Genomic DNA, 54665 nt, shown 5'->3' with positions numbered 1-54665 from the left:
TAGTGGAGGCGCGCGAGGGCGATCTCTACCGCGTCCATTTGCGGGCCGGAATGCCTCTGCTCGAATGGCTGGAAATTCACGGCAGCCTGCCGCTGCCCCCTTACATCGAGCGCGCGCCGCAGGCACTGGACGAAGCGCGTTACCAGACGGTGTATGCCACGCGCCCAGGTGCGGTGGCGGCCCCCACGGCGGGGCTACATTTCGACGAAGATATGCTGGCGACCTTGCAGGAAAATGGGGTGGTGCTGGCGCGCGTGACCTTGCATGTGGGGGCCGGCACCTTCCAGCCGGTGCGCGTAGAGGACGTGCGCCAACACCGGATGCATAGCGAGTGGTATGAAGTCCCAGAGCAGACGGTGGCGGCCATCGAGCAGGCGCGTGCCAGGGGCGGCCGTGTGTTGGCGGTAGGCACCACCTCTTTGCGTGCCCTAGAGGCGGCTGCGGCGAGCGGCACGCTCACGGCGGGCTTTGGTGAGACTAACCTGTTCATCGTGCCTGGCTACCGTTTCCGGGTGGTGGAGCGCCTGCTCACGAATTTCCATCTACCGCGTTCCACCCTGTTCATGCTGGTGTGCGCCTTCGGCGGCATCAACACCCTGAAGCACGCTTACGCCCACGCGGTGGAGATGCGCTATCGCTTCTTTAGCTACGGAGACGCCACGCTCATCGAGCGGGCGCCGCAATGAAGTTCGAACTGCTCGCCCACGACGGTGCCGCCCGGCGCGGGCGGCTCACCCTCACCCACGGTGTGGTGGAGACGCCCGCCTTCATGCCGGTGGGGACCTATGGCACCGTCAAGGCCATGCGGCCAGATGCCCTGCGCGAGGTGGGTGCGCAGATCGTGCTGGGCAATACTTTCCACCTCTACCTGCGGCCTGGGCTAGAGGTGATCGCCGCCCATGGCGGGTTGCATGGCTTCATGGGTTGGGATGGGCCCATTCTCACCGATTCCGGCGGGTTTCAGGTTTTCAGTCTCAATGCCTTGCGTCAAATCAGTGAAGAGGGTGTGCACTTCCGCTCGCCGGTGAACGGCGATCCCTGCTTCCTCTCGCCCGAGGAATCCATGCGTATCCAGCGGGTGCTGAACTCGGACATCGTGATGATCTTCGACGAGTGCACACCCTATCCCGCAGATCAGGCCACCGCCCGCGCTTCGATGCAACTTTCGCTGCGTTGGGCGGAACGTTCCCGGCGCGCCCACGAGGGCAATCCCAGTGCCCTGTTCGGCATCGTCCAAGGGGGCATGTACGAGGGACTGCGCGAGGCGTCCGTTGAGGGCCTAATCAAAATCGGCTTCGATGGCTATGCCATCGGCGGCCTGTCGGTGGGTGAACCAAAGGACGAGATGCGTCGAATCCTCGCCTTCACCGCGCCGCGCTTGCCGGCGGAGCGGCCACGCTACCTAATGGGCGTGGGCACGCCGGAGGACATCGTGGAGGCCGTGGCCCTTGGCATGGACATGTTCGATTGCGTGATGCCCACGCGCAATGCGCGTAACGGCATGCTGTTTACCCGCCATGGCGACATCAAGATTCGCAACAGCGTGCATCGCACCGACACACGCCCGCTGGATGAAACCTGCGACTGCTACACCTGCCGTCATTTCAGTCGTGCTTACCTACACCACCTGGACAAGACCAACGAGATCTTAGGGGCCATCCTCAACACACACCACAACCTGCATTTCTACCAGACCTTGATGCGGGAGCTGCGCGCCGCGATCGAGGCAGGGCGCCTGGCGGATTACATCGCTGCGTTCTGCGCGGCGCGCGCGGGCGCCGCAGGCGGGCCTTCGTGCTAGAATGCCCGCTTTCACAAAAGCGTCGTTTCGCGCAACACGCTGATTCCAACGAAGTTCTCGGAGGCCGTCGTGATCATTCCCCCCGCCTATGCCGCCCCTGCTGCCCAGCAGGCGGACCCCGTCATGAGCTTGTTGCCCTTCATCGTCATCTTCGTGCTGTTCTGGTTCATGCTGATCCGGCCCCAGATGAAGCGCGCCAAGGAGCAAAAGAAAATGTTGGACGCCCTGCAGAAGGGCGATGAGGTGGTGACTGCCGGTGGCTTGCTAGGCAAGGTCACCAAAGTGGGGGATCAGTACGTCTCGCTGGAGATTGCCGACGGCGTGGTGGTGCAGGTGCAAAAACCCACCATCCAGGCGGTGCTGCCCAAAGGCACGCTAAAGAGCGCCAGCTGACTGCCGCCAGACGGACCGATCGGCCCTACTATGAACCGCTATCCCCTCTGGAAGTACATCGTCGTCGCCATTGCCCTGGCGGTGGGCTTCATCTACACCTTGCCCAATTTCTACGGCGAATCGCCGGCGGTGCAGATTTCCGCGGGTAAGCCCACGGTACAGGTCGATGCGATGACGTTGAAACGTGTGGAAGACGTGCTGAAAAGCGCGAAGATCCCGTATGAGCTCGCTCAGCTCGACACGCGCACGGTGAAGGTGCGCTTTGCCGACACCGATACCCAGTTGCGTGCCAAAACCGTGCTGGAAGAGCAGCTGGGTAGTGACTACGTGGTCGCGCTCAATCTTTTGTCCCGCTCGCCCGCCTGGCTCGCCGCCATCCATGCCCAGCCCATGTACCTCGGCCTGGATCTGCGTGGCGGTGTGCATTTTCTGCTGCAGATCGACACGAAGACCACCATCGACCGGGCGGTCGAGCGCTATGCTTCCGATGTGCGGGCCTTGATGCGGGAGAACCGCGTGCAATATTCCGCCGTGGCGCGCCGCGGCCAGGCCGTGGAAGTGAAGTTCCCGGACGGCGTCAACCGCGCCAAGGCCAAGGACCTGATCGCTGCCAAGTTGGACGATCTGGTGGTGCGCGAGGAAGACAGGGGGGGTGAACTCTATCTGGTGGCAACCCTCAAGCCGGAAGCCCTCAAGCGCCGCCAGGAGATGGACCTCAAGCAAAACCTCACCACCCTGCGCAACCGCGTCAACGAGCTGGGGGTGGCGGAGCCCATCATCCAGCAGCAAGGGGTGGATCGCATCGTGGTGCAACTGCCTGGCGTGCAGGACACCGCCCGCGCCAAGCAGATCCTGGGACGTACTGCCACCTTGGAGCTGCGCATGGCGGACTTCACGGACAGCGAGATCGCAGCGGCGCTGGCCGGCCAGGTGCCGCTCGGGGCGGAGCTCATGCGCGAGCGCAATGGCCAGCCGGTGCTGGTGCGCAAGAACGTGGTGCTCACCGGGGAATACATCACCGATGCCAGTGCCGGCTTCGACGAGCACGGCCGGCCCGCCGTGCACATGACGCTGGACAGCCGCGGCGCGCGCATTTTCCAGCAGCTCACGCGGGAGAACATCGGCAAGCGCATGGCCATCCTGCTCATTGAAAAAGGCCAGGCGGAGGTGGTAACCGCGCCCGTGATTCAGACCGAGATTCCAGGTGGCCGGGTGCAGATCACGGGCATGCGCAGCACCGAGGAGGCCAATGACATCGCCCTGTTGCTGCGCGCCGGGGCGCTGGCGGCACCCATGGAAATCATCGAGGAGCGCACCGTGGGGCCCAGCTTGGGTAGCGACAACATCCGACGTGGTTTCTACTCTACGCTGGTGGGGTTTGCTGGCATCGTGCTTTTCATGGTCGCGTATTACCGCGTTTTCGGCGTGATCGCTAGCCTCGCTCTGGCGGTCAACGTGATGTTGTTGGTGGCGCTTTTGTCCATGCTGCAGGCCACGCTCACCCTGCCGGGCATCGCGGGTATCGCCCTCACGGTGGGCATGGCCATCGATGCCAACGTGCTCATCTTCGAGCGCATCCGCGAGGAACTGCGCAACGGAAATACGCCCCAGGCGTCCATCCATGCCGGTTACGACCGCGCCTGGGATACCATCCTGGACTCCAACATCACGACCCTGATCGCCGGCTTCTTTCTGTTTTGGCTGGGATCGGGGCCGGTACGTGGCTTCGCCGTCACCCTGTGTCTGGGTATTCTCACCTCCATGTTTAGTGCGGTCACGGTGTCACGTGCGATGGTCAACCTGACCTACGGCCGCATGAAACGGATACAAAAGCTCTCCATCGGCTGACGCGAATAGAAAGGCCGCACCATGGAATTCTTCAGAATCAAGCGCGACATCCCTTTCATGAAGTACGCGAAGGTGACGTCCTTCGTGTCGCTGGCCACCTTTATCCTGGCGGTGGTCTTTCTGTTCTGGAAGGGGCTCAATCTGGGCGTGGATTTCACGGGTGGTACCGTGATCGAGGTGCGTTATGGGGCGCCCGCCGACATCAAGAAGATTCGGGAACATCTGGCTGCCAATGGCTTCGCGGAGGCCAGCGTACAGAACTTTGGAACCTCGCGCGACGTCCTGGTGCGTCTGCCGGTCAAGGCTGGCCTCACCAGCGCCCAGCTTTCCGGGGCGGTGATGCAGGTGTTGCGCGGCCAGAGCCCGGATGCCAGCTTGCAGCGCGTGGAATTCGTCGGACCCCAGGTGGGGCAGGAGCTGCTCTATGATGGCTCCCTGGCGCTGCTTTTGGTGTCCATCGGCATCGTGATCTATCTGTGGGTGCGCTTCGAGTGGCAGTTCGCGGTAGCCGCCATCGCCGCCACTTTGCACGACGTGATCATCATCGTCGGCCTGTTTGCCGCCTTCCAGTGGGAGTTTTCCCTGACCGTGCTCGCGGCGGTGCTGGCCATCCTGGGCTATTCGGTGAACGACACGGTAGTGGTGTTCGATCGGATTCGGGAAAACTTCCGCAAACTGCGCAAGGGCACCCCGGCGCAGATCATCGACAACGCCATTACCGCCACCCTATCACGCACCATCATGACCCACCTCACCACGCAGATCATGGTGTTCGCCATGCTTTTTCTGGGTGGCGAGATCCTGTTCTATTTCGCCCTCGCGCTTACCATTGGCATCGTGGTGGGCACGTACTCATCGGTCCTGGTCGCCAGTCCCATCGTCATGTGGCTGGGCATCTCGCGGGAAGCCTTCGTGAAGCCCGAAAAGAAACAGGAAGCGCAGCTGCTCCCCTGACGGGGTAGCCGTTTCATCCCCATCGGAGCCGCGCCCCTTGGAACTTCTCGCCCAGTTCGCCGACATTGTGCTGCACCTGGACCAGCATCTGCTTTGGCTGCTGGAGAATTACGGCAACTGGTTCTACCTGGTGCTGTTTCTGATCATTTTCTGCGAGACCGGGTTGGTGGTGACGCCTTTTTTACCCGGGGATTCCCTGCTATTCGTGGCCGGTGCTCTGGCCGCTGCCGATGGCATCGATGTGGCCACGCTGTCGACCGTGTTGATGGTGGCTGCCTTCCTCGGCGACAACACCAATTACTGGATCGGGCATGTTCTGGGACCACGCGTGTTTCGGGGGCAAGCGCGCTGGCTCAACCGCGCCCACCTGGAAAAGACCGAGGCCTTCTATCGCCGTCACGGCGGCAAGACGGTGCTGCTGGCCCGTTTCTTTCCCATCCTGCGCACCTTCGCGCCATTCGTCGCAGGCATTGGCCGCATGCCCTATGCGCGCTTCGTGGCTTTCAGCGCCGCTGGGGCGGTGCTGTGGATCAACTCCCTCGTGTTCGCCGGCTATTTCTTCGGCAACATCCCCTTCATCAAGGAAAATCTCACCCTGGTGATCCTGGGCATTGTGGCCCTGTCCTTGATGCCAGGTTTCATTCACTTCTTGCGCACGCGCACAGCGTGAGGGGCTCATCCAAGGGACGCGAGTAATTGTTCGAAGGCGTCTTGGAACAGCTTCACCCCGGCAACTTGTAGTTCTTCGCCTACCTCACGCATGTTGATGCCGATGCGTTCCAGGGTTAGATAGTCGTTGAGCGCTTGCTCAGCGTCTTGCTCCAGGGTTGGCGCGGCGCGCCCATGGTCGCGGAAGGCGGCCAAGGTGGCGTCCGGCAGGGTGTTGATGGTCTCTGGGCCGATCAGTGGCTCCACGTAGAGTACGTCGCTGTAGGCGGGATTCTTGGTGCCTGTACTCGCCCAAAGGGGATACTGGGGACGGGCACCGGCCGCACGCAGCGAGGCGAATTCCGCCCCATGGAAGATTTCCTTGTAGCGGCCATAGGCGACCTTTGCCATGGCCACGGCGCTTTTGCCGCGCAGCGCCAGCGCCTCGTCGCTGCCGATGGCCTCGAGCCGCTTGTCCACCAGGGTATCCACCCGTGACAGGAAAATGCTGGCCACGGATTTCACCCGGCGCGGATCGCCGCCGCCGGCGACCCAGCGCTGTAGGCCGCGCAGATAGGCGCGCATCACCTCCATGTGCTGCAAAAGCGAAAAAATGAGCGTGACGTTGACACTCACGCCATGGGCGGTCAGCGTTTCGAACGCGAGCACGCCCGGGGGCGTGGCCGGGACCTTGATCAGCACGTTGGGACGATCCACCTTGGCGTAAAGGCGTTGCGCCGCCGCCACGGTGCCGGGTTCATCGTAAGCGAGGCTGGGCGAGACCTCTAAGCTGACGAAGCCGTCGTCCCCATCAGTGGCTTCCCACAGGGGACGTAGCAGGTCGCAGGCCTCCCGTACATCGGCCACGGCCAGCACCTCGAACCGTTCCTCGGGACTCAAGCCGCTTTCACGCAGGCGCGCGATTTCCTCGCGGTAGTAAGGACTGTCGGCGATGGCCTTTTGGAAGATCGCCGGGTTAGAGGTCACGCCGGAGACGCCGTCGCGTTCCACGTAGGCGCGTAAACCGCCTTCACGCAGGAGGGTGCGCGAGAGATTGTCCAGCCAGATGCTCTGGCCGTAGCGCTTGATCTCCAGCAGACTGCTGCCGCTTGTTGGCAGAAAGGCTTCTCTTTGCATGAACGCCTCCGCAGGGCAAGGGGTTAGAAAAACGCATCGGCCGGGTCGCCAGTTTCTTTATAGGGATGGCCGGTACAATTCTCAACCATGCACACGCCATGGAATCCGCAGCGCCTCCAGGGCCCGCTATTCGCTTCGCTTGCGACCGTGCTGGCGCGCCTCCCCTGGCCCGCGGGACGCTGGCCCAACTACCCGCAATATCAGGCCTTGCTCGATGGTCTGCCGATGCCCGTGATGAGCGGCCTAGGGGTGCCGCTGCGGGTGAGTGCGCCGCTGGCCGCCGGTCCGGATTGGCAGACCGGTTATGAGGCGCGCATCGCTCGTGAAGGGCTGCTGCCCACGCGCCTCCAAAATTGGCACGATCTCTTCAATCTGCTCGTCTGGGTGGCCTTTCCCCGCAGCAAGGCCGCGCTGAACCGCTGCCACTACCGGCTGCAGGAAGCCCGTGCGCAACGGGGAGAGGGCGGCCGCACGCCCGCCGAACAGGCGCTCGCCCAGTTCGACGAAAGCGGCGTGATCATCGTGGCCGCTGATGCCGAGCTCTTGAGCCTGATGCGCGCCTTCCGCTGGAAAGCACTGTTCTGGCAAAAGCGGGCGCGCGTGCAGACCCATATGGCCTGCTATCTCTTCGGCCATGGCCTCATGGAAAAGGCACTTGCCCCCTTCGTTGGCATGACCGGCAAGGGTGTCGTGGTGGAGGTATCAGCGGAATTTTTCCGTCTGCGTCTTACCGAGCAATTGGCGCGGCTGGATGGAATCGTGGCTGCGGTGGTACCGCAACTCACCTCACCCGCTGACCTGCAGCCGGTGCCGGTGCTGGGGTTTCCGGGCTTCACGTCGGCGAACGACGAGCCCACTTATTACGACAACCTGGCTTACTTTCGCCCCGGACGCAGGCGCGACCGGGCCGCCCCAACCTGACCCTCACCGTGAGCACTCTGGACGCTTTGCGTCACTTGCGCGGGTGCCAGGCGCTGCTCGGGAAACGACTAGGCCCGCAGCCGAGTCCGCAGGTCGCGCGTTTTTCGTTGGCGCGTCAATGGCCTGGCACACATGACGGGATCGTCATGCGCGGCCGGGTGACTTGGCATGAGGCTTGCAAAAATGGCCAGCGGAAGTGCTCGAATGGGCACCTGCCAGCGGGAAGTACGTGCTCTCCTTGATCCGGGCGCTTGGCCGGACGTGCGACAGCCGTCCGGTCTTTTTATCGCTGCGCGTGGCGTGCTTCTTCGTAGAGGGGCAGCACGCGCGGCAGATGGGCCTCGATGTCCTGCATGCGGTCGGCGGGATTGGGGTGGGTGCTCAAGAATGCCGGCGGCTGGCTGCCGCCCGCGGCCATCATCTTTTTCCACACGCTCACCGCCGCGCGGGGATCAAAGCCGGCGCGCGCGGTGAGCTCCAGTCCGATGCGATCGGCCTCCCGTTCCTTCTCGCGCGAATTGGGCAGCTGGATCGCCAGGGTTGCTGCTTTGTCCAGCAGATCCTGGGTGAGGGAACCCATGTTGAGGGCGGTGGCCAAGACAGCGATGCCCAGCTGCTGCGCCACCAGCTCGGACATGGCCTCGCGGCTGTGCTCGCGTAAGGCGTGGGCGATTTCGTGGCCCATCACCGCTGCCAGCTCGTCGTCCGTCAGCTTGAGCCGCTCGATCAGTCCGCTATAGACGGCGATCTTACCGCCAGCGGCGCAATAGGCATTGAGCTCGTCGCTTTTGAGCACGTTCACTTCCCACTTCCAGTGCGGCGCGTCCGGGCGGAACACGCCGGTCTGCGCGATGAGATCGCGGGCGATGCGCCGCACGCGCGCAGTCTGTGCCGGATCCGGGTTGAGGGCGCCGCGCGCTGCGTATTTTTCCTTCTCCTTCGCGTAGAAGGCGGCGGCGCTACGCTCCGCATCTTGGCGCGAGACCAAGAGGAGTTGCCGTCGCTCCACACCCACGGCGCCGCTTTGAGTGGTGGTGGCGCAGGCGCCAACCAGGCTCGCTACGAGCAAGGCGACGATGAAACGCATGGTAAACAGGCTCCGGGAAATCACCATTTGACGACATGCACATGTGTGAGACTGCGCCCAAGGAAGCGTTCGCCTATGGTCTGGAAGCGCAGCGGTACGTCCGTGACGAAGAATTCATAGCGGGGCGGGCGCGTGTCGGGGTTCGCCAGCCCTTGCTCGCGCAGCAACCGGGCGGCGCGCTCAGCCATGGCCTGGGCCGAGTCAATCAGGCGTATCTCGGCGCCTGCCACTTCCTGCAACAAGGGCTTGAGCAGGGGATAGTGGGTGCAACCGAGCACCAGGGTGTCGATATTCTCGCTTAACACCGGCCTGAGATATTCCTGGGCAGCAAGTCGAGTCACTGGATGATCGAGCCACCCTTCCTCCACCAGGGGGACGAACAGCGCGCAGGCCTGGGATACCAGACGCACCTCCGGGTCGAGGCGATGGATGGCCAGCGCATAGGCGTTGCTGTTGATGGTGGTGGGCGTGCCAATGATCCCGATGCGTCGCGTGCCGCTGGCCTGCACGGCCGCCAGGGCGCCGGCGTCGATCACGTCCAGTACCGGCACTGGCGAGAGATCGCGCACCATGCCGGCGGCCACTGCCGCCATGGTATTGCAGGCGATGATGAGGAGTTTCACCTGCTTTTCCAGCAAAAACTCGGCGATCTGGGTGGTGTAGTGGGCGATCGTCTCCACCGACTTCACGCCATAGGGCACGCGCGCGGTGTCGCCGAAATAGACGATGTGCTCGAAGGGCAAGCGTTCCATGAGGGCGCGCACGACGGTAAGACCGCCGATGCCGGAATCGAATACGCCGATGGGGGAGCGGGAATCGGGCTGCATGGGCGGCCAGAATTATAGCCCGTGGCGGCGCAAGGCCCAGACCACGTGTTCTCGCACCAGCGGTGAGGGGTCGTGTGCCCTGGAACGCAATGCGCTCACCACTGCCGGTGTCATGGGGGCGTTGCCCAGGGCCACGGCGATGTTGCGCAGCCAGCGTTCGTGGCCGATGCGGCGGATGGCGCTGCCGGCCAGCCGTGTCTCGAACTCCGCAGCGCTCCATGCGAACAGGGAGGTTAAGGCCGCGCCGTCGAGGCCATTGCGCACCTGGAAATCCGCGTCCCGGCTAGGCGTCGCGAAACGGTTCCACGGGCAAGTGAGCTGACAATCGTCGCAGCCGTAGATGCGGTTGCCCATGCGGGGACGCAGCGCTTCGGGGATGGCGCCCTTGTGCTCGATGGTGAGGTAGGAAATGCAGCGGCGCGCATCCACCACGTAGGGCGCGACGATGGCCCCGGTGGGACAAACCTCCATGCAGGCGCGGCAGCTGCCGCAATGGTCGGTGGTGGGCGGATCCACCGGCAACGGCAGGTCGGTAAAGATTTCGCCCAGGAAAAACCACGAGCCCCCGTTGCGTGATAGAAGCAGCGTATGCTTGCCGCGCCAGCCGAGCCCGGCCTTGCGCGCCAGCTCCACTTCCATCACCGGTGCGCTGTCGGTGAACACGCGGTAGCTAAATCGTCCCGCTTCTTGGGCAATCAGCCGGGCCAGGCGTTGTAGGCGGCTACGCAGGACCTTGTGGTAATCCCTTCCCAAGGCATAGCGGGAGACATAGCCACACTGGGGATCCGCCAGCACTGCCTGAGGATCGCGTGCGCTGGCCGGCAGGTAGTCCATGCGCACGCTGATCACGCGCAGCGTGCCCGGGACGAGTTCGGCGGGACGGGCTCGGAGTGTGCCGTGTCGTGCCATATAATCCATCTCGCCGTGCATCCCGGCAGCGAGCCATGCCGTCAGTCCCGCCTCGGCGGCGGTGAGATCGGTATCGGCGATTCCCACCGCGGAGAAGCCCAGTTCCTTGCCCCATTGCCGGATACGCGCGGCCAGGTGCGCGAAATCGATCCCGGAAGCCAAAGAGGCGGAGTCATGCATCGAGCTCATTATCCCAAGAAAGCGCATCTCGCGCCCGGCGCCCTGGCCTGGCCGCGGTGGAACATTCCCAAAAGCGGGCTCGCCTACCCGGGCAACCCATGACCCAGGAACTTAGCCGGTTTTTGCCGGACGAGCACGCCACCGTGGCGCTGGGCGCGGCCCTGGCGCAAGGCTTGCAACCCGGCATGGTGCTCAACCTGCATGGTGAGCTCGGGGCCGGCAAGACGACCCTGGTGCGTGGAATGCTAAGGGGACTAGACTACACCGGCCGCGTCAAGAGCCCCACCTACACCCTGGTTGAACTTTATACACTTTCTAAGTTATCCTTGTATCACTTTGATTTCTATCGGTTCGCCGATCCCCGGGAATGGGTGGATGCGGGCTTTCGCGAAGCCTTCGGCGGGGAAGCGGTCTGCCTGGTGGAATGGCCGGAAAAAGCCGGCGGCGCCCTGCCGCCGCCGGATTTGGATATCCACCTGTCCTTCCAGGGGGAAGGGCGCAAGGCGCGGCTGGTGGCACACACGGAGGCGGGCAAGGCATGTCTGGAGCGACTGGCACGGGGGCGGGAAAGCGACACGTAGCATGGCTTTTGCTTGGCCTGTGCCTGTGGGCCGGTCAGGGCGTGGCGGCCACCGCCATCGTCTCGGCGCGGGTGTGGCCTGGCGCCGAGTACACCCGCGTCACCCTGGAGGCGGCCGCGCCCGTGCGCTTTTCCCATTTCATGGTTTCCGACCCCGAGCGCCTGGTGTTGGACCTCGAGGGCGTGGCACTCACCGATGCGCTCAAGGCGCTACCAGCGCGGCTGGCCACGGACGATCCCTACGTGAAAGCCATCCGCATCGGGCGCTTCAAGCCGGGCGTGGTGCGCGTGGTGCTGGATCTCAAGCTGCCGGCCCGGCCCTCGGTGTTCGAGCTCAAACCGGTGGGCGAATATGGCCACCGTGTGGTGCTCGATGTCTATCCCCGCGAACCCGTAGACCCCCTGCTTGCTCTGCTCGAGACCACGCCGGGTCAGGCGGCGGCGGGACTGGAGAAAGGGGCTGGCGAGGCTGTTCCCCCGGCGTCGTCGCAGGCAGGCGCCGAAGGGGCAAAATCCAGTGAGGGCAAGAAGCGGGCCCGCAACGGCATGGAATTCAATCGCCTGGTGACCATTGCCATCGATGCCGGCCATGGCGGCGAGGATCCGGGTGCGCGTGGCTACCGGGGCACCCTGGAGAAGGACGTCACGCTGTCCATCGCCCGGCGGGTCAAGGCCAAGCTCGACGAGGAGCCCAACATGCGCGGCTTCCTCATACGCGACGGCGATTATTTCATTCCCCTGGGGCAGCGCGTGGCCAAGGCGCGCCGCGTGCAAGCGGATTTGTTCGTTTCCATCCATGCCGATGCCTTTGTCAATCCCGAAGCGAGCGGCTCCTCGGTGTTCGCCCTCTCGGAGAACGGCGCCACCAGTGCCGCCGCCCGCTGGCTTGCCAAGCGGGAGAACGAGGCGGATCTGATCGGTGGCGTCAACCTGGACGTGAAGGATGCCTATCTCAAGAAAACGCTGCTGGATCTTTCCCAGACGGCCACCATCAATGACAGCCTGAAGCTGGGCAAGGCGGTGCTCTCCGAGCTGGGCGGCATCAACAAGCTGCATAAGGGCGCGGTGGAACAGGCCGGCTTCGCCGTGCTCAAGGCACCGGACATTCCCTCCATCCTGGTGGAGACTGCTTTCATCACGAATCCCCATGAAGAGGCGCGCCTGACCGACGAGGACTATCAGGACCGCCTGGCCGCTGCCATCGTCGCCGGTATCAAGCGCTATTTCGCCAAGAATCCGCCGCTTTCGCGCAGCAAGCTGGCCGCCAACTGATTGCCGGTACCACGGCCGCAATCTGGGATAATCCCGGGCATGGCCGCCATCCGTGTCCTGCCTGAACTGCTGATCAATCAGATCGCCGCCGGCGAGGTGGTGGAGCGGCCCGCCTCCGCCCTCAAGGAGATCCTGGAAAACGCCATCGACGCCGAAGCGCGCGCCATCCACGTGCGGCTTTCTCAGGGAGGCGTGAAGGAAATCGTCGTCAGCGACGACGGCGTGGGCATGGCCGCGGAGGATTTGCCCCTGGCGCTGGCGCGCCATGCCACCAGCAAGATCGCCAGCCTCGCCGACCTGGAAAGCGTGCGCAGCCTGGGTTTCCGGGGTGAAGCCCTGGCCAGCATCGCCGCGGTTTCCCGCCTGCGGCTCGCCAGCCGGCAGCACGACGCGCCCCATGGCTGGGTCGTGGAGGCAGAAGGCGAATGGCGCGCCCCCGCGCGGCCTGAGGCTATTGCGCCGGGGACGGTGGTGAGTGTGCGGGATCTCTACTTCAACACGCCGGCTCGGCGCAAATTCCTGAAGAGCGAGGCCACCGAGTATGGCCATTGCGAGGAAATGTTCCGGCGTGCCGCGCTGTCCCGTCCGGACATCGCCTTCACCCTGCACCACAACGGCCGTGTCGTCTGGCATCTCATCGCTGGCACACGCGAGGCGCGCATCGCCGCGCTGGCGGGAGAGGCGTTCGCGCAGGCGGCTTTGCCCGTGGAGGCGGCGGCCGGGACGCTCATTCTGCGTGGCCTGGTGGCGCTACCTGCCTATTCGCGCAGCAGCCGCGACCTGCAATACGTGTTCGTCAATGGCCGTTTCGTGCGCGACAAGCTGCTTGCCCATGCCATCCGCGAGGCCTACCGCGATGTCTTGCACCACGAGCGTCATCCTGCCTACGTGTTGTTCCTGGAGCTTCCGCCCGAAGCGGTGGATGTCAACGTGCACCCCATGAAGATCGAGGTGCGTTTCCGCGACGCGCGCGCCGTGCACCAGTTCATCTTCCATGCCCTCGAACGGGTCCTGGCGCGGCCCATGGGCGGCCACGATGGGCAAACGTTAGCCCCCCCGGCGGAACGCTTTTCACCGTTGGGACGCGCTCATCCGGCACCCCATCAGGCGCCGCTCGCCTTGCGAGCTGCCGAACCTCTCGCGTTCTACGACGCCTTGTTCGGCACGTCCGCGCCTGGGGCCATCGCCCAAGACGCGTCGGTCAGTGTTGCACCCACCGAGGCCATCCCGCCCTTGGGCTACGCCTTGGCCCAGCTGCACGGCATCTACATCCTGGCGCAGAACGCCCAGGGCCTGGTGGTGGTGGACATGCATGCCGCCCACGAGCGGATTGTGTACGAAAAACTCAAGCGGCAATTGGAGGGCCGGCGCGTGGCGAGCCAGCCTCTGCTGGTGCCGGTGGCACTTCCGGCCTCCACCCTCGAAGTGGCCACCGTCGAGGAACACGCCGCGGTGCTGGAAGAACTGGGCTTTGCCATGGCTATCCTGTCGCCCCAGAGCGTGGCGGTACGCGCGGTGCCGGCGGTGTTGGCCGATGCCGATCCCGTGGGCCTGGCGCGCGACCTGCTGCGCGACCTCCATGCGCTGGGTGGCAGCCGCGTGCTCACCGAGCGCCGCAACGAACTGTTGGCTACCTTGGCCTGCCACGGTGCCGTGCGCGCGAGACGCAAGCTGTCGATTGCTGAAATGAATGCCCTGTTGCGCGAGATGGAAGTCACCGAGCGCTCCAGCCAGTGCAATCATGGTCGTCCCACCTGGTTTGCACTTTCGCTCGCCGAACTGGACAAGCTGTTCCTGCGCGGAAAGTGAACCAGCCCATGGGAAAGGAAGACGTGCTCCCACCCGCGATTTTTCTCATGGGTCCCACCGCCAGCGGCAAGACCGACATGGCGGTGGAATTGGTGCAGCGGCTGCCGCTGGAAATCATCAGCGTTGACTCGGCGCTGGTGTACCGCCACATGAATATCGGCACCGCCAAGCCGGATGCGGAAACCCTGCGCATTGCGCCCCATCACTTGATCGATGTCATCGAGCCGACAAAGGCCTATTCCGCTGCCCAGTTTCGTACCGATGCGCTCAAACTCATGGCGGACATCAGCGCACGCGGCAAGGTGCCCTTGCTCACCGGCGGCACCATGCTCTATTTCAAGGCCCTACGCGAAGGATTGAGCGATTTGCCGTCGGCTCATCCTGTGCTTCGTGCCGAGATCGAGGCCTGGGGGCGGGAGGCGGGCTGGCCGGCCCTGCATGCAGAACTTGCGCGACTGGATCCCCAGACCGCGGCGCGGCTTGCCCCCACCGATGCCCAACGCATCCAGCGTGCGCTGGAGGTGATCCGTCTCACAGGTGAGCCCTATTCCGTCCAGATCAAGCGGCGCCAAGAGGAGGCGTTTCCCTATCGCGTGCTGCCCATTGCCATCGTGCCAGGGGACCGTGCCGTGCTACACCGGCGCATTGCCGAGCGCTTCGTGGGCATGCTGCGCAAAGGGTTGATCGAGGAAGTGCTCTGGCTGCGGACGCGCTACGCGCTCGGGCCGCAGCTGCCTTCCATGCGCTGTGTCGGTTACCGGCAGGTCTGGCAATATCTGGAGGGGGAATTGCCCCTGAGTGAGCTGCCCGCGCGGGGCATTTATGCCACACGCCAGCTCGCCAAACGTCAGCTCACCTGGTTACGCGCCATGAGCGATGCGGTCGTGTTCGATTGCTTCGACCCCACACTCGCAACGCGCCTTGACCAAGCCATCAACCGGTTTCTGGAGTAGGCGCATGCGTGTCGAGCACACGCGCGTCGGCACCGCCCACGGCGAAGGTGAGGGCCACCGTCTCGCCCATCTGCAGCTGGCTGGCCCGAGTCACGATCTCACCTGCCTCGTTGCGCACGATGCTATAGCCCCGGTTGAGCACCGCCCGAGGATTGAGATGGCCGAGGTGTGCCTCAAGGCTTGCCAGCCGCTGGCGCCAGTGCGCAAGGCTCTGTGCCGTCGCTCGGGTAAGCCGTGTCCCGAGATGGTCGAGACCTTGCCGCCTGCGCGCGAGATCGGGACGGGCGGCAGCGAGACGGGCGGCGAGGTGGGCGAGCTGCCAGCGCCTGCGCGCGAGTTGCCCCTGCACGGCCTGGCCCAGGCGCTGCCGCCAGTGCGCGAGTTCATCTGCCTGCTGGCGCAAACGCTCGCCGGGATGGCGCAGGCGCTTAGCGAGATGGTCCAGATGCTGCATGCGTGTCTCGAGCGTGCGCTGCATGTCGCGCGCAAGACGGGCGGCGAAGCGATCGAGCTTGTGGGCGAGCTCTACGCGGTTGGGGCTTGCAAGTTCCGCCGCCGCAGTGGGGGTGGGGGCGCGCACGTCGGCGGCGAAATCGGCGATGGTGAAGTCGGTCTCGTGTCCCACCCCGCAGACGATGGGAATGTGGCTTGCCACGATGGCGCGCGCCACGATCTCCTCGTTGAATTCCCAGAGATCCTCAATGCTGCCACCGCCCCTGCAGAGGATCAGGACGTCGCACTCACCGCGCTGGTTGGCGATACCGATCGCCTCGGCGATGCGTGCGGCGGCGCCGCGGCCTTGGACCGGCGTGGGATAGATGACCACGGGCAGGCTCGGCATGCGTCGGCGCAGAGTGGTAAGCACGTCCCGTAAGGCCGCCGCTTCGCGCGAGGTGATGATGCCGACCGCGCGCGGGAAGCTTGGCAACGGTCGCTTGCGCTCTGGCACGAACAAGCCTTCTGCTTCCAGCCGCGCCTTCAGCCGCGCGAAGGCCTCGTAGAGGGCGCCCAGCCCACCCGGGCGCAGGGTTTCCACGTTTAGCTGAAAATCCCCGCGCGGCTCGTAGAGGGTGACGATGGCGCGCGCCTCGACCTGCATGCCCTCGCGCACTTCGAAGTCCAGATACTGGTTGCGATGGCGGAACATAACGCAGCGCACCTGGGCCTTGTCGTCCTTGAGGGAGAAATACCAATGGCCGGAGCCATGGCGCGTCAGGTTGGAGATCTCGCCGCTTACCCACAGGGGCGGGAAGCTGTTTTCCAGCAGCGCGCGAGTGCGGCGGTTGAGTTCGGAGACGGGAATGGCCTGGTCTTGGGGGGGCGGAAAAGGGCTTGACAACATGCGCGCAGTCTATCACCTATCCACACGCGCCGTCAGGGCGCGAGCGTTTGCTCACTAATCGCCGCCAAGCCTGGCATGTCGCGCTATCCAATTGATAGGACGTGTGTTTTTTTCCGCACAAAAAACTGGCGCAGACGAAATTGCCGCCTGCTTGGGGCACTTAGCATGTCTTCCCACGCGTTTTCCACATGCTTATCCACAGGGATTGTGGACAAGGCCCCAATCCCTTTGCCGGCGCGGGCTTTGCCCGAGCGGCTATGTCATTGACATATATGACGAGAGGTTTTATAGTTAAGCGTCGCGTCCAGCATCGCGCGGGGGAGCCGCCGTGGTGGCGCACGAATCGTGTCACTGTTTCTGCTCCGCTTTGCCCCAGGTCGCCATCCGCCTGGGGATTTTTTTGCGCCGGGCGGCGCGACGCTTTGTCGCACTTGCCCATCCCAGGGGGGCAGGCTAAAGTTACGCCCATTTGTCGGGAGGAGCGGGTGCTCAGCATCATCGAACAGGCAGGTTGGCCCATTTGGCCGCTCATTTTTGCTTCCATCGTTTCCCTGGGCATCATTGGCGAACGACTGTGGACGCTGCGCAGCTCGGTCATCGCGCCGAAAAACCTGCTGCCGCAGGTGCTGCAGGAGCTTAGGCAAAAGGGCGTTACGCCCGAGCTGCTGGAGCGGCTCGCCCGGGGTGCACCGCTGGGTCGGGTGTTCGCCGCCGCCCTGCGCAATGCCAACAGCTCGCGTGAAGTCATGAAGGAGGCGGTGGAAGAGGAAGGGCGCGCAGTGGCTCATGAGTTGGAGCGCTTCCTGACCACGCTGGGTACCATCGCCACCGCGGCGCCCTTGTGGGGTCTGTTTGGAACGGTGATCGGCATGGTGGAAATCTTCGCCGCCCTCAAGGCCGCGGGCACTGATCCCGCGCAGCTGGGTCATGGCATTTCCATCGCGCTCTACAACACCGCCACGGGATTGTTGGTGGCCATTCCCAGCCTGATTTTCTTCCGCCATTTCCGGGCCAAGATCGACGCCCTGATCGTGGAAATGGAACAGCAGGCCATCAAGCTCGTGGAAGTGCTCCACGGCGAGCGGCGCTGAGGCAGCCATGGATTTCCGGCGCGGCCGCGAGCGCGAGAACGTGGAGATCAACCTGATCCCCATGATCGACGTGCTGCTGGTGATCGTGATCTTCCTCGCGGTGACCACCACCTTCTCCCAGATCGCCCAACTGCAAATCACCCTGCCCACCGCCGAGGCGGAAAAACCCGTGCAGCAGCCTGCCCCCATCAATGTGGCGGTGGATGCGCAGGGCCGCTATCTGGTGAACGGCAAGCCTTTCGTGGGCAAGGGGCCGGAAGCGCTGAGCGTGGCGCTCAAACAGGCAGCGGGCGACCAAAGCGATCCCATGATCGTCATCAGTGCCGATGCCCAGGCCACCCACCAGTCTGTGATCAACGTCATGGAAGCCGCCCGCCTGGCTGGCTTCGCCCGCCTGACTTTCGCCACTCAGGCGGGGCGGCACTGAACGCCCACCTGCACCCGCCTGGGTGTCGGCCCACTGCGTTCCATGGCTTCCACGTCTTTTCGCGAGTTCCTGAGCTGCTGGTTGCAAAGCCAGTGGGCGCGCTTTACGACTTGGCATGCTCTGCTGTTGCCGCTCGCCGCCCTGTTCGGACTGGCTGCGGCCCTGCGGCGCAGCCTCTATCGGTTAGGTTGGCTAACAGTGACCCGGCTATCGGTGCCGGTGCTGGTGGTGGGCAACATCGCCGTGGGTGGCACCGGCAAGACGCCCCTCGTGATCGCCTTGGCCCGACGCTTGCGGGAGGCGGGCTATCACCCGGGCATCGTCAGTCGCGGCTATGGCGGTGTGGTAGGCCTGCCCCGTGCCGTCTCACCCCAGTCTGACCCGCTGCAAGTAGGTGACGAGCCGGTGCTGCTCGCCCGAGCAAGCGGGTGCCCGGTGTGGGTGGGCCGGGCGCGCGTGCAGACCGCCCAGGCCCTGCTCGCTCAGCATCCCGAGGTGGACCTCATCATCAGCGATGACGGACTGCAGCACTACGCCCTGGCACGAGATGTGGAAATCGTCGTGGTGGATGCCCAGCGCTGGTTTGGCAATGGGCAGCTCCTGCCCGCGGGGCCGTTGCGCGAACCCACCTGGCGCCTGCAAACGGTGGATGCGGTGGTGATCAACGGCTGGCTGCCGGGCGCGCCGCTCAAGCGGCACGAATTCACCATGCGTCTCATGGGAGAAGTGCTCTACAATCTGCGTAACCCGGCGCTCAAGGCGCGGCCCGAAGTGTTCGCCGGTCAGACCCTGGTGGCCATGGCGGGCATCGGTCATCCGGAGCGCTTCTTCGAGCATTTGCGTAACCTGGGGCTTGCCATTCTGCCACGGCCGCTGCCCGACCATCACCGCTTCACGCCGGCCGATCTGGAGGAAGCGGCCGGACGTCCCATCGTCATGACGGAAAAGGACGCGGTGAAATGCGCCGGTTTTGCGGGGGATGAGGTCTGGGTGCTGCCTGTGTGCGCCGAGCTGGACCCGCGGCTTTTGCCCCACCTCCTCGATAAACTCAGGATACACCATGGATCTGAAACTGCTTGAAATTCTCGTCTGCCCCTTGTGCAAGGGGCCGCTGGTCTATCGGCGCCAGGCACAGGAACTCGTCTGCCGCGCCGACCGGCTCGCGTTTCCCATTCGCGACGACATTCCCGTGATGCTGGAGGAAGAAGCCCGTTCCCTTCCACCCGAAGAGGAAGTGGAGGCCTGAGGCCTTGCGCGATCCATGACGCCTTTCAAGATCGTCATCCCCGCCCGTCACGACTCCACCCGGCTACCAGGCAAGCCCCTGGCCGACATCGCCGGCAAGCCCATGGTAGTGCGCGTGGTGGAGCAGGCGCTGGGCGCGGGCGCAGAAGAGGTGTGGGTGGCCACTGACCACGAGGAGGTGGCGCGGGCGGTGGAGGCTGCGGGATACCCAGTGCTGCTCACCTCGGCGGCACACGCCTCCGGCACCGACCGTATCGCGGAAGTGGCGATGCGTCTGGGCTGGGCGGACGACACCATTGTCGTCAACGTGCAGGGGGATGAACCGCTGATCGCACCCGAACTCATCCGGGAAGTTGCACACGAGCTGGCGACCCATACCAGCGCGGCCATGGCCACCGCCTGCCATCCCTTCCACGACCTCGCCAGCATGTTCAACCCCAACGTGGTGAAGGTCGTACTGGACCGCGCGGGGTTTGCCCTCTATTTCTCGCGTGCGCCCATTCCCTATGGGCGCGATGCCTTCCTTTCCATGCCCTCGCGCCTGCCGACGGAGATGCCGGCGTATCGCCACATTGGTCTATACGCCTATTGGGCCGGTTTTTTGCGCCTCTACACGGGTCTGACCCCAGCACCCATCGAGCAGTTCGAAGCCTTGGAACAACTGCGTGCGCTCTGGCACGGCCACCGCATCGCCGTGGCCATCACCGCCCATGCCCCAGCCAGGGGGGTGGATACGCCCGAAGATCTCGCCTGGGTACGCGCCCAGTTCCAGACCTGAGGCGTGTCGATGCGGCTTATAAAGGGATAAAAACATTTTGCGCGGGCCTCAATTCCGCGTGGAAACACCCTGACAGCGTGGTGGTATGATTTGCCGACCCGCCAGTCCCTTCGACAAGCCTAATGGCGCGACCTTTAGACTTGGCTCGAGGGCTTGCCTGCAGGGGTGCTGGCCGCTTCCGCAATTCTTGCGGCATCCCTGGCAGCGGAAACAAGATAGAACAAGGAGGATTCATGCGTTTGATTCTGCTCGGCGCGCCCGGTGCCGGTAAGGGCACCCAGGCCAAGTTCATCACTGAAAAATACGGCATCCCGCAGATCTCCACCGGCGACATGCTGCGCGCTGCGGTCAAGGCGGGCACGCCCCTCGGGCTTGCGGCCAAGAAAATCATGGACGCGGGTGGGCTGGTATCCGACGACATCATCATGGGCCTGATCGAGGAGCGCTTGAAGCAGCCGGATTGCGCCAAGGGCTATCTGCTCGACGGGTTCCCGCGCACCATTCCCCAGGCCGAGGCGATGCGCAAACTGGGCATCGATGTGGATTTCGTGATCGATGTGGACGTGCCCGACGAGGAGATCATCAAGCGCATGAGCGGGCGGCGCGTGCACCTTCCCTCTGGGCGCACATATCACGTGCTATTCAATCCGCCCAAGGTGCCAGGCAAGGACGACGTGACGGGTGAAGACCTCATCCAGCGCGACGACGACAAGGAAGAGACCGTGCGCAAGCGCCTCGAGGTCTATCATGCCCAGACCAAACCCCTGTGGGACTTCTATACCCGGTGGGCGGCAACGGGCGATCCACGCGCCCCCAAGTGCGTGCGCATTGCCGGCGTGGGTCGTGTGGAAGACGTGCGCGACGCCATCTTCCGCGCCCTGGGCGGCTGAGCATTTAGCGATCCATGAGCAAGATTCCGGATTTCACCCCCACCGAGCTGGAGGTGGTGAAACAGACCGTGCGTGAGCGCTACGGCAAGGAAGTCGCCGTCGAGGTGGCCGACGCCGAGATCCGCATGTATCCGGACGACCGGGAGCTCACCGAGGTGCCGTGCCTGTACTGGGCCGAGCGGGGTTGCCAGTTCGTGATTTTCAAGGTGGGCGAGGGCCGCTACCGCAACCAGTTCTTCTACTCGGTGCGCGAACAGTATGGCACCGGCCGCGCTGAGTATGACGACATTCTCGATTGCGCGCTGACGCTGCTACGAGTGCAGGCCGACCATGAAGCCCAGCGCGCCGGCTTTTGAACATTCCATGAAAAGAGCAAGGAGGCAACCATGGCGAAAATGAATGCGTTCTATGCCCAGTCCGGCGGCGTCACCGCGGTGATCAATGCGTCCGCCTGCGGCGTGATCGAGACCTGCCGCAAGCACAAGGACAAGATCGGCAAGGTCTATGCCGGACGCAACGGCATCATTGGCGCCCTCACCGAAGATCTCATCGACACCAGCAAGGAATCCGCCAAGGCCATTGCCGCCCTACGCTACGCACCCGCCGGCGCCTTCGGCTCCTGTCGCTACAAGCTCAAGAGCCTGGAGCAAAACAAGCGCGAGTACGAGCGCCTAATCGAAGTATTCAAGGCACACAACATCGGTTATTTCTTCTATAACGGTGGCGGCGACTCCGCCGATACCTGCTGGAAGGTATCTCAGCTCGCCGAGAAGATGGGTTATCCCATCAAGGCCATCCACGTGCCCAAGACCGTGGACAACGACCTGCCCATCACCGATTGCTGTCCCGGTTTCGGGTCCGTGGCCAAGTACATCGCAATCGCCACGCGGGAAGCCAGCTTCGACGTGGCTTCCATGGCCAAGACCTCGACCAAGGTGTTCGTGCTGGAAGTGATGGGGCGGCATGCGGGCTGGATCGCCGCCGCCGGTGGCATGGCCGTAGACAACGAGCATAACATTCCCATCGTGATCCTGTTCCCCGAGGTGGAATTCAACCAGGAGAAATTCCTGGCGGCGGTCAAGGAAAAGGTGGAGAAATTTGGCTATTGTACGGTGGTGGTGTCGGAAGGCTGCCATTACCCCGATGGCAAGTTCCTGGCCGAGGCGGGCACGCGCGATGCCTTCGGTCATGCTCAGCTGGGGGGCGCCGCGCCGGTGGTGGCGAACATGATCAAAGAGGCGCTGGGTTACAAGTATCACTGGGCGGTGGCCGATTACCTGCAGCGGGCCGCGCGCCACATCGCTTCCAAGACTGATGTGGACCAGGCCTACGCGGTGGGCAAGGCGGCGGTGGAGTTTGCGCTCAAGGGATACAACTCGGTGATGCCCACCATCGTGCGTGTCTCCGATAAGCCTTACAAGTGGAAGATCGGCATGGCGCAGCTCAAGGACGTGGCCAACAAAGAAAAAATGATGCCGCGTAGCTTCATTACTGCAGACGGTTTCGGCATTACGCCCAAATGTCGCGCCTATCTTTCCGGGCTCATCAAGGGTGAGGATTACCCGCCCTACAAGGACGGTCTGCCCAACTACGTGCGCCTGAAGAACGTGGCAGTACCGAAGAAGCTCAAGGACGATTTCCAGCTTTGACTCACGGGCGCGGCAAGGCTCCGGGGCCGCCGCGCCCAAGCCAAAAGAGGGATTGCGTGACGCTCGAACGGGCACGGGAACTCCTGCTTGTGCAGGCCGGCTTCGGCAGCTTCTACAACGGCAATTCCGCCAAGCTCATCCTGTCCCAAGTACAGCGTGAGCATGGTCAGGCTGCGGTGGATCGGCTCATCGTCGAATGTGGTCTGGACCGCGTGTTCGGGTTCCAGCCCGGGACCCGTTTCGAAAACGGCATTGCCCACACCCGCTATCAATGAGCGGCACGCTAGCGTCGGGGAGCAGGGAACGATAACCGCGACATAAAGTAAGGAGGCGGCATGTCCCAGGAGCTTATGTTTTCGCTGGTCTGCGCGGCGTTGGCCATCCTGTATGGGGTGGTGTCCATACGCTGGATTTTGAGCCTGCCCACGGGTAGCGAGCGCATGCGCGCCATCGCCGCCGCCGTGCAGGAGGGCGCTCAGGCCTATCTCAAGCGACAATACACCACCATCGCCCTGGTGGGCCTGGTGCTGTTTCTGCTGATCGCCGTCTTCCTGCACCTGTCCACCGCGGTGGGCTTCGCCCTGGGCGCCATTCTCTCCGGCGCGGCGGGCTTCATCGGCATGAACATCTCGGTACGCGCCAACGTGCGCACCGCCGAGGCTGCCAGCCGCGGCCTCGATGCCGCCCTGAACGTGGCGTTCCGTGGCGGCGCCATCACTGGGTTGTTGGTGGTAGGACTGGGTCTGCTCGGCGTGGCGGGCTACTACGCGGTGCTCACGGCCACCGGCATGGCGACCGCGAGCGCCGTGCACGCCCTGGTGGGGCTGGGCTTCGGTGGCTCCCTCATCTCCATCTTCGCGCGGCTGGGAGGCGGTATCTTCACCAAGGGGGCCGACGTGGGGGCCGATCTGGTGGGCAAGGTGGAAGCAGGTATTCCCGAGGACGATCCGCGTAACCCGGCGGTCATCGCCGACAACGTGGGCGACAACGTGGGCGACTGCGCGGGCATGGCCGCTGACCTGTTCGAGACCTACGCGGTGACCATCATCGCCACCATGCTGCTCGGGGGGCTGCTGGTGGCCGAGGCGAGCGGCGCCCAGGCGGTGGCCTATCCGCTGGTGCTGGGGGGCGTGTCCATCATCGCTTCCATCATCGGCACCTTCTTCGTGCGCGCGCGGGAGGGCGGGAAAATCATGAATGCCCTTTACCGGGGCCTGATCGTGGCGGGGGCGATCGCGGTAATCGCCTTCTATCCGGTCACCACCTGGATGTTCGGCGAGGGGCTCGTGCTCAGTGACGGCACCGCCCTACCTGCCATCAATCTTTACCTCGCCGCCTTGATCGGGCTCGCGCTCACCGCTGCCATGGTGGTCATCACCGAGTATTACACGGCGACGGAGTATTCCCCCGTGCGGCACATTGCCGAGGCCTCCACCACTGGGCATGGCACCAATATCATCGCCGGCCTAGGGGTGTCCATGCGCGCCACTGCCCTGCCCGTGCTAGCGGTGTGCTTGGCCATCGCAGCGTCGCACCAACTGGCGGGACTGTACGGTATTGCCGTGGCGGCGACCGCCATGCTCTCCATGACCGGCATCATCGTCGCCCTAGACGCCTATGGTCCCATCACCGACAACGCTGGGGGCATTGCCGAAATGGCGGAACTGCCAGATGCCATCCGTGACATTACCGATCCCCTGGACGCGGTGGGCAACACCACCAAGGCGGTGACCAAGGGTTATGCCATCGGCTCCGCCGGTCTGGCCGCGTTGGTGCTGTTCGCCGACTACACCCACACTCTGGAAGCAGGCGGCAAGCTGGTGGAATTCTCCCTAGCCGACCCTGCCGTGATTATTGGCCTGTTCATCGGTGGCATGGTCCCTTACCTGTTCGGCGCCATGGGCATGGAGGCGGTGGGCCGAGCCGCTGGCAGCGTGGTGGTGGAGGTGCGGCGCCAGTTCCGGGAGATACCGGGCATCATGGAAGGTCGGGCCAAACCCGACTACTCGCGCGCCGTGGACATGCTCACCCGCGCCGCCATTCGGGAGATGATCACGCCCTCTCTGCTGCCCATTTTGGTGCCCATCGCGGTGGCTGTGATCATGGGCTGGATCATGGGGCCGGGGGCTGGCACCAAGGCCCTGGGCGGGGTGCTCATGGGTTCCATCGTCACCGGCATCTTCGTCGCCATTTCCATGACCACCGGCGGGGGGGCCTGGGACAATGCCAAGAAATACATCGAGGAGGGCCACTACGGGGGCAAGGGCTCGGACGCCCACAAGGCGGCCGTGACCGGCGATACGGTGGGCGATCCCTACAAGGATACGGCGGGGCCGGCCATCAACCCCCTGATCAAGATTATCAACATCGTGGCGCTGCTGATCGTGCCCCTGCTGTAGCGGGCGGGGCGAAAAAAGAGCCGGCGGGAGCCGGCTTTACTTTTGGGGCGATCGGAGTGTCGAAAGAAAAAAGCCACCCCCGCGAACGCGGGGATGGCCTGGATGTCGTCTCGGCTGCCGCCCTTAAAAGGGTGGTGGATCAGGCCGGGCGGATGTTGGAGGCCTGCTTGCCCTTCGGGCCCTGGGTCACGTCGTACTGGACCTTCTGGCCTTCCTTGAGGCTCTTGAAGCCCTGGGCCTGGATTGCGGAGAAGTGGGCGAACAGGTCGTCCCCTCCATCGTCCGGCGTGATGAACCCGTAACCTTTAGCGTCGTTGAACCATTTGACGGTGCCAGTTGCCATGCTGCTGTTTCCTTAACTCAAGAACGGACGGTCAATCCAACCAATTTGCTCCAAAGGCGCAGCGGCTACACCGCCGAATTTCCTTCAAAGTCAAAGACCGCGGCCAGTTTGCGCCCGTCATTCCCGGAAGTCAAGGGCTTGTCTTGAGCTGCAAGCAGCCGTCGCGACCCGCTTGCCCGGCGGCTTTCCAGAGGCTTGAGCCCAGATTATCCATTAGACCGGTGCGTACCCCAGGAGCTGCACTGCATTATGGGATCCACCGTCGTCCTGACATCACGCCCGCGTCTACGCGGGTGTGGGCGGCCCCATGCGGCCCGGCTTGCGCTCGACTTCTCGGCCAGATATTCAAGGCCTGCGACGGTCTTACCCAACCCAGGCGCGCCTGGGGCCACCCCCATCCCGCGTCCTAATGGATAATCCGGGTTGAAAAAAGCCGACCAGTAGTCCAAATTAATAGGCTATCGAGGCAGGCGCTATGGCACTGGACGATCAACTCACGCCGGTTCGGGAGGTGGAAGAGAGCCGGGTCAAACCCCCGCCTCTCTATAAAGTCATCCTCCTCAACGACGATTACACACCCATGGACTTCGTGGTCCTGGTCCTGCAGCGGTTTTTTCACATGGACAGGGAACGGGCCACACAGGTGATGCTCAAAGTCCACAGGGAAGGGCTCGGCGTGTGCGGAGTCTTTCCCAAGGATATTGCGGCAACGAAGGTCGATCTGGTAGTCTCCTTTGCAAGGCAGCACCAGCACCCGTTGCAGTGTGTGATGGAAGAAACCTGAAGCAGCAGGGTAGCCACATGATCTCACAGGAACTGGAAGTTTCCCTCCACATGGCTTTTGTCGAAGCCCGGCAGAAGCGCCATGAATTCATCACCGTGGAGCATCTGCTGCTGGCCATGCTGGACAACCCCTCCGCGGCGCAGGTGCTGCGCGCCTGCGGCGCCAACATCGAGGCGCTGCGCAAGGCGCTGTCGGACTTCGTGCATCAGCATACGCCCGTGGTGGGTGGCACCGGTGAAGTGGACACCCAGCCCACCCTGGGCTTCCAGCGCGTGATCCAGCGTGCCATTCTGCATGTGCAATCCTCTGGCAAAAAAGAGGTGACGGGGGCCAACGTGCTGGTGGCCATCTTCGGCGAAAAGGATTCCCATGCCGTGTACTTCCTGCATCAGCAGGGCGTGACCCGGCTCGACGTGGTCAACTACATCTCCCACGGCATTAGCAAGGTGCAGGACGGAGCCAACAAATCCTCGCCGGAAGGCAGCGGTGAGCCCGAGCACGAGCAGAATGAGCAGCCCGCGGGCGCCTTGGAAAACTTTACCCAGAATCTCAACGCCCAGGCACTGATGGGCAAGATCGATCCCTTGATCGGCCGCGAGGTGGAGCTGGAGCGGGTGATCCAGACCTTGTGCCGCCGGCGCAAGAACAACCCGCTGCTGGTGGGCGAGGCCGGCGTGGGCAAGACGGCCATTGCCGAAGGACTGGCGCGGCGCATCGTCGAAGGCGAGGTGCCGGACGTGCTCAAGAACTCGGTGGTCTATGCCCTGGACATGGGGGCCCTGCTGGCAGGCACCAAGTACAGGGGCGACTTCGAACAGCGCCTGAAGGCTGTGCTCAAGCACCTGATCGACAACCAGCGGGCGATCCTGTTCATCGACGAGATCCATACCTTGATCGGGGCCGGTGCGGCCTCGGGCGGCACGCTCGATGCTTCCAACCTGCTCAAGCCGGCCTTGAGCTCCGGCCAGCTCAAGTGCATCGGGGCCACCACCTACAACGAGTATCGGGGCATCTTCGAGAAAGATCATGCCTTATCGCGCCGCTTCCAGAAAATCGACGTGCCCGAACCCTCGGTGGCGGAGACGGTGGAAATCCTGCGCGGGCTCAAGTCGCGTTTCGAGAGCCATCATGGCGTGAAATACACCTCCGCGGCGCTGACCACGGCGGCGGAGCTGTCGGCCAAGTTCATCAACGATCGCCATCTGCCGGATAAGGCCATCGACGTCATCGACGAGGCGGGCGCGGCGCAGCGTATCCTGCCCAAGTCGAAGCAGAAGAAGACCATCACGCCCAGGGAAATCGAGGAGATCGTTGCCAAGATCGCGCGCATTCCGCCGAAGAACGTGTCTTCCGACGACCGCAGCGCCCTCAAGAACCTGGATCGGGACCTCAAATCCGTGGTGTTCGGTCAGGACGAAGCAATCGACGCCCTGGCCTCGGCCATCAAGATGGCGCGTAGCGGCTTGGGTAATCCGCAGAAGCCCATCGGCAGCTTCCTATTCTCGGGGCCCACCGGGGTGGGCAAGACCGAAGTCGCGCGCCAGCTTGCCTACACCATGGGCATCGAGCTGATCCGCTTCGACATGTCCGAGTACATGGAGCGCCATGCCGTGTCGCGCCTCATCGGCGCGCCCCCGGGCTACGTGGGTTTCGACCAGGGTGGCCTGCTCACCGAGGCGATCACCAAGCATCCGTATTCGGTGTTGCTGCTGGATGAGATCGAGAAGGCCCATCCGGACATCTTCAACATCCTGTTGCAGGTGATGGACCACGGCACGCTCACGGACAACAATGGGCGCAAGGCCGACTTCCGCAACGTGGTGATCATCATGACCACCAACGCCGGTGCCGAGGCCCTGAACAAGTCCAGCATCGGTTTTGCCCAGCCGGCCAAGGCCGGTGATGAGATGGCGGAAATCAAGCGCCTGTTCTCGCCCGAGTTCCGCAACCGCCTGGATGCCATCATTTCCTTCAAGCCGCTCAGCAAGGAGATCATCCTGCGTGTGGTGGACAAGTTCCTGATGCAGCTGGAGTCGCAGCTGCACGAGAAGAAGGTGGAAGCCACCTTCACCGAGGCGCTGCGCGAGCATCTCGCTGCCCGCGGCTTTGATCCTCTGATGGGGGCACGGCCCATGGCGCGGCTGATCCAGGACACCATCCGCAAGGCGCTAGCGGACGAACTTCTCTTCGGCCGGCTGGCCAATGGCGGCAAGGTGACGGTCGATGTGGACGATCAGGGGCAGGTGAAGCTCTTGTTCGTGGAGGAGCCGGAGACGGTGGCCTAAAAACCGTCGCTTTAGAACGAATAGCCGGGCGCCCCCCGGCTTTTTCGTGGCCAGGCAAGCATGCGCAGGATACGCATTCAGGTGGGTCGGGTGGTGCTCACGGCCCGCCTACGGAACACGCCCACCGCCGATGCCGTCTGGACTGCCTTGCCGCTGTCTTCCACCGCCGAGACCTGGGGCGACGAAGTGTATTTTTCTGTGCCGCTTAGCGTTCCTTTGGAGAAGGATGCGCGCCAGATCCTCGAACCTGGAGAGATCGCCTTCTGGGTCCAGGGCCAGGCTATCGCCATCGGCTTCGGCCCCACTCCCGTCTCGCGCGCGGGCGAGATCCGACTGGTGACGCGCTGCAATGTCTGGGCTGATGCCGAAGGCGACGTGACGTCACTACGTGCCGTCCACGCCGGGGATGGCGTCACGGTGCGTGTGGCTGGCGCTTGAACAGGCGCTGCCCCAGCCACTCCCACACGAGGCCTGTCGGCCGCTGCACGCCGGTGACCCAGTACGCGAAGCTGTTCTATTGAGCGTTACGTAAGTCGTTGACAGGCTGCGTAAGTCAAACGTCATTCCCGCGAAAGCGAGAATCCAGGGTATTCCTCGCCATGTTCCTGGGTCCCCGCTTTCGCGGGGACGACACAAAGATGTCGCCTACTTCCGTAATGCTCAATAGTTGCGCTCGACCCAGCACGGTTGACGCCGTGCCACAATGCGTCCTGCCATGAGCGATTGATCGCCTTGGATCAAAGCCATGGTGTCCTCCGGCAAGAGAATTCCCAACTTCACCCCGCTTTATGGACGGCCGCCCAGCGCATGACACCTTTGCGTCGCTCGCGAGCATGCGCCGTCCAGGAAAACGGCCATGGTAACGGGGCTTGCCTTGCCGTGGGCATGACGGTTCAGGCGCAGCCGGCAGCCCACTCTGTGGGACCGGTGGGTAACTTGGGTGCGTGCTAGCATAGGATGCAGTATCTGCCGCGGAGTGATTATTCATGGAGTCCCTGCCCTTCAGTCAGACCCGCAAGCGCGACGGGCGGGTCGTACCTTTCGATGCCCAGCGCATCGTCAATGCCGTGCGCCGCGCCATGGAGGCGGCGGGCGAGGGCGATTTGGCCCACGATCCCCCACGGGTGGCCGAGGCAGTGGTCAAAGCGCTAGCGGAACGCTTTCCGCCCACGCACATTCCCCACGTCGAGGAGATCCAGGACCAGGTGGAAGAATCCCTGATCCTCCTCGACTTTCCCAAGACGGCCAAGGCCTACATCCTTTACCGCCACGAGCGGGCCCGCATTCGCGAGAAGGTGAAGGAGGTGCCGGAGCACGTGCGTCGTCTGGCGGCGGAGAGCAAGCGCTATTTCCGCAACTCCCTGTCCGAGTTCATCTATTACCGCACCTATTCCCGCTGGATCGACGAGCAAGGCCGGCGCGAGACGTGGATCGAGACCGTGGACCGTTACATGGGCTTCATGCATGAAAAAGTGGGCGACCGGCTCGCGCCTGGGGAATACGCCGAACTGCGCGAGGCCATCCTCACCCAACAGGTGATGCCCTCCATGCGCCTGCTTTGGTCGGCGGGGAAGGCGGCGCGCAACAACAACGCCGCCGCCTACAACTGTTCCTTCATTGCGCCTACGCAACTCGACGATTTCGCCGAGATCATGTTTCTGCTCATGTGCGGCGTAGGCGTGGGCTTTTCGGTGGAAAGCCAGAACGTGCAGCTTTTGCCCATCATCCGCCGCCAGACCGGCGAGATGCTGCCCACCCACGTGGTGGCCGACAGCAAGGAAGGCTGGGGCGATGCTCTGAAGCTCGGCCTGAAGACGTGGTATGAGGGCAAGGACATTCGTTTCGATTTCTCGCAAGTGCGACCAGCCGGCGCGCGGCTTTACACCATGGGCGGGCGTAGTTCTGGCCCGGGGCCGTTGAAGGCGCTCCTGGAGTTTGCCCGCGCCAAGATCCTCGCCAACCAGGGCAAGCGCCTGTCCAACTTGGATGTACACGACATCATTTGCAAGATCGGCGAGGTGGTGGAGATGGGAGGCGTGCGTCGCTCCGCTCTGATTTCCTTGTCGGATTTCGACGACGACGAGTTGCGCACTGCCAAGAGCGGTTATTTCTACATCACCAATCCGCAGCGCGCCATGGCCAACAATTCTGCGGTCTATGAGGCACGTCCACGCGCGGTGGATTTCCTCGAAGAGTGGCTCGCGCTGGCCAAGAGTGGGACGGGTGAGCGCGGCCTGTTCAACCGCGGAGGATTGCCCAGGCAGGTGCCAGCGCGGCGCTGGCCGTGTTTCGAGCCCTATTGGCCCAAGAGTGGCACCAATCCCTGTGGCGAGATCATCCTGCGCTCGAAGCAGTTTTGCAATCTCACCGAGGTGGTGGCGCGCGCCGAGGACACAGCGGAGACACTGGCGCGCAAGATGCGGCTCGCCACCATCCTCGGTACCTACCAGGCATCCCTCACCTATTTTCCCTACATCTCCGACGAGTGGCGCAAAAACTGCGAGGAGGAGCGGCTTCTGGGCGTTTCCATCACTGGCATGTGGGACTGCACGGCGGCGCGAGATCCGACGGTGCTCGCGCGCCTGCGTGAGCTGGCGGTGGCCACCAATGTCGAATACGCCGCGCGTTTCGGCATCAATCCTTCCACCGCCGTCACCTGTGTGAAGCCATCGGGCACGGTGTCGCAACTGGTGGACTCTGCCTCTGGCATGCACCCGCGCTACGCGCGCTACTACCTGCGCCGCGTCCGCATTTCCGCCACTGATCCCTTGTTCACTATGCTCAAAGAGCAGAAGTTCCCCTACCACCCGGAGGTGGGGCAACTGGAGGCCTCGGCCACCAGTTTTGTGCTCGAGTTTCCAGTGAAAGCGCCGGAGGGATGCGTCACCCGCAACGATCTTAATGCACTCGCACAGCTCGAGTTCTGGAAGACGGTGAAGCTCAACTACACGGAGCACAATCCCTCGGTGACCATTGCCGTGGCCCCGGACGAGTGGATCGCCACTGCCGACTGGCTCTACGAGAACTGGGACATCCTGGGGGGGCTGTCCTTCTTGCCGCGCGCGGATACGGTGTATGAACTCGCGCCCTACGAGGAGATCAGCGCCGAGGAATACGAGCGCCGCATGGCCAGTCTGCCACGCATCGATTTCTCCCACATCGTCGTGTACGAGAAAGAGGACACCACCAAAGGCGCCAAGGAATTCGCCTGCGTGGCGGGGCAGTGTGAGATCGATCCGGAAGAGGGGTCTGTCACCGCCGCGCCGGGACGCTGAGATGCGGCTAGGCATCGATCTGGGCGGCACCAAGATCGAGATCATCGCGCTCGACGAGGCGGGGCAGGTCCGTCTGCGCCGCCGGGTGCCGACCCCGCGCGGGGACTATGGCGCCACACTCGCGGCCATCGTCGATCTGGTGCACGGCGCCGAGGCCGAGCTCGGGACGCGCGGCAGCGTGGGCATTGGCACGCCCGGGGCCCTGTCGCGTGCCACCGGGCGGATGCGCAATTCCAATTCCGTCTGGCTCAACGATCAGCCGCTGAAGGAAGACCTGGAGCGGCTTTTGGCACGGCCGCTGCGCATCGAGAATGACGCCAATTGCTTTGCTCTGTCGGAGGCCACGGACGGGGCGGGGGCCGGTGCGCCGGTGGTGTTCGGGGTGATTCTCGGCACCGGCACGGGCGCGGGCATCGTCGTGCATGGGCGGCTGCTCACCGGCGCCAATGCCATCGCCGGCGAATGGGGCCACAACCCGCTGCCTTGGCCCCGTGGCGAAGAGTTACCCGGGCCGGCCTGTTATTGCGGACGCCATGGCTGTCTCGAGACCTGGCTGTCTGGGCCGGGACTTTCCCGTCTGCACGCGGCACGCACCGGCGAAAAGCTCGATGTGCCCGACATCGCCGCGCGCGCGGCGGCCGGGGATGCGCGCTGCGAGGCCACGCTCGCGGAATATGAGGAGCGCCTGGCGCGGGGTCTTGCCCACGTAATCAATGTGCTCGACCCGGACGTGATCGTGCTGGGCGGTGGCCTGTCCAATCTCACGCGGCTGTACGCCAACGTGCCGCGCCTGTGGCAGCCCTATGTGTTTTCGGATCGAGTGGACACGCGGCTGGTTAGGAACCGGCACGGCGATTCCAGTGGTGTGCGCGGCGCCGCCTGGCTGTGGAACGAGGAAGGCATGACGGGTCAAGTCGCCGGGAATCGCGGCTAAAGCTGCTCCCGCGAGCCGGTCCCACAGGTCTTGCAGAGCCAGATGCCATGTCGCCCGTCGGTTTGGGCGCCACAGGCAGACGGCAACCAGAAACGACGGCAGCCGTGACTTTCCCGGCCTGGGTTCCCACTTGCCCGGGAATGAAGGGTGGTATGGCAGTGACACCCAATGTCATTCCGGTCAAGGGAAGCAATAGCCGAGATCCACATGCTGCCCTTGCCCTGACTTACGCGGGAAAGGCAGCTTGACCGTCGTTTATAATCGATCGGCCTCGGCGGGGCGGGACGCCGCTATGCTACGTTCCAGTAGAGAATCCGCATCGGCCTTGCAACCGAAATTGAGGCTTGCCGGTCGCGCCAAAGACCCATACCAGAAATGCAGGCTCGAACAATGAACCATGTCCCGCCGCCTTGGCTGCGTGCGCTTGAGCGTCTTGAGGCCATGATCGATTCAAGTGTGGCCACCAGCATCGCCCATGCCGAGAGTCGAGGCCGGCGTCTGGCCTGTGCCCGCGGTTGTGCGGCCTGCTGCCGCAGCCACGCCGACATCCCGGTCTATCCCTTGGAACTCATGGGCCTCTACTGGTTCGTGTTGGAACGGCTGCAGGGCAGGCTGCGCACGCAAGTCGCGCAGCAGCTCGCCCACTGGCGCACGTTGCCCGGCTGCCCCTTCCTGGTGGACGAGGCCTGCGCCGTCCATCCCGTGCGGCCCATGGCGTGCCGGCTGTTCAACGTCTTCGATCGGGCTTGCGCCGAAGGCGAGGATGCCTTCCATACCCGGCCGGGGGACGTGCTGGTACCCGAGCAAGCGGCCAAGCGCGAGGCGCTTCTGCTGCTGTTGGCCGGGCAGGGTGTAGCCGACGAAGTAACGCGCGAGGAACTGGTGACGACTGGCGCAGTGCACCGTCTCGCGCAGAATCTGCGCGCCCTCCCCTGGGAGAACCTGGCGGCACGCATGCGGGATTCGGAATTGCGGCAGGCTGCCGCACATGCTCAGAAAGGAGAAGACGAGAGATGAGCCAACACCTCGATGCCCTCAACCACCGTTTCGGTGTTTCCGGCCAGGTGAAATTCAAGCCCGGGCCCGGTGGCATGGACGCGGTGGAAGTGACCAATGAGCACGCCAGCGCCACCATCCTGCTGCAGGGCGCCCACCTGATCGATTGGACACCCAAGGGCGAGAAGCCCGTGATCTGGACCTCTCCGGAAGCGAAGTTCGCCCCCGGCAAGTCTGTGCGCGGCGGCGTGCCCGTGTGCTGGCCGTGGTTTGGTCCCCATCCCACGTACGCGGACTTTCCCGCTCACGGTTTTGCGCGTACCGTGCCCTGGGAGCCCATTGCCGTGAAGGCGTTGCCGGAGGGGACTTGGCTTGCTTTCCGCCTCATTCCCACGGACGCCACACGCACCATGTGGCCCCATGCCACCGAGCTCGTGCTGCAGATGGTGATTGGCAAGACGCTCGACTTGGACCTCGCCACCTGGAACCGCGGCAATACATCGATCACCATCGGCGATGCGTTGCATACCTATTTCGCGGTGGGTGACGTGCGCTTCGCCAAGATCCACGGGCTGCACATGGTGGAGTACTTGGACAAGGTGGACGGTGGCGCGCGCAAGGTGCAACTGGGTCCGGTGATCATCGACCGCGAGGTGGACCGCATCTATCTCGACACGCCCGATACCTGCGTGATCGAAGACACCCGGTTCGCCCGTCGCATCCGCATCAGCAAACAGAACAGCCATTCCACGGTGGTGTGGAATCCATGGCTTGCGAAAGCGGCGGCGATGGGTGACCTGGGACCCGATGGCTACCTGCACATGGTGTGCGTGGAAAGCGCCAATGCGGCCGACGACGTGGTCACCCTGGCGCCGGGCGGCGAGCATCACCTGTGGGTGCGTTACCAGCTCGAACCCATTTGATCCGGCATCTATACTGAGAAACGAAATTTCGGAGCAACCCACCATGAGCCGTGGTACCGAACTGTTGCGCCACCTGATCCTGCTGCGCCACGACCCCGATCTGGCCGTCGCTTTGCGCGAAGAAGCCATGAAGGGCGACCGCGATGCCCAGTTCGGGCTCGGCCTGATCTATGCCGAGGGACGCGGCGTCGAGCAAGATGCCGTGGAATCTTACGCCTGGTTGAGCGTCGCCGTGCTGGGTGGTGACGCCGACGCGGACCTCTTACGCGACGTGGTGTGTCAGGAGATGAGCGGCGAGGAAGTACAGGCTGCCCTGGCTCGCGCCGCCGACTATATCAACCGCATCGAAGTTGCCCACACCCGGCACTAGCCGTGCGCATTCCCGGCAGCCACACAAGCCATTGATTGAGCAAGTAAAACGGCTCTAGAGGGGATGCCCTGGCGTTGCACGAAATACTTGACTATCACGCTGGGTTACTGTCTAATAGCCGAGAGAAATGCTCAATTATTGGGACGGCCCCGCCGCCCCGTGATCGTTGGTTGATTTTTTGAAGTGGAGAGGTTGAACATGGAACTGCCCAAGCGTGATGGCGATGGCTATCTGGAAGACATGAACGAGTGGACGCCGGAAATCGGCCGTGCCATGGCGGAAGCGGACGGCGTAGAGCTGACCGACGAGAAGTGGGACCAGATCATGAAGGCCCGCCAGTACTACGAAGAGTTCGGCTCAGTGCCGCCGATCCGCAAGTTCGCCAAGTACATTGGCTGGGACCAGCAGGACGTGTTCAAGCTGTGGATGACGGGCCCCATGAAGCCCATCACCAAGTACGGCGGCCTGCCCAAGCCCACTGGATGCGTCTGATTCCTTATCACGCGCGGGACGCCACCGCGCCTATGCCTGCCATGGCCAACCGCGACCGGTTGGCCATTTTTTTGAGCGAGCTTTGTTGCCGTGATCGACGATTGCCGCCTCGAGACCGTCGAGGCTCTTGCGCGTGAGCTCGCGGCGCAGGGGCGGGATTATCTGATCCTTACCCCTTTGCCGGCGGCGTTCGCTGAGGTGCGCTTTTTGGGCTGCATAGAGGGGCGTGCCGTGGTGTGGCGCCTGCGCCTTGCCACCCTGGAGCAATACCAGGTGGAACATGGCCTGCTGCCCACACCGCCCGCGCGAGCGCGGGGCGTGATGGATCTCAGTAAGGAACAGCCCGACTGTTGGCGTGCCCAGGTGGCCTTGGCTGTGCCCGTGATCGACGAGCCGGTGGTGCGCAAGACCATCGTCATGATGCGAAATTACCGAGCCCTGCGTGCAGGGTGCAAGGTATGGGGCGATTGAGTCAGCGTCCCCGTTCCCAGTCCGGCGGCTGCTGGGCCAGTTCGATGTAGAAAGTGGAGAGGGTGGTATCGCGGCTGGGTGCGTCTTCCCCCTGGTTGCGGCAGAGTATCGCCTCTACGAGAGCGGCGTTGAGCATCTTGCGATCCACCACTTCCGGGTAGAGGCGGTGCAGCCGCTCCACTAGCGTGGCCTGCTGGCGCGCCTGCCGTTCCAGCTCGGCGCGCAGCGCCCTGTCCAGATCGGGCAGGGCGAGCAGCCAGGGCGCCTGCCAGGCCTGGAAGTCGGCGGCCAGGCGGCGGTGATCGCCATCCATCCAGTCCACTGCCAGGAGCAGCGGGGGAAACGCCTCGGGCGGCAAGCGCCGGCCGGCGACGGCACCCACCCCATCGGTATGGGCAAGGCCGGTACCCGAACCGTCGGCCTCGCGCCGAAACCACTGGCCGGCGGGATGCGCCCCGGCGCGGGCATTGACGTGCCGCGCCAGATGCTCCGCGGCCGAATCTCCTGCCCCGGCCAGGGCATCGCTGCGGAAGCGCTCCCGTGCCAGAAAACCCGGTCGCCATTCCAATTCCACGTCCAAATTCATGTCGCCGGGTTCCACCACGCTGTGCAGCAGCGCCAGCGGCTGGTGCGCCTCGTCCAGCAGCCAAAATTCGTGGCGATCGCGGAAAGGGAAGGGCACGCGTCGGTGCACCTGGGTCAGGTACTGATATACGATCGCGCCCATCTCCTCCATGCGCAGGAAATCCTCGGAGGGATAGATGGGGCCGCGCTTGAGGCCGCGCTCGACTGACCAAGCACCGAAACGGATGTCCGTAATCTGGGGATGGCAGCTCGCATCCAGTCCTTCTAGCAGGCTATCGTTCGCCACATAGATATCCCAGTGTACCCCGTCGAGGGTGACTGCCTCCGCGGCCTCATAGCGAATGGTGTGCATCGCGCCCCGGAAGGGATTGAGCAGACGCTGACCATAGCATTCCACGGACATGGCGCAAATTTAGCGCAACCAGGACCCGCCTGTCCAAAGCGAACATTGTGGTCGTCGGGCCGGACGGCTATGGTGAGGGAAGGCCACGGAGGTCAGACATGAAAATCTTCGCCTTGAGTCTCTTGCTGCTGGTGAGCGCCACATGCGTGGCGGAGGAATACCACGGTGCATTCGATGGTGTGGACACGCGCGCGGAAGGCACGCGCTTCACGGTGCCGGGGCAGCGTCTGCATCTTTACGCCACGGGCGCCCAGCGGGACGTGTTGCTGGCGGGCTTCTTCCATAAGGCGCGCCTGCGCGTGAGCTACACGCCTTTTCCCTGTGGTGGCGGTCTGACGGGCACCTGTGGCACCGTCCATGGCGTGGCCGTGGACGCCACCGACCTGCGCTGAACAACCACTGCGCTTCGATGCTGGCCTACCTGCCCCAGTATTGCGAACGGGCCCAAAGCGGCGGACTGGGCGAACCGGTCAACACGCTCACCAATCTCGCTTTCTTTCTGGCTGCCTGGTGGCTATGGCGCTCGCCTGCATGGCGGGGTGGCCCGGCCATCCGCCTGCTCGTGGTGCTGGTGGCGGTCATCGGCGCGGGTAGCACCCTCTGGCATGCCATCGCCCAGCCCTGGGCACTGTGGTTCGACGTGCTGCCCATCGCCGTGTTCATGGGCGTTTATCTCTGGCTGTGCTTGAAAAACGTGGCCGGTTTTGCGCCGTCCACGGCGGCGGGGCTTTTTACCGGCTTCGTTGCCGTGGAAGGCGTCATGGCTTGGCTCATGCCGCCCGATTTGTTGAATGGCGTGGGCTTCTACCTGCCAGCGGTGGCGGCTCTGTTCACCATGGGCGGCTGGTTGGCCGCCAGTGGTCAGCGTGCGGGGCGAGCGCTGCTTGGTGCCGCCTGGCTAATGCTGGCCGCCATCGGCGCGCGGCTGATGGACTGGGCTGTGTGCAACTTCCTGCCCGTGGGCAGCCACTTCCTCTGGCATCTCTTGGCTGCCGCGGCGCTATATCTGCTGGTGCGAGCGACGGTTCCCGCGTGAGCGGGGCCGGGAAGGATGTTTCCCGCTCGCGCTTCGCTCGACCGGAATCACCGAGGGGGCGTGATGCCCGCGCAGGTGGGAGTCCTGTTTTTCATGGCCATCTTCTTAGGACTCCGGTTGCACGGCGACGATGGCAGGATGTGATGCACTTGTCATCACTGGCGCCAGCCACTCAACACCTTGCGCAGCGCGTCCTCTTGTACAGGAATCGGCAGGGCCGCATCGATGCGCAGCCGAGCCCGCACCTTGTCCAAGGCCGCCTGACTTTCCGGTTCGTAGAGCACGAGGATCTTCGTTTCTGGAAAGGGTTGGGCGGTGGCGAGCACCGATTCCAGATTGCTCAGGCGGTCGCGGAAATCCGCCTGGAAATAGAAATCCGCCACGATTACGTCGGGCTGGAGCTTGCGGACCAGGGAAACCGCCTTGCGCGCCTGCCATTCGGTGGTGACGTCGAAGCCGAGCTGCTTGTACAGCGCCGGAAATTTCGCGTGGCCCACAAATTCGATGAGGGTGAGGAGTTTCTTGGCTGGGGGCATGGCAGAACCGCGGCGCGTGCGGCCGCGCAAAAAGCGTAATCCTACGCCTTTTCGTCGACGCGGGTGGTGGGATCATCGTTCCGCCGCTTGGCGCGGCGCCGGTCGATGCCGGAGCGGGTGTCGACCAGGACGGGCAGGTTGGCTACTCGGCGATCGCCCTTGCGCCGGTCCTCACCGCTGCGGCGCTCCACCGGGGGTGGCGCAGGTTGGACCGGGGCAGGTGGACTCGCCACGGGGCGAGGGCGGCGCCCGACTAAGCGCTGCTGGCTCAAGGGCGCGCCCACCGGCCGCACCGGCCGGATGCCCGTGGTTTCCTGGATATCGTAGGGATCTTCCGCCACCCCAATGGGGGGTGGCGGATCTACCGGAAAGCGCATTGTTCCTTTCTCCTGGCTAGTTGAAACAGCGACCCGTCCGGGGGCGGGAAGTTTCCGCATTTTACGGACAGGGAGGGCACAGCTTGAGGGCGACCTTGACCATCGAACGATCGTTCGATACGCTAAAGGCATGGCGGCTTCCTCCCTCGAGACGCTCCTGCAGCACCCGGCCCTCTGGCGCGGCGACGATCTCGCGCGGGTGGCGCAGCCCAGCCTGGCCACCGGCTTCGCGGCCCTGGATCGGGCGCTGCCGGGTGGCGGCTGGCCGGTGGGGGCGCTCACCGAGCTATTGCACGAGCGGGAGGGCGTTGGCGAGCTGCGCCTGCTTGCGCCGGCGCTGGCGCGTCTTACCCGCGAGGGACGCTGGGTGGCGTGGGTGACACCGCCCCATCTGCCTTACGCGCCGGCCCTGGCGGCGGCGGGCATCCAACTTTCGCGCCTGTTGGTCATCGGCAAAACCACGCTCCGCGACAACTTGTGGGCGGCGGAGCAGGCCTTGCGTGCTGGCAGCATGGGGGCGGTGCTGTTCTGGCCCAGCGACATCGATTCCCGCGCGGCTCGCCGTCTGCAACTTGCGGCCGAGGCGGGAGGGGCGGCGGGTTTTCTCTATCGACCCCTGCGCGCGGCGGAACAGGCTTCGCCTGCTGCCCTGCGCATCGTTCTGGAGGCACAAGGGGATGAGCTTTCCTTGCGCCTTCTCAAGCGCCGTGGCGCGCCGGCGACGGCGGCCATCCGGCTGCGTTTGGCAAAGTCCCTCGTCTTCCCGGGAAGAGAGGGAAGGCGCCCTGCCGCCTCGTCTTTCTCGCCGGGGCAAGCGTGGCACGCTTGAGTTTGGTGCAGATTCGTGGCCTCTATGCTGTGGCTGGCGCTGCATCTGACCTGGCTTCCCCTCGAGGTTTTCACGCGCGGGCTGGAACGCTGCGGTCCGGTGCTGGTGGCGGAGACGGGCAGCCGGGCGCAGGTGCTGATGGCTAGCCGCGCCGCGGAGAAGCTGGGGATACGGCCCGGCATGCCAGTGGAAGCGGCGCGCGCCTTGGGCCAGGAACTCTTGGTGTGCCGGCGCGATCCTCGGCGGGAAGCGGCGGCGCTGGCGGGGCTGGCCGCCTGGGCCGGCCAGTTCACACCCCACGTCAGCCTGGAAAGCGACGGCCTGCTATTGGAGATCGCGGGTTCCCGCAAACTCTTCGGTGGCGCAGAAAAGCTACGGGAGCGGGTTGCCAGGGAAGTGCGCGCCTTGGGCTATCACGCCCGCTGTGCGGTGGCCCCTACTCCCCGGGCGGCCACCTGGTTGGCCCGCGCTGGCAGCTGTTCGGTGATCCTCGATCCTACGCAACTCGCGCAGGCCTTGGCCCCCCTGCCGCTGCAACTGGTCGAGGCGGCCCAGCCCCATGCCGATCTGCTGATGGCCCTGGGAGTGACCACGCTGGGTGACTGCCTGGCCCTGCCGCGTGGGGGGATGGAGCAGCGCTTCGGAGCGGCGTTCCTCAAGGAACTGGATATGGCCTTGGGGCAGCGCCCCGATCCCCGTCCCTGGTTCACGCCGCCACCCCGTTTCCTCTCCCGGCTGGAATTGCCGGCGGAAGTACAGGAAACCCATGCCCTGCTGTTCGCTGCGCGACGGCTGCTCAGTGAGCTGGAAGGATTCCTGCGTGGGCGCGAGGCGGGGGTAGAGCAGTTCCAGCTCGATCTCCTGCATGGCGACGCTCCACCCACGCGGGTGACGGTGGGACTGGTTACCGCGCGCCGCGACGTTCGCCACCTGCTCGATCTTTTGCGCGAGCGTCTGGAACGGCTGAGCCTGGCGCAGCCGGTACGGGAACTCGTCCTGCGGGCGGCGCACATCCTGCCCTGCCAGCCGCGCAACCTGGAACTGTTCCCGACGGCGGAGAGCGAGGCGGAACACGTCACGGCCTTGATCGAACGCCTGCGCGCACGCCTGGGTGACGGCATGGTGCACAGCCTGGAGTGCGTGGCTGATCACCGCCCCGAACGGGCCATGAAGGCGGGCGAGCCCGGGGCGGCGCATCAGATGGGCGCACCTTCCCGCCCCCTGTGGCTGCTGCCCCGTCCGCGACCATTGGCCTGCCGGGAGGGCAGGCCCTACCTGGGCGCACCGCTGCGCATCGAGGCAGGGCCGGAACGCATCGAAACCGGCTGGTGGGACGGCCGCCCGGTGGCGCGTGACTACTTTGTCGCCGAAGCCGTGGGCGGGCCGCGCTATTGGGTGTATCGCGAAGCGGCGGAGGTGGAGAAGTGGTTCCTGCATGGGATTTTTGCGTGAAGCGTGAAACGCAGAGGTCGGGGGGGGGTAAAAGCATGAAACGCGGAGGTCGCGGAGGACACAGAGGTAAAAGTGTGAAAGGCGAAGAGCGCAAAGAGCACGAAGGCACACAAAGAAACCAAAAAAATCTCTGCGCCCTCCGTTCCTTCCGCGTCCTCTGCGTTGAAGAAAAAAGCCTGTTTCGCGATGACCCTGCCCCCCTACGCCGAACTCCACTGCCTCAGCAACTTCAGCTTCCTGCGCGGCGCCTCGCAGCCGGAGGAACTGGTCGCCCGCGCCCATGAGCTGGGCTACGCGGCGTTGGCGATCACCGACGAGTGCTCGCTGGCCGGCGTGGTGCGCGCCCACGTGGCGGCAAAGGCGGCCGGGCTCAAGCTCATCATCGGCAGCGAAATCAAACTCGCCGACGGTCCGCGTCTGGTATTGCTCGCCACGAACCGCGACGGCTACGGCAATCTCTCCCAACTCATCACCCAGGGCCGCAGGGCGGCGGAGAAGGGCCGCTATTTTCTGCAGCGATCCGCTCTGGAACACGGATTGGCCGATTGCCTCGCGCTGCTGTTGCCGGATGCGGAAACACAGCCGCAGGATGTGGGCTGGCTGGCCGAGCGTTTTCCCGGCGCCTGCTGGATCGCCTACGAGCGCTTGCTCGGAGCCGATGACGCGCAGCGCTTGGAGCAGGCCCAGTGGCTCGCCCAGAGCTGCCGGCTGCCCCTGGTGGCGGCGGGGGATGTGCACATGCACGTGCGCAGCCGACGTGCCCTGCAGGACACCCTCACCGCCATCCGTCTCGGCGTGCCGGTGAAGGAGGCCGGTCTTGCCCTCTTTCCCAACGGCGAACGCCATCTGCGGCCGCGCGCGCGGTTGGCGAAACTCTATCCCCCGGAACTGCTGGCGGAGACGCTACGGGTGGCTGAACGCTGCACGTTTTCCCTGGACAGCCTGCGCTACGAATATCCCCGCGAGCTGGTGCCGGCGGGAGAAACGGCGCAAAGCCATCTGCGTCACCTGACCGAGGCGGGCCTGCGCCGACGCTATCCCGCGGGCGTGCCGGACAAGGTGCGGGCGCTGGTGGAACACGAGCTCGCCCTGATCGCCGAGCTCGCCTACGAACCCTATTTCCTCACCGTGCACGACATCGTCGCCTTCGCGAAAGAACGCGGCATCCTCTGCCAGGGGCGCGGCAGCGCGGCCAATTCCGCGGTGTGCTACGCGCTGGGCATCACCGAGGTGGACCCCGCGCGCATGGAGATGCTGTTCGAGCGCTTCATCTCCCGCGAGCGCAACGAGCCGCCGGACATCGACGTGGATTTCGAACACGAGCGGCGTGAGGAAGTGATCCAGTATCTCTACGCCAAGTACGGGCGCAGCCGCGCCGCCCTGGCGGCGGCGGTGATCACCTACCGGCCCAAAAGTGCCATGCGCGATGTGGGCCGGGCCTTGGGGCTCGCGCCGGACCAGGTGGACCGGCTGGCGAAGAACCTCGCCTGGTGGGATGGCCACCAGGTTCTGCCGGAACGGTTGCGGGAGGCTGGCTTCGATCCGGACCATCCCCGCATCCGCCTGCTCATCGCCCTGGTGAACGAACTCATAGGCTTTCCCCGCCATCTTTCCCAGCACGTGGGGGGCTTGGTGATCAGCCGCGATGCACTCTCGCGCCTGGTGCCCATCGAGAACGCGGCCATGCCGGCGCGCACGGTGATCCAGTGGGACAAGGACGATCTGGACGCCCTGGGGCTGCTCAAAATCGACGTGCTGGCGCTGGGCATGCTTACCGCCATCCGCCGCGCGCTGGAGGGGGTGAGCGCCTGGCGGGGGCGGTCCCTGACCCTGGCCGACATCCCGCCGGAAGATCCCCGGGTGTATGAAATGATCCAGCGGGCCGACACCATGGGTGTGTTCCAGATCGAATCCCGCGCCCAGATGGCCATGCTGCCGCGCATGAAGCCGCGCTGTTTCTACGATCTGGTGATCCAGGTGGCCATCGTGCGGCCTGGTCCCATCCAGGGCGGCATGGTGCATCCCTATCTGCGCCGGCGCCAGGGACTGGAACCGGTGAGCTATCCCTCGGCGGCGGTGAAGGCGGTGCTGGAACGCACCCTGGGCGTGCCCATCTTCCAGGAACAGGTGATGCAAATCGCCATGGTGGCCGCCGGCTTCACCCCGGGCGAGGCGGATCAGCTGCGCCGCTCCATGGCGGCTTGGAAGCGGCGCGGGGGGCTTGCCCACTTCGAGGCAAAGCTGATCGAAGGCATGCGTGAGCGCGGCTACACGGAAGACTTCGCGCGCAGCATCTACCAGCAGATTCTCGGCTTTGGCGAGTATGGCTTTCCCGAATCCCATGCCGCGAGTTTCGCGCTTTTGGTGTACGTCTCCGCCTGGCTCAAATGCCACGAGCCTGCGGCTTTCACCTGCGCCTTGCTCAATAGCCAGCCCATGGGCTTTTATGCACCGGCGCAACTGGTGCAGGACGCGCGGCGGCATGGGGTGGAAGTGCGGCCGGTGGACGTGAGGCTGAGTGCATGGGAGTGCACGCTGGAGCATGCCACGGCTTCTTCCCCGCAGAAAGAGCGTGAAGGGCAGGCGGCGCCCGCCCTGCGCCTCGGGCTCAACATGGTGCGGGGGCTTTCCCGTGCCGGTGCCGAGCGCCTCATCGCTGCGCGCACTGCCGCCCCTTTGAACGACGTGGAAGATATGGCCCGTCGCGCGCGTCTCGACCGGCGCGACCTTCAGGCCCTGGCCGCCGCCGGCGCGCTGGCGGCTTTGGGCGGCCATCGCCGGCAGGTCTTCTGGGCTGTGGCCGGCATCGAGGAACGGCCACCCCTGTTTCGCGACGCGGCCCGGCAAGAAGAGCCGGTGACCTTTCCGCCGCCCAGCGAGGCCGAGGACCTGGTGGCCGACTATGCAAGCCTCGGCCTCACCCTGGGCCGGCATCCCCTCGCCCTGTTGCGCCCCGTCTTGGACGAGCGGCGCATGCTCACCGCGGAACGGATTCGTGCGCTGCCGGACGGCAGATTCGCCCGCGCCGTGGGGCTGGTCATCAACCGTCAGCGGCCGGACACCGCCAGCGGCGTGATCTTTCTCACCCTGGAAGACGAGACCGGCCACGTGAACGTGGTGGTGTGGAAATCCGTGGCGGAAAGGCAGCGGCGCGAATTGTTGCAATCAAAGCTGCTCGCCGTCGCCGGCCGGCTGGAACGGCAGGGGGAGGTGGTGCACCTGGTGGCCGGGCGGCTGATGGACTTGAGCGAGCTGTTGGGGCAGCTCGCGGTGCGCTCGCGGGATTTTCATTGAGCGGCGCCGCCTGGCTTCAGCCCGCCAGCTTGCGATAGAGGGTGCGCTCGCTGATGCCCAGCTTGCGGGCGAGGGACTTGCGGTCGCCGTCGTGGTGGGCCAGGGCCCACTGGAGATAGCGCAGCTCCGCCGTGGCCAGGGGCACGATTTCCTCCACCACCGGCGCAGGCGGCTGTGCGCCCACTTCCGGCGGCAGGTGTTCCGGCAGCAGGGTGTCGCCATCGGCCATGAGCAAGGCGCGTTCCATGATGTTGCGCAGCTCCCGCACATTGCCCGGGAAGTCGTGGGCGAGCAGCCGTTCGCGAAAGCCGGCACTCAGGGTCGGTTTGCGCTCGGGGGCAAGACGCGCGGCCAAGGTTTCGGCGAGCAACAGGATGTCCTCGCGCCGTTCCCGCAAGGGAGGTAACCCGATGGGGAACACGCTTAAGCGGTAATAGAGATCGGTGCGAAAGGCGCCGCGCTCCACCATGGCCTTGAGTTCCCGGTGGGTGGCAGCCACCAGACGGAAATCGGCACGCAGGGTCTCCACCCCGCCCACCCGGCGGAAGGTGCCCGTCTCCAATAGCCTGAGCAGCTTCACCTGCAGGGAGAGGGGAATGTCGCCCACCTCGTCCAGGAACAGGGTGCCGCCGGCGGCGGCCTCCACCAGACCGATCTTGCGCTGGTTGGCACCGGTGAAGGCGCCTTTCTCGTAGCCGAACAGTTCGCTCTCGAACAGCGTCTCGGTGAGGCCCGAACATTCCACCACCACGAAGGGACCGTCGCGGCGCGGGCTGTGCTCGTGGATGGCCTGGGCCACCAGTTCCTTGCCGGTGCCGGATTCCCCCAGCAGCAGGGCGGTGGTGTTGGAAGGGGCAACGCGGCGTATGAGCTCCAGCATGCGGTTGAAAGCGGGCGACTTGCCCACCAGTCCCCGCTGCGCCGGCAGGCTGCTCGCCTCGCGCACCACCTGCATGCGTTCCACGAAATGGGTGATGCGGCCGCGCGCGTCGCGTACCGGGGTGAGCAGCACGTCCACGTGTTCCTCGCCGTGGGGCGTGTGGTGCAGATGCAGCACCCGCGCCGGCTCGCCGCTGGCGCGGCTGGCGGCCAGGGGACAGGACTCGCCGCATTGGTCGCAGGGCTTGTCATAACCATGGGACACCGCGTAGCAGGTCTTGCCCACCACCTCGCCCTGCCCGTAGTGGCGGCGGTAGGCCGCGTTGGCCGCCACGATGCGGTAATCGGCGTCCATCACGATCTGCGGATCGGGCTGGGTTTCCAGAAAACTGATCAGTTCCTGCAGCTGGCGCATGCCGCGATGGTACTGCCAAAAATGGCACTCATCAAGGGAATGACTGACATTAATGGCGGTACGGCTTCTTTCCGCCTGCGGCGATATGTCGCAAGTCATTGATTTATCGCATGTCTATACTCGGTGTAGGGTCGTTGCCGCCATTGGCACGGTCTTTGCAATGTCAGTTGCCACGAAGGAGGTGCCCATGAAAATTCCCCGCAATCCCTTGGTCTTGGAAATTGCCGTCGCGCTGGTGGTGAAGCTTGCCTTGATCGCCGGGCTCTATTTCGCCTTCTTCAGCGGCGGGACTGCTAAGCCAGACGCCGAGGCCATCGCCCGTCATCTCACCGTTAAGCCTGCGCAATAAGGAGTGCCCATGCTGACCGAAGAACTCGTCGATTTGTCGCGCCTGCAGTTCGCCGTCACGGCGCTGTATCACTTCCTGTTCGTGCCCCTCACCTTGGGGCTTGCCTTCATCCTGGTGATCATGGAGCTCACCTACGTTATCACCGGACGGCCGGTGTACAAGGACATGGTGAAGTTCTGGGGCAAGCTGTTCGGCATCAACTTCGCCCTGGGGGTGACCACCGGCATCACCATGGAATTCCAGTTCGGCACCAACTGGGCCTATTACTCCCACTACGTGGGGGACATCTTCGGCGCGCCGCTGGCCATTGAAGGGCTGATGGCATTCTTTCTGGAATCCACCTTCATCGGCCTGTTCTTCTTCGGCTGGGAGCGCCTCAACAAGTGGCAGCACTTCCTGGTGACGGTGCTGATGGCGGTGGGCTCCAACCTCTCTGCGCTGTGGATCCTGATCGCCAACGGCTGGATGCAGAATCCCGTGGGCGCGGCGTTCTCCTTCACCACCATGCGCATGGAGATGACCGACTTCTGGGCCGTGGTGTTCAACCCGGATGCCCAGGCCAAGTTCGTGCACACGGTCTCCGCCGGTTACGTGACCGCCTCCCTGTTCGTGCTGGGGATTTCCAGCTGGTATCTGCTCAAAGGCCGGGATCTGGAATTCGCGCGCCGCTCCTTCCGCATCGCCGCCGGTTTCGGTTTTGCCTCCGCGCTGTCGGTGATCGTGCTGGGGGATGAGTCCGGCTACACCGTGGGCGAGGCGCAGCAGACCAAGATGGCGGCCATCGAGGCCATGTGGCACACCGAGCCGGCGCCGGCGCCCTTCGTGCTGTTCGCCCTGCCCAATCAGGACGCCCAGCGCAACGACTACGAGATCAAGATTCCCTATTTGCTGGGCCTGATCGGCACGCGCTCGGTGAGCCAGACCCTGCCCGGCATCGATGAGATCAAGGAGAAGAACCGGGCGCGGATCGAGCGCGGCATCCTCGCCGTGGGTGCCCTGGAGCGGCTGCGGCGCGACAAGAACGATCAGCAGGCGCTGGCAACGTTCGAAGCGCACAAGGACGACCTGGGTTTCGGCCTGCTGCTCAAGAAATACACACCCGATGTGTCGAAGGCCACGCCGGAGATGATCCAGCAGGCGGTGGAGGACACCATCCCGCGCGTCGCGCCCCTGTTTTGGAGCTTTCGCCTGATGGTGGCGCTGGGCTTTGCCTTCCTCGCCCTGTTCACCCTGGCGCTTTACTACTCGGTCAAGGGCACCTTCATCAGCAAGACCTGGCTGCTCAAATGGGCCCTGTGGTTCATTCCCATGCCCTGGATCGCCGCAGAGCTGGGCTGGTTCGTGGCGGAGTATGGCCGCCAGCCTTGGACCATCTACGGTGTGCTGCCCACCCATCTGTCCGTGTCCAATCTGACCCCCGGGGCGATCTACGGCTCGCTGGCCGGCTTCATCGGCTTCTACACGCTGCTTTTGGTGATCGAGCTTTATCTGATGGTGAAGTACGCGCGGCTCGGGCCTTCCAGCCTTGGGCTCGGTAAATACCACCACGAAAAAACCGGCGGCGGCGCGGTGCCTGCCACGGCACCCGCGGCCAAGATCTGAGGAGAAAACCATGCTGGAATACGCAACCCTGAAACTGATCTGGTGGCTGCTGGTAGGCGTGCTCTTGGTGGGCTTCGCCATCATGGACGGCCACGACATGGGCGTGGGCACGCTGCTGCCCTTCGTGGGCAGAAACGACCTGGAACGGCGCGCGGTGATCAATACCGTCGCGCCCCACTGGGATGGCAACCAGGTCTGGTTCATCACCGCCGGCGGCGCCATCTTCGCTGCTTGGCCGCTGGTGTATGCCACCGCCTTCTCCGGCTTCTACTGGGCCATGATGGCGGCCCTGTGGGCGCTCTTTTTCCGGCCGGTTGGCTTCGATTACCGATCCAAGATCCAGAACCCTACCTGGCGCGCCACGTGGGACTGGGGTCTGTTCGTCGGCGGGGCGGTGCCGCCCATCATCTTCGGCGTGGCCTTCGGCAATCTCCTGCAGGGTGTGCCGTTCCGCTTCGACGACAGCCTGGTGTCCACCTATACCGGCAGCTTCTGGCAACTGCTCAATCCCTTCGGCCTGCTCGCCGGTGTGGTGAGCCTGTCCATGCTTACCTTCCAGGGCGCAAATTACCTGATGATGCGCAGTGAGGGCGATATCTACCGCCGCACCCGCGTGGCGAGCCTGATCTTCGGGGCCCTCACCTTGATCACCTTCGGGCTGGCCGGCTTATGGCTGAGTAAGGGCATCGACGGCTACGTCATCACCAGCACGGTGAATCCCAATGCCATGCCCGATCCTCTGGACAAGACGGTGGTGCGCGAGGCCGGTGCTTGGCTGGCCAATTACGGCCATTATCCCTGGACCCGCTTCGTGCCCACCACCGCCTTCCTCGCCGGCGCCTTGGGGCTTTTGTTCGCCTGGCGCAACCGGCCGGGGCTGGCCTTCGTCGCCTCCAGCGTGACCTGCGCGGCCATCATCGGCACCGCCGGCGTGTCCATGTTCCCCTTCGTCATGCCCTCGTCCCTGGACCCGCGTTCCAGCCTCACGGTGTGGGACAGCGTGTCTTCACCCCTGACCCTGGGCCTGATGCTGGGTGCGACGGTGGTGTTCATGCCCCTCATCGTGTTCTACACCGCCTGGGCCTACACGGTCATGTGGGGCAAGGTGACCACGGACTACATCCGCACCCACGACAAATCGGTTTACTGAGCAAAGGAGAACGCCATGTGGTATTTCGCCTGGATACTGGGGGTCACCATGGCCGTGCTGCTTGCGGCCCTGAGCGCCATGATGTGTGACGCCAAGGAATGCGCCACGGACGAGCAAAAGCGCAAGCAGGCGAGCCAATGAGCCGACGCGTGAGCATCATCGGCAGCGGTTTCGCCGCCCTCACCGCGGTGCGTGAACTGCGTGCGCGCGCACCCCACGTGGAGCTCACCCTGATCGCTCCCGAGCCCCGGCTGCTCTACTTCCCTAGCCTCATCTGGATTCCCTCGGGCCTGCGCACGGGGGATGCGCTGTCCATCGATCTGCGGGATTTCCTCGCGCGCCTCGATGTGCGCTTCCATGCAGGACGGGTCATTGGACTGGCCGAGGGCGGGCGCCGGGTGATCACCGATCGGGGGGAGGTGGAAAACGACGCCCTGCTCATTGCCAGCGGCGGCCGCTTCCTGAAGAGTCTGCCCGGCATCGAGCATGCGCTCACCGTGTGCGAGGGCGTGGCCGCGGCAGAGGCGATCCGCGACCGGTTGGCGGCGATGGACGGCGGCACCCTCGCCTTCGGCTTCGGCACCCATCCCAAGGAGCAGGGCGCGATGCGCGGCGGCCCCATGTTCGAGCTCTTGTTCGGCATCGACACCCTGCTGCGCCGTCAGGGGCGGCGCAGCCGCTTCAAGCTGGTGTTCTTCAACGCGGCCAAGGAGCCGGGCAAGCGGCTGGGGGAGAAGGCCGTGGCGGGCCTTTTGCGCGAGATGGCCCGGCGCGACATCGCCACCCATCTGGGTCACAAGGTGCTCGGCTTCGAGGCGGACCGGGTGAAGACCGAAGGCGGCGACATCGCGGCCGACCTGATCCTGTTCATGCCGGGCATGACCGGCCCCGCGTGGGCGGCGGAATCGGGGCTTCCCCTGTCGGAAGGGGGCTTCTTCAAGGCCGATGGCCATTGCCGGGTGGAAGGAGCGGACAAGGTGTTCGTGGCGGGCGATGCCGGCAGCTATCCGGGCCCCGACTGGCTGCCCAAGCAGGCTCACATGGCGGATCTACAGGCGAAGACGGCCGTGCAAAACCTGCTTGCCGCCCTCGATGGTCGGCCCGCGAGCGCGCGCTTCAAGCCCGAGCTCATCTGCATCGTTGATACGCTGGATCGCGGCATCCTGGTCTATCGTAGCGAGACGCGCGCTCTCATTCTGCCGCCCTGTCGTCTGTTCCACTGGGCCAAGCGCTTCTTCGAGTGGCTCTACCTGCGTCCCTACCGGAGCTGACCATGGCTGCCTCTGCCTTGGCGCGGGGTCTGTCCCTGCTGGGCGCCTTCACCCTGATGCTGCTCGTGACCCTGGCGCCGCGTGCCCTCACCACACCTGAGGGCGGCGCGGTGAGTCACGGCCTGCTCATGCTGGTGATGTGGGGATTGTCCGCGGGCTTCGTGCACGGCGTGGGCTTCGTGCCGCGGCACCCCGTTGTGCGGTTACTGCTGGGCCCCATCCCAGCCTGGCTGGGCATGGGACTCGGGTTTTCTTTTTACCTTCGTTATTTCATGGGTTGATTCATGCACACGAAACCGGATGTTTCTTCTCCCTATGAGCGCATCGGCGGGGATGCGGGGCTGCGCCGCCTGGTGACGCGCTTCTATACCCTCATGGACACCCTGCCGGAAGCCTATGCCGCGCGGAAGCTCCATCCCGCCGACCTGAGCGGCTCGGCGGAGAAGCTGTTCGATTTTCTCTCGGGCTGGCTGGGCGGGCCGCCGCGCTACCTGGAAAAGCACGGGCATCCCATGCTGCGGCGGCGTCACCTGCCCTATGCCATCGGTCCGCAAGCGCGTGACGAGTGGCTTTTGTGCATGCGCCTCGCCCTGGAAGAGACGGTCGCCGACGTGAGCCTGCGGCGCGCCCTCGAGATGCGCTTTGCCGAACTGGCGGAACACCTGCGCAACCAGGGCGAGGGTCGGCAATCCTGCGATCATCCCCCCTTCCCGCCTAACCCGCATGCCGACCCCAGGCCGCGCCACGGCGGCGTGGGGCAGGTTTAGGCCGTTCCGAGTAGGAACGGCAGCATCGAAGCATTCCACTTCCTTTCATGTCCAGGAGACATTCATGAAGCACACCCTGTTGCAGGAAAAATACCCCGTCTATGTCGCCGAGATCGACAAGAGCGAGACAGCGGCCCAGAGCGTCGACGAGGTGGTGGCCTATCTCAAGCAGAAGATCGCGGAAAACCCCAAGGTGCAGTTCATCGGCGTGTTCGACCACTACGCCCATACCCAAGGCATCGGCGGCGAGATCAACCCGGAGATCAAGGCAGCGGTGGACGTCATCTTCTGCTTTGGCTTCGCCCTGCCCAATCCCCAGGTGTTGGCCGTGCGGCCGCGCGCCATCGGCGTGGCGGACTTGGGCAGCAAATTCGTGGTGAGCTTCATGGAAGCACCCATGCCGCCTGCCAATGCGGCCATGGAGGCTTGGGTGCAGGGCTTGCGCCGGGCCGCGTGAGCTTTTTTCGCAACGACTCCCGACCAGGAACCCACATGGCCCATATCGTCATCATCGGCGCGGGCACTGGCGGCACACCGGCCGCCTACGAGATCCGCGCCCTGCTGGGTAAGGCGCATCGCGTCACCCTCATCAATGCCCACGAGCACTTCCAGTTCGTGCCTTCCAATCCCTGGGTGGCCCTGGGCTGGCGCGATGCCAGTCATGTGAGCTTTCCCCTACGTCCCTACCTGGAAAAGAAGGGCATCGAGTTCATCGCCCGCCGCGTGGAGCATATCGACCCCACCGCCCAGCGCCTCACCCTGGCCGATGGCGGCACGGTGGACTACGACTATCTGGTGCTCACCACCGGGCCGCGCCTGGCCTTCGAGCTCACGCCCGGTGCCGGCCCCGAGACCGGCCACACCCATTCCGTATGCACCCTGGCCCATGCGGAGCGCGCCTATGGCGCCTATCAAGCCTTCCTCGAGGACCCGGGCCCGGTCATCGTGGGCGCCCTGCCCGGCGCTTCCTGCTTCGGGCCGGCCTACGAATACGCCATGGCGCTGGAGACCGACCTGCGCCGGCGCAAGCTGCGCCACAAGGTGCCCATCACCTACGTCACGCCCGAACCTTACGTGGGCCACATGGGGCTGGGCGGAGTAGGGGACTCCAAGGGGCTATTGGAAGCGGAAATGCGCCAGCGCCACATCAAGTGGATCACCCACGCCAAGGTGACGGCGGTGGAGCCCAACCGCATGCACATCGAGGAATACAACGACCTCGGTGAGAAGATCCGCGAGCAGGTGCTGGACTTCAAATACGCCATGATGCTGCCCGCCTTCCGCGGCGTGGAGGCGGTGGCGCAGGTGGTAGGCCTCACCAACGCCGCGGGCTTCGTGGTCGTGGACGAACAGCAGCGCAGCCCCCGCTATCCCAACATCTACGCCGCGGGCGTGGGAATCGCCATTCCTCCGGTGGAGGTGACGCCGGTGCCCACCGGCACACCCAAGACCGGCTACATGATCGAGTCCATGGTCTCGGCCATCGCCCACAACATCGCCGATGAGCTGGCGGGCCTGCCGCCCACCCATACCGGCACCTGGAGCACCATTTGCCTGGCCGACATGGGCGACACGGGCGCGGCCTTCGTGGCGATTCCCCAGATCCCGCCGCGCAACGTGACCTGGGCCAAGCAGGGCAAATGGGTGCACCTGGCCAAGGCGGCCTTCGAGAAGTATTTCCTGCGCAAGATGAAGACCGGCAATTCCGAACCCATCTACGAAAAATACATGCTCAAGGCCTTGGGCATCCAGCGCCTGAAATAGCACCCTGGGCCGGTCCCGGTGTCCCGTAAAATGCGCGGATGCTGGCCCTGCGCATTTTTTCCATCGTCTTTCCCGTGTTCGCCGTCATCGGCCTGGGCTGGTGGTATGGGCGCGTCAAGCGGCCGGACATCCAGGTCACCAACCAGATCAGCATGGACGTGCTGGTGCCGGCCCTGGTGTTCGCTGCGCTGGCCTCAAAGTCCTTCGATTTCGCCCACTACTGGCCGCTGGCCGTGGGCGGTGTGGCGGTGATCCTGGGTTCGGGCCTTCTGGCCTGGCCGGTGGCGCGCCTCATGGGGGTGGATGGCAAGACTTTCGTGCCGCCCATGATGTTCAACAACTCGGGCAACATGGGCATCCCCCTCCTGGTCTTGGCCTTCGGCGAGCAGGCTTTGGGTGCGGCCATCGTCTTGTTCCTGGTGGAGATGATTCTGCACTTCTCCCTGGGCCCTTACCTACTCGCCCATCGCCTGCATCCGCTGGCATTGCTCAAGACACCGGTGATGGCGGCCACCGTCTTGGGCGTGGCGGTGAGTTTCAGTGGCGCGGCGGTGCCTGTGCCCCTTTACACCGCCATCAAGATGGTGGGGGATGCCTCCATCCCCATGCTCTTGTTCGCATTGGGGGTGAGGCTCAATCAGGTCTCCTTCCGGGACTGGCGGCTCGGCGCGGTGAGCGGCATCGTCGCGCCGGCCACGGGCGTCCTCATGGTGGGCCTGGTGGCGCCCCTGCTTCCCCTCACGCCCCAGCAGCAATCCATGCTGCTGGTGTTCGGTGCGCTGCCGCCGGCGGTGCTCAACTACCTGATGGCGGAACAGTACCGGCAGGAGCCGGAGAAGGTGGCGTCCATCGTCCTGCTGGGCAATCTGGCGTCGCTGGCGGTGATGCCGGTAGTATTGGCTTTTGCCCTGTCCTGAGATCATGGCCATCACGCTGCCCCCCAACAACACCGACGTTCCCGCCGCCTACCTGGGCGCCTGGCGCAAGCGCACCGCCGATACCCACAGCCTGTGGCTGCAGACCACGCGCCTGCACGCCATGATCGACATTCCTGCCGACCGGCCGGATTTCTCCGGGCGGGCTTCTTGGGAACAGTTCAGCGATGAGGAGCTGATGGTGCTCGCCCACCAGGGCGGTGTAGCGGGCGCGTGTATCGCCGCGGAAGACGTCCTGCACCGCCGCCGCCAGCTCGACTACCTGCCCCAGCGCGGGCAAGCTTTCCTGCGCCGCATGCGAGCCGAGGGGGCGGTGCTGCGGGAATTCTGCCTGGACGGTCGGGAAACCGCGGTGTGGGAACGTCTCGCCGGCCCCGAGGGCGGGGTGGTGGGGCTGCGCTTCCACGACGTGGAAGTGGGCGTAGCCCACGGCGACCAATGTCGCGGCTATCTGCTGGTGGTTGGGCCGCATTTCGCCTATGTGCGCGACCGCTTCGTGGCCACCCAGCGTGCGGAATCGCTGGCCATGCTGGCGGAGCTCAAGAACTTCACGCGGGCGCAGCTCATCGCCGTGCTGGATTTCGAGCTGTCCTTCGGCCGGCGCGATGGCGCGCATCCCTGGCGCATCGAACTTTCCACCATTCCGTTTCGCGAAGGCCGTCGGCTCATGGATGACGCGATTCTGCGCCGCATCATCGACGGCGCGGGGCGGGGCCCGGAAAAGATCCAGCGGCAAGGGCGAAGCTTCCTGCGCTACTGGACGCTGGACGAGTGGCAGCCGCGCGTCAGTGAGCCGGCGCGGTGAGGGGGCGGCGCGGCGGCGAGGCACCCATCCGCCGCGCCGGGGCGGCTCATTTCTTGCCGTTTTGCGACATCAGGTAGTCGACCACCGTGTCCACCTCATTGTCCGGTATGGGTGCGCCGAACACCTTTTTCATCTTCACGACTTCGGCATGCCACTGTTCCCGCGTCAGAGGCGGCTGCATGTAGATGTAATCGACGGAGTGA

The 54665-nt window shown here is 64.5% G+C and carries 58 protein-coding genes (2 of these 58 cut by a window edge); 47 read left to right on the top strand and 11 right to left on the bottom strand.

Going from position 1 to position 54665, the window contains the following annotated elements:
- The 6 genes from queA to V6E02_RS07850 all read left to right on the top strand — a co-directional run.
- Positions 1 to 686 carry the 3' portion of a tRNA preQ1(34) S-adenosylmethionine ribosyltransferase-isomerase QueA gene (gene queA / locus V6E02_RS07875; protein ID WP_430626785.1) on the top strand. It extends 376 nt beyond the left edge of the window, so only the last 686 of its 1062 coding nucleotides appear in the window; the start codon falls outside the window, past its left edge; it ends in the stop codon at positions 684 to 686.
- Positions 683 to 1801 (top strand): tRNA guanosine(34) transglycosylase Tgt, encoded by a 1119-nt coding sequence (tgt, locus tag V6E02_RS07870; protein ID WP_347308236.1) that lies wholly within the window; start codon positions 683 to 685, stop codon positions 1799 to 1801. The genes queA and tgt overlap by 4 nt, the downstream gene beginning before the upstream one ends.
- A 69-nt stretch (positions 1802 to 1870) precedes the next feature.
- Positions 1871 to 2194 (top strand): preprotein translocase subunit YajC, encoded by a 324-nt coding sequence (gene yajC / locus V6E02_RS07865; protein ID WP_430626784.1) that lies wholly within the window; start codon positions 1871 to 1873, stop codon positions 2192 to 2194.
- Between the two features lie 30 nt (positions 2195 to 2224).
- Positions 2225 to 4042 (top strand): protein translocase subunit SecD, encoded by a 1818-nt coding sequence (secD, locus tag V6E02_RS07860; RefSeq protein WP_347308235.1) that lies wholly within the window; start codon positions 2225 to 2227, stop codon positions 4040 to 4042.
- 21 nt (positions 4043 to 4063) lie between these two features.
- A complete protein-coding gene (secF, locus tag V6E02_RS07855) occupies positions 4064 to 4996 on the top strand; it encodes a protein translocase subunit SecF (RefSeq protein WP_347308234.1) in 933 nt (310 codons plus the stop codon).
- A 37-nt stretch (positions 4997 to 5033) separates the two neighbouring features.
- Positions 5034 to 5666: a DedA family protein gene (locus V6E02_RS07850; protein WP_347308233.1), complete on the top strand. Its 633-nt coding sequence runs from the start codon at positions 5034 to 5036 to the stop codon at positions 5664 to 5666.
- Between the two features lie 5 nt (positions 5667 to 5671).
- On the opposite strand, the gene tal is transcribed toward V6E02_RS07850, so the two are convergent.
- A complete protein-coding gene (tal, locus tag V6E02_RS07845) occupies positions 5672 to 6781 on the bottom strand; it encodes a transaldolase (protein WP_347308232.1) in 1110 nt (369 codons plus the stop codon).
- A gap of 87 nt (positions 6782 to 6868) precedes the next feature.
- On the opposite strand from tal, the gene V6E02_RS07840 reads away from it, so the two are divergent.
- Complete coding sequence (locus V6E02_RS07840) at positions 6869 to 7702, top strand: DUF3025 domain-containing protein (RefSeq protein ID WP_347308231.1); 834 nt, start codon at positions 6869 to 6871, stop codon at positions 7700 to 7702.
- 283 nt (positions 7703 to 7985) lie between these two features.
- Here the strand turns inward: V6E02_RS07840 and V6E02_RS07835 are convergent, their stop codons facing one another.
- From V6E02_RS07835 to queG, 3 genes are read right to left on the bottom strand one after another with little or no spacing between them, the layout of a single operon-like run.
- On the bottom strand, positions 7986 to 8789 hold the full coding sequence (locus V6E02_RS07835) for a M48 family metallopeptidase (RefSeq protein WP_347308230.1): 804 nt from the start codon (positions 8787 to 8789) through the stop codon (positions 7986 to 7988).
- Between the two features lie 20 nt (positions 8790 to 8809).
- Complete coding sequence (gene murI, locus V6E02_RS07830) at positions 8810 to 9616, bottom strand: glutamate racemase (RefSeq protein WP_347308229.1); 807 nt, start codon at positions 9614 to 9616, stop codon at positions 8810 to 8812.
- A 12-nt stretch (positions 9617 to 9628) separates the two neighbouring features.
- Positions 9629 to 10714, bottom strand: a complete 1086-nt coding sequence (queG, locus tag V6E02_RS07825; protein WP_347308228.1) for a tRNA epoxyqueuosine(34) reductase QueG — start codon at positions 10712 to 10714, stop codon at positions 9629 to 9631.
- 89 nt (positions 10715 to 10803) lie between these two features.
- Between queG and tsaE the strand changes: the two genes are divergently transcribed.
- The 4 genes from tsaE to miaA are packed head-to-tail and all read left to right on the top strand — an operon-like array spanning position 10804 to position 15319.
- Positions 10804 to 11286 carry a tRNA (adenosine(37)-N6)-threonylcarbamoyltransferase complex ATPase subunit type 1 TsaE gene (gene tsaE / locus V6E02_RS07820; RefSeq protein ID WP_347308227.1) on the top strand — a complete coding sequence of 161 codons (483 nt, stop codon included), beginning with the start codon at positions 10804 to 10806 and terminating at the stop codon, positions 11284 to 11286.
- Entirely contained in the window at positions 11244 to 12557 is a 1314-nt protein-coding gene (locus V6E02_RS07815) for an N-acetylmuramoyl-L-alanine amidase (protein ID WP_347308226.1), read from the top strand. Before tsaE ends, V6E02_RS07815 begins: the two co-directional genes overlap by 43 nt.
- 39 nt (positions 12558 to 12596) lie before the next feature.
- Positions 12597 to 14366: a DNA mismatch repair endonuclease MutL gene (gene mutL / locus V6E02_RS07810; RefSeq protein WP_347308225.1), complete on the top strand. Its 1770-nt coding sequence runs from the start codon at positions 12597 to 12599 to the stop codon at positions 14364 to 14366.
- A gap of 8 nt (positions 14367 to 14374) precedes the next feature.
- Entirely contained in the window at positions 14375 to 15319 is a 945-nt protein-coding gene (gene miaA, locus V6E02_RS07805) for a tRNA (adenosine(37)-N6)-dimethylallyltransferase MiaA (protein WP_347308224.1), read from the top strand.
- On the opposite strand, the gene xseA is transcribed toward miaA, so the two are convergent.
- Positions 15300 to 16661, bottom strand: a complete 1362-nt coding sequence (xseA, locus tag V6E02_RS07800; RefSeq protein ID WP_347308223.1) for an exodeoxyribonuclease VII large subunit — start codon at positions 16659 to 16661, stop codon at positions 15300 to 15302. The genes miaA and xseA overlap by 20 nt on opposite strands.
- A gap of 485 nt (positions 16662 to 17146) precedes the next feature.
- On the opposite strand from xseA, the gene V6E02_RS07795 reads away from it, so the two are divergent.
- The 10 genes from V6E02_RS07795 (at position 17147) to V6E02_RS07750 (ending at position 25140) form a co-directional block, all read left to right on the top strand.
- On the top strand, positions 17147 to 17752 hold the full coding sequence (locus tag V6E02_RS07795) for a MotA/TolQ/ExbB proton channel family protein (protein ID WP_347308222.1): 606 nt from the start codon (positions 17147 to 17149) through the stop codon (positions 17750 to 17752).
- A 7-nt stretch (positions 17753 to 17759) separates the two neighbouring features.
- Positions 17760 to 18179, top strand: coding sequence for an ExbD/TolR family protein (locus V6E02_RS07790; protein WP_347308221.1), 420 nt, complete (start codon positions 17760 to 17762; stop codon positions 18177 to 18179).
- 42 nt (positions 18180 to 18221) lie between these two features.
- Positions 18222 to 19259 (top strand): tetraacyldisaccharide 4'-kinase, encoded by a 1038-nt coding sequence (lpxK, locus tag V6E02_RS07785; RefSeq protein ID WP_347308220.1) that lies wholly within the window; start codon positions 18222 to 18224, stop codon positions 19257 to 19259.
- Positions 19240 to 19425 carry a Trm112 family protein gene (locus V6E02_RS07780; RefSeq protein ID WP_347308219.1) on the top strand — a complete coding sequence of 62 codons (186 nt, stop codon included), beginning with the start codon at positions 19240 to 19242 and terminating at the stop codon, positions 19423 to 19425. The genes lpxK and V6E02_RS07780 overlap by 20 nt, the downstream gene beginning before the upstream one ends.
- 15 nt (positions 19426 to 19440) lie before the next feature.
- Positions 19441 to 20202, top strand: coding sequence for a 3-deoxy-manno-octulosonate cytidylyltransferase (gene kdsB, locus V6E02_RS07775; RefSeq protein WP_347308218.1), 762 nt, complete (start codon positions 19441 to 19443; stop codon positions 20200 to 20202).
- Between the two features lie 233 nt (positions 20203 to 20435).
- Positions 20436 to 21092: an adenylate kinase gene (adk, locus tag V6E02_RS07770; protein ID WP_347308217.1), complete on the top strand. Its 657-nt coding sequence runs from the start codon at positions 20436 to 20438 to the stop codon at positions 21090 to 21092.
- 14 nt (positions 21093 to 21106) lie between these two features.
- Positions 21107 to 21448 (top strand): hypothetical protein, encoded by a 342-nt coding sequence (locus V6E02_RS07765; RefSeq protein ID WP_347308216.1) that lies wholly within the window; start codon positions 21107 to 21109, stop codon positions 21446 to 21448.
- A gap of 30 nt (positions 21449 to 21478) precedes the next feature.
- Positions 21479 to 22741: a 6-phosphofructokinase gene (locus V6E02_RS07760; RefSeq protein WP_347308215.1), complete on the top strand. Its 1263-nt coding sequence runs from the start codon at positions 21479 to 21481 to the stop codon at positions 22739 to 22741.
- A 56-nt stretch (positions 22742 to 22797) separates the two neighbouring features.
- Complete coding sequence (locus V6E02_RS07755; protein WP_347308214.1) at positions 22798 to 23016, top strand: hypothetical protein; 219 nt, start codon at positions 22798 to 22800, stop codon at positions 23014 to 23016.
- Positions 23017 to 23076: 60 nt separating this feature from the next.
- Positions 23077 to 25140, top strand: a complete 2064-nt coding sequence (locus V6E02_RS07750; protein ID WP_347308213.1) for a sodium-translocating pyrophosphatase — start codon at positions 23077 to 23079, stop codon at positions 25138 to 25140.
- Positions 25141 to 25279: 139 nt separating this feature from the next.
- On the opposite strand, the gene V6E02_RS07745 is transcribed toward V6E02_RS07750, so the two are convergent.
- Positions 25280 to 25483, bottom strand: coding sequence for a cold-shock protein (locus tag V6E02_RS07745; RefSeq protein ID WP_347308212.1), 204 nt, complete (start codon positions 25481 to 25483; stop codon positions 25280 to 25282).
- A gap of 475 nt (positions 25484 to 25958) precedes the next feature.
- On the opposite strand from V6E02_RS07745, the gene clpS reads away from it, so the two are divergent.
- The 10 genes from clpS (at position 25959) to V6E02_RS07695 (ending at position 36013) form a co-directional block, all read left to right on the top strand.
- Positions 25959 to 26267 (top strand): ATP-dependent Clp protease adapter ClpS, encoded by a 309-nt coding sequence (clpS, locus tag V6E02_RS07740; protein ID WP_347308211.1) that lies wholly within the window; start codon positions 25959 to 25961, stop codon positions 26265 to 26267.
- Positions 26268 to 26284: 17 nt separating this feature from the next.
- Entirely contained in the window at positions 26285 to 28552 is a 2268-nt protein-coding gene (gene clpA, locus V6E02_RS07735) for an ATP-dependent Clp protease ATP-binding subunit ClpA (protein ID WP_347308210.1), read from the top strand.
- A gap of 60 nt (positions 28553 to 28612) precedes the next feature.
- Complete coding sequence (locus V6E02_RS07730) at positions 28613 to 28990, top strand: cyclophilin-like fold protein (RefSeq protein ID WP_347308209.1); 378 nt, start codon at positions 28613 to 28615, stop codon at positions 28988 to 28990.
- A 548-nt stretch (positions 28991 to 29538) separates the two neighbouring features.
- Positions 29539 to 31827: an ATP cone domain-containing protein gene (locus tag V6E02_RS07725; RefSeq protein WP_347308208.1), complete on the top strand. Its 2289-nt coding sequence runs from the start codon at positions 29539 to 29541 to the stop codon at positions 31825 to 31827.
- Position 31828: 1 nt separating this feature from the next.
- A complete protein-coding gene (locus tag V6E02_RS07720; RefSeq protein ID WP_347308207.1) occupies positions 31829 to 32761 on the top strand; it encodes an ROK family protein in 933 nt (310 codons plus the stop codon).
- Between the two features lie 441 nt (positions 32762 to 33202).
- Positions 33203 to 33778: a YkgJ family cysteine cluster protein gene (locus tag V6E02_RS07715; RefSeq protein ID WP_347308206.1), complete on the top strand. Its 576-nt coding sequence runs from the start codon at positions 33203 to 33205 to the stop codon at positions 33776 to 33778.
- On the top strand, positions 33775 to 34680 hold the full coding sequence (locus V6E02_RS07710; protein WP_347308205.1) for a D-hexose-6-phosphate mutarotase: 906 nt from the start codon (positions 33775 to 33777) through the stop codon (positions 34678 to 34680). Before V6E02_RS07715 ends, V6E02_RS07710 begins: the two co-directional genes overlap by 4 nt.
- Positions 34681 to 34723: 43 nt before the next feature.
- On the top strand, positions 34724 to 35050 hold the full coding sequence (locus V6E02_RS07705; RefSeq protein WP_347308204.1) for an SEL1-like repeat protein: 327 nt from the start codon (positions 34724 to 34726) through the stop codon (positions 35048 to 35050).
- Positions 35051 to 35248: 198 nt separating this feature from the next.
- Positions 35249 to 35542, top strand: a complete 294-nt coding sequence (locus V6E02_RS07700) for a TusE/DsrC/DsvC family sulfur relay protein (RefSeq protein WP_347308203.1) — start codon at positions 35249 to 35251, stop codon at positions 35540 to 35542.
- A 90-nt stretch (positions 35543 to 35632) separates the two neighbouring features.
- Positions 35633 to 36013 (top strand): hypothetical protein, encoded by a 381-nt coding sequence (locus V6E02_RS07695; protein ID WP_347308202.1) that lies wholly within the window; start codon positions 35633 to 35635, stop codon positions 36011 to 36013.
- 1 nt (position 36014) lies between these two features.
- Here V6E02_RS07695 and V6E02_RS07690 read toward each other — a convergent pair whose 3' ends face one another.
- On the bottom strand, positions 36015 to 37001 hold the full coding sequence (locus tag V6E02_RS07690) for a hypothetical protein (protein WP_347308201.1): 987 nt from the start codon (positions 36999 to 37001) through the stop codon (positions 36015 to 36017).
- Between the two features lie 98 nt (positions 37002 to 37099).
- Between V6E02_RS07690 and V6E02_RS07685 the strand changes: the two genes are divergently transcribed.
- Positions 37100 to 37393 carry a hypothetical protein gene (locus tag V6E02_RS07685; protein WP_347308200.1) on the top strand — a complete coding sequence of 98 codons (294 nt, stop codon included), beginning with the start codon at positions 37100 to 37102 and terminating at the stop codon, positions 37391 to 37393.
- Between the two features lie 17 nt (positions 37394 to 37410).
- Complete coding sequence (locus V6E02_RS07680; RefSeq protein ID WP_347308199.1) at positions 37411 to 38037, top strand: ceramidase domain-containing protein; 627 nt, start codon at positions 37411 to 37413, stop codon at positions 38035 to 38037.
- 155 nt (positions 38038 to 38192) lie between these two features.
- Here V6E02_RS07680 and V6E02_RS07675 read toward each other — a convergent pair whose 3' ends face one another.
- Positions 38193 to 38573: a hypothetical protein gene (locus tag V6E02_RS07675; RefSeq protein ID WP_347308198.1), complete on the bottom strand. Its 381-nt coding sequence runs from the start codon at positions 38571 to 38573 to the stop codon at positions 38193 to 38195.
- Positions 38574 to 38614: 41 nt separating this feature from the next.
- Positions 38615 to 38950 (bottom strand): hypothetical protein, encoded by a 336-nt coding sequence (locus V6E02_RS07670; protein ID WP_347308197.1) that lies wholly within the window; start codon positions 38948 to 38950, stop codon positions 38615 to 38617.
- 130 nt (positions 38951 to 39080) lie between these two features.
- Between V6E02_RS07670 and imuA the strand changes: the two genes are divergently transcribed.
- The 3 genes from imuA to V6E02_RS07655 all read left to right on the top strand — a co-directional run bounded on the left by imuA (position 39081) and on the right by V6E02_RS07655 (position 44525).
- The gene (gene imuA, locus V6E02_RS07665) at positions 39081 to 39779 is read left to right on the top strand and encodes a translesion DNA synthesis-associated protein ImuA (protein WP_347308196.1); all 699 of its coding nucleotides are present in this window, start codon (positions 39081 to 39083) and stop codon (positions 39777 to 39779) included.
- 24 nt (positions 39780 to 39803) lie between these two features.
- Positions 39804 to 41231, top strand: coding sequence for a Y-family DNA polymerase (locus tag V6E02_RS07660; protein WP_347308319.1), 1428 nt, complete (start codon positions 39804 to 39806; stop codon positions 41229 to 41231).
- 186 nt (positions 41232 to 41417) lie between these two features.
- Positions 41418 to 44525, top strand: coding sequence for an error-prone DNA polymerase (locus V6E02_RS07655; protein ID WP_347308195.1), 3108 nt, complete (start codon positions 41418 to 41420; stop codon positions 44523 to 44525).
- A gap of 16 nt (positions 44526 to 44541) precedes the next feature.
- Here V6E02_RS07655 and V6E02_RS07650 read toward each other — a convergent pair whose 3' ends face one another.
- A complete protein-coding gene (locus tag V6E02_RS07650) occupies positions 44542 to 45819 on the bottom strand; it encodes a sigma-54 interaction domain-containing protein (protein WP_347308194.1) in 1278 nt (425 codons plus the stop codon).
- A gap of 187 nt (positions 45820 to 46006) precedes the next feature.
- Here V6E02_RS07650 and cydP point away from each other — a divergent pair, with 187 nt between their 5' ends.
- The 11 genes from cydP to V6E02_RS07595 all read left to right on the top strand — a co-directional run bounded on the left by cydP (position 46007) and on the right by V6E02_RS07595 (position 54462).
- Positions 46007 to 46168, top strand: a complete 162-nt coding sequence (gene cydP, locus V6E02_RS07645; protein ID WP_347308193.1) for a cytochrome oxidase putative small subunit CydP — start codon at positions 46007 to 46009, stop codon at positions 46166 to 46168.
- A 9-nt stretch (positions 46169 to 46177) separates the two neighbouring features.
- Complete coding sequence (locus V6E02_RS07640) at positions 46178 to 47770, top strand: cytochrome ubiquinol oxidase subunit I (RefSeq protein WP_347308192.1); 1593 nt, start codon at positions 46178 to 46180, stop codon at positions 47768 to 47770.
- A gap of 10 nt (positions 47771 to 47780) precedes the next feature.
- Positions 47781 to 48920, top strand: coding sequence for a cytochrome d ubiquinol oxidase subunit II (gene cydB, locus V6E02_RS07635; RefSeq protein ID WP_347308191.1), 1140 nt, complete (start codon positions 47781 to 47783; stop codon positions 48918 to 48920).
- 15 nt (positions 48921 to 48935) lie between these two features.
- Entirely contained in the window at positions 48936 to 49061 is a 126-nt protein-coding gene (gene cydX / locus V6E02_RS07630; RefSeq protein WP_347308190.1) for a cytochrome bd-I oxidase subunit CydX, read from the top strand.
- Positions 49058 to 50191 carry an NAD(P)/FAD-dependent oxidoreductase gene (locus V6E02_RS07625; protein ID WP_347308189.1) on the top strand — a complete coding sequence of 378 codons (1134 nt, stop codon included), beginning with the start codon at positions 49058 to 49060 and terminating at the stop codon, positions 50189 to 50191. The genes cydX and V6E02_RS07625 overlap by 4 nt, the downstream gene beginning before the upstream one ends.
- A gap of 2 nt (positions 50192 to 50193) precedes the next feature.
- Entirely contained in the window at positions 50194 to 50472 is a 279-nt protein-coding gene (locus V6E02_RS07620) for a cyd operon YbgE family protein (protein ID WP_347308188.1), read from the top strand.
- Positions 50473 to 50475: 3 nt separating this feature from the next.
- Complete coding sequence (locus V6E02_RS07615; protein WP_347308187.1) at positions 50476 to 50958, top strand: group II truncated hemoglobin; 483 nt, start codon at positions 50476 to 50478, stop codon at positions 50956 to 50958.
- 64 nt (positions 50959 to 51022) lie between these two features.
- Positions 51023 to 51415 (top strand): DUF6858 family protein, encoded by a 393-nt coding sequence (locus V6E02_RS07610; RefSeq protein ID WP_347308186.1) that lies wholly within the window; start codon positions 51023 to 51025, stop codon positions 51413 to 51415.
- Positions 51416 to 51450: 35 nt separating this feature from the next.
- A complete protein-coding gene (locus V6E02_RS07605; protein ID WP_347308185.1) occupies positions 51451 to 52722 on the top strand; it encodes an NAD(P)/FAD-dependent oxidoreductase in 1272 nt (423 codons plus the stop codon).
- A gap of 38 nt (positions 52723 to 52760) precedes the next feature.
- Complete coding sequence (locus V6E02_RS07600) at positions 52761 to 53639, top strand: AEC family transporter (protein ID WP_347308184.1); 879 nt, start codon at positions 52761 to 52763, stop codon at positions 53637 to 53639.
- A gap of 4 nt (positions 53640 to 53643) precedes the next feature.
- The gene (locus tag V6E02_RS07595; RefSeq protein WP_347308183.1) at positions 53644 to 54462 is read left to right on the top strand and encodes a hypothetical protein; all 819 of its coding nucleotides are present in this window, start codon (positions 53644 to 53646) and stop codon (positions 54460 to 54462) included.
- A gap of 46 nt (positions 54463 to 54508) precedes the next feature.
- Here V6E02_RS07595 and sorB read toward each other — a convergent pair whose 3' ends face one another.
- On the bottom strand, positions 54509 to 54665 hold the end of the coding sequence (gene sorB / locus V6E02_RS07590) for a SorB family sulfite dehydrogenase c-type cytochrome subunit (RefSeq protein WP_347308182.1). It continues 173 nt past the right edge of the window; 157 of the gene's 330 nt are visible here — the last part of the coding sequence; its start codon lies off the right edge, out of view; it ends in the stop codon at positions 54509 to 54511.

Source organism: Thiobacter sp. AK1 (assembly GCF_039822265.1).
Lineage (GTDB): Bacteria > Pseudomonadota > Gammaproteobacteria > Burkholderiales > Thiobacteraceae > Thiobacter > Thiobacter aerophilum.
The sequence above is the reverse complement of the archived record's forward strand: the minus strand, read 5'-3'. Positions and strand labels throughout refer to the sequence as shown.

Excerpts from the sequence above, each read along its gene's own strand:
- V6E02_RS07725 (WP_347308208.1), top strand. The coding sequence starts at position 29,539 with ATGGAGTCCCTGCCCTTCAGTCAGACCCGCAAGCGCGACGGGCGGGTC.
- V6E02_RS07700 (WP_347308203.1), top strand. The coding sequence starts at position 35,249 with ATGGAACTGCCCAAGCGTGATGGCGATGGCTATCTGGAAGACATGAAC.
- V6E02_RS07730 (WP_347308209.1), top strand. The coding sequence starts at position 28,613 with ATGCGCAGGATACGCATTCAGGTGGGTCGGGTGGTGCTCACGGCCCGC.
- V6E02_RS07610 (WP_347308186.1), top strand. The coding sequence starts at position 51,023 with ATGAAGCACACCCTGTTGCAGGAAAAATACCCCGTCTATGTCGCCGAG.
- V6E02_RS07720 (WP_347308207.1), top strand. The coding sequence starts at position 31,829 with ATGCGGCTAGGCATCGATCTGGGCGGCACCAAGATCGAGATCATCGCG.
- xseA (WP_347308223.1), bottom strand. The coding sequence starts at position 16,661 with ATGTTGTCAAGCCCTTTTCCGCCCCCCCAAGACCAGGCCATTCCCGTC.
- V6E02_RS07625 (WP_347308189.1), top strand. The coding sequence starts at position 49,058 with ATGAGCCGACGCGTGAGCATCATCGGCAGCGGTTTCGCCGCCCTCACC.
- V6E02_RS07680 (WP_347308199.1), top strand. The coding sequence starts at position 37,411 with ATGCTGGCCTACCTGCCCCAGTATTGCGAACGGGCCCAAAGCGGCGGA.
- tsaE (WP_347308227.1), top strand. The coding sequence starts at position 10,804 with ATGACCCAGGAACTTAGCCGGTTTTTGCCGGACGAGCACGCCACCGTG.
- V6E02_RS07595 (WP_347308183.1), top strand. The coding sequence starts at position 53,644 with ATGGCCATCACGCTGCCCCCCAACAACACCGACGTTCCCGCCGCCTAC.
- kdsB (WP_347308218.1), top strand. The coding sequence starts at position 19,441 with ATGACGCCTTTCAAGATCGTCATCCCCGCCCGTCACGACTCCACCCGG.
- secD (WP_347308235.1), top strand. The coding sequence starts at position 2,225 with ATGAACCGCTATCCCCTCTGGAAGTACATCGTCGTCGCCATTGCCCTG.
- secF (WP_347308234.1), top strand. The coding sequence starts at position 4,064 with ATGGAATTCTTCAGAATCAAGCGCGACATCCCTTTCATGAAGTACGCG.
- cydB (WP_347308191.1), top strand. The coding sequence starts at position 47,781 with ATGCTGGAATACGCAACCCTGAAACTGATCTGGTGGCTGCTGGTAGGC.
- V6E02_RS07640 (WP_347308192.1), top strand. The coding sequence starts at position 46,178 with ATGCTGACCGAAGAACTCGTCGATTTGTCGCGCCTGCAGTTCGCCGTC.
- V6E02_RS07715 (WP_347308206.1), top strand. The coding sequence starts at position 33,203 with ATGATCGATTCAAGTGTGGCCACCAGCATCGCCCATGCCGAGAGTCGA.
- V6E02_RS07620 (WP_347308188.1), top strand. The coding sequence starts at position 50,194 with ATGGCTGCCTCTGCCTTGGCGCGGGGTCTGTCCCTGCTGGGCGCCTTC.
- queG (WP_347308228.1), bottom strand. The coding sequence starts at position 10,714 with ATGAGCTCGATGCATGACTCCGCCTCTTTGGCTTCCGGGATCGATTTC.
- V6E02_RS07780 (WP_347308219.1), top strand. The coding sequence starts at position 19,240 with ATGGATCTGAAACTGCTTGAAATTCTCGTCTGCCCCTTGTGCAAGGGG.
- imuA (WP_347308196.1), top strand. The coding sequence starts at position 39,081 with ATGGCGGCTTCCTCCCTCGAGACGCTCCTGCAGCACCCGGCCCTCTGG.
- V6E02_RS07655 (WP_347308195.1), top strand. The coding sequence starts at position 41,418 with ATGACCCTGCCCCCCTACGCCGAACTCCACTGCCTCAGCAACTTCAGC.
- V6E02_RS07670 (WP_347308197.1), bottom strand. The coding sequence starts at position 38,950 with ATGCGCTTTCCGGTAGATCCGCCACCCCCCATTGGGGTGGCGGAAGAT.
- V6E02_RS07710 (WP_347308205.1), top strand. The coding sequence starts at position 33,775 with ATGAGCCAACACCTCGATGCCCTCAACCACCGTTTCGGTGTTTCCGGC.
- V6E02_RS07650 (WP_347308194.1), bottom strand. The coding sequence starts at position 45,819 with ATGCGCCAGCTGCAGGAACTGATCAGTTTTCTGGAAACCCAGCCCGAT.
- V6E02_RS07600 (WP_347308184.1), top strand. The coding sequence starts at position 52,761 with ATGCTGGCCCTGCGCATTTTTTCCATCGTCTTTCCCGTGTTCGCCGTC.
- clpS (WP_347308211.1), top strand. The coding sequence starts at position 25,959 with ATGGCACTGGACGATCAACTCACGCCGGTTCGGGAGGTGGAAGAGAGC.
- V6E02_RS07675 (WP_347308198.1), bottom strand. The coding sequence starts at position 38,573 with ATGCCCCCAGCCAAGAAACTCCTCACCCTCATCGAATTTGTGGGCCAC.
- V6E02_RS07690 (WP_347308201.1), bottom strand. The coding sequence starts at position 37,001 with ATGTCCGTGGAATGCTATGGTCAGCGTCTGCTCAATCCCTTCCGGGGC.
- V6E02_RS07660 (WP_347308319.1), top strand. The coding sequence starts at position 39,804 with ATGCTGTGGCTGGCGCTGCATCTGACCTGGCTTCCCCTCGAGGTTTTC.
- clpA (WP_347308210.1), top strand. The coding sequence starts at position 26,285 with ATGATCTCACAGGAACTGGAAGTTTCCCTCCACATGGCTTTTGTCGAA.
- V6E02_RS07705 (WP_347308204.1), top strand. The coding sequence starts at position 34,724 with ATGAGCCGTGGTACCGAACTGTTGCGCCACCTGATCCTGCTGCGCCAC.
- tgt (WP_347308236.1), top strand. The coding sequence starts at position 683 with ATGAAGTTCGAACTGCTCGCCCACGACGGTGCCGCCCGGCGCGGGCGG.
- tal (WP_347308232.1), bottom strand. The coding sequence starts at position 6,781 with ATGCAAAGAGAAGCCTTTCTGCCAACAAGCGGCAGCAGTCTGCTGGAG.
- V6E02_RS07605 (WP_347308185.1), top strand. The coding sequence starts at position 51,451 with ATGGCCCATATCGTCATCATCGGCGCGGGCACTGGCGGCACACCGGCC.
- V6E02_RS07685 (WP_347308200.1), top strand. The coding sequence starts at position 37,100 with ATGAAAATCTTCGCCTTGAGTCTCTTGCTGCTGGTGAGCGCCACATGC.
- mutL (WP_347308225.1), top strand. The coding sequence starts at position 12,597 with ATGGCCGCCATCCGTGTCCTGCCTGAACTGCTGATCAATCAGATCGCC.
- V6E02_RS07745 (WP_347308212.1), bottom strand. The coding sequence starts at position 25,483 with ATGGCAACTGGCACCGTCAAATGGTTCAACGACGCTAAAGGTTACGGG.
- cydX (WP_347308190.1), top strand. The coding sequence starts at position 48,936 with ATGTGGTATTTCGCCTGGATACTGGGGGTCACCATGGCCGTGCTGCTT.
- V6E02_RS07750 (WP_347308213.1), top strand. The coding sequence starts at position 23,077 with ATGTCCCAGGAGCTTATGTTTTCGCTGGTCTGCGCGGCGTTGGCCATC.
- lpxK (WP_347308220.1), top strand. The coding sequence starts at position 18,222 with ATGGCTTCCACGTCTTTTCGCGAGTTCCTGAGCTGCTGGTTGCAAAGC.
- murI (WP_347308229.1), bottom strand. The coding sequence starts at position 9,616 with ATGCAGCCCGATTCCCGCTCCCCCATCGGCGTATTCGATTCCGGCATC.
- adk (WP_347308217.1), top strand. The coding sequence starts at position 20,436 with ATGCGTTTGATTCTGCTCGGCGCGCCCGGTGCCGGTAAGGGCACCCAG.
- miaA (WP_347308224.1), top strand. The coding sequence starts at position 14,375 with ATGGGAAAGGAAGACGTGCTCCCACCCGCGATTTTTCTCATGGGTCCC.
- V6E02_RS07765 (WP_347308216.1), top strand. The coding sequence starts at position 21,107 with ATGAGCAAGATTCCGGATTTCACCCCCACCGAGCTGGAGGTGGTGAAA.
- V6E02_RS07815 (WP_347308226.1), top strand. The coding sequence starts at position 11,244 with ATGTCTGGAGCGACTGGCACGGGGGCGGGAAAGCGACACGTAGCATGG.
- V6E02_RS07840 (WP_347308231.1), top strand. The coding sequence starts at position 6,869 with ATGCACACGCCATGGAATCCGCAGCGCCTCCAGGGCCCGCTATTCGCT.
- cydP (WP_347308193.1), top strand. The coding sequence starts at position 46,007 with ATGAAAATTCCCCGCAATCCCTTGGTCTTGGAAATTGCCGTCGCGCTG.
- V6E02_RS07790 (WP_347308221.1), top strand. The coding sequence starts at position 17,760 with ATGGATTTCCGGCGCGGCCGCGAGCGCGAGAACGTGGAGATCAACCTG.
- V6E02_RS07835 (WP_347308230.1), bottom strand. The coding sequence starts at position 8,789 with ATGCGTTTCATCGTCGCCTTGCTCGTAGCGAGCCTGGTTGGCGCCTGC.
- V6E02_RS07760 (WP_347308215.1), top strand. The coding sequence starts at position 21,479 with ATGGCGAAAATGAATGCGTTCTATGCCCAGTCCGGCGGCGTCACCGCG.
- V6E02_RS07615 (WP_347308187.1), top strand. The coding sequence starts at position 50,476 with ATGCACACGAAACCGGATGTTTCTTCTCCCTATGAGCGCATCGGCGGG.